The organism is Nonomuraea sp. NPDC049637 (genome assembly GCF_040675235.1).
Classification (GTDB): domain Bacteria; phylum Actinomycetota; class Actinomycetes; order Streptosporangiales; family Streptosporangiaceae; genus Nonomuraea.
The window spans coordinates 1-56,944 of record NZ_JBFAOM010000014.1 but is presented as its reverse complement, the minus strand read 5'-3'; the positions used below and the strand labels follow the sequence as shown (position 1 = coordinate 56,944).

At 72.4% G+C, this 56,944-nt stretch carries 51 protein-coding genes and 1 riboswitch (1 of these 52 cut by a window edge); of the genes, 31 read left to right on the top strand and 20 right to left on the bottom strand.

Going from position 1 to position 56,944, the window contains the following annotated elements:
- From AB0J71_RS20850 to AB0J71_RS20840, 3 genes are all read right to left on the bottom strand, one after another.
- A protein-coding gene (locus AB0J71_RS20850; protein ID WP_352327147.1) for an endonuclease/exonuclease/phosphatase family protein crosses the window boundary here: on the bottom strand, nt 1-566 show its 5' portion. The gene continues 442 nt to the left of window position 1, outside the view; the window shows 566 of its 1,008 coding nt (coding positions 1-566); its start codon is at nt 564-566; the stop codon falls past the left edge of the window.
- A gap of 99 nt (nt 567-665) precedes the next feature.
- Entirely contained in the window at nt 666-1,256 is a 591-nt protein-coding gene (locus AB0J71_RS20845) for a hypothetical protein (protein WP_352327148.1), read from the bottom strand.
- Nucleotides 1,257-1,322: 66 nt separating this feature from the next.
- Complete coding sequence (locus tag AB0J71_RS20840) at nt 1,323-1,742, bottom strand: hypothetical protein (protein ID WP_364415553.1); 420 nt, start codon at nt 1,740-1,742, stop codon at nt 1,323-1,325.
- On the opposite strand from AB0J71_RS20840, the gene AB0J71_RS20835 reads away from it, so the two are divergent.
- From AB0J71_RS20835 to AB0J71_RS20825, 3 genes are all read left to right on the top strand, one after another.
- Complete coding sequence (locus AB0J71_RS20835; protein ID WP_364415551.1) at nt 1,711-2,247, top strand: hypothetical protein; 537 nt, start codon at nt 1,711-1,713, stop codon at nt 2,245-2,247. The two genes, AB0J71_RS20840 and AB0J71_RS20835, sit on opposite strands and share 32 nt — an antisense overlap.
- Nucleotides 2,248-2,380: 133 nt before the next feature.
- Nucleotides 2,381-4,159, top strand: coding sequence for a hypothetical protein (locus AB0J71_RS20830; protein WP_352327150.1), 1,779 nt, complete (start codon nt 2,381-2,383; stop codon nt 4,157-4,159).
- The gene (locus tag AB0J71_RS20825; protein ID WP_364415549.1) at nt 4,156-4,518 is read left to right on the top strand and encodes a hypothetical protein; all 363 of its coding nucleotides are present in this window, start codon (nt 4,156-4,158) and stop codon (nt 4,516-4,518) included. Before AB0J71_RS20830 ends, AB0J71_RS20825 begins: the two co-directional genes overlap by 4 nt.
- A 28-nt stretch (nt 4,519-4,546) precedes the next feature.
- Here AB0J71_RS20825 and AB0J71_RS20820 read toward each other — a convergent pair whose 3' ends face one another.
- From AB0J71_RS20820 to AB0J71_RS20800, 5 genes are all read right to left on the bottom strand, one after another.
- Nucleotides 4,547-5,185, bottom strand: coding sequence for a GPP34 family phosphoprotein (locus AB0J71_RS20820; RefSeq protein ID WP_352327152.1), 639 nt, complete (start codon nt 5,183-5,185; stop codon nt 4,547-4,549).
- Nucleotides 5,182-6,579, bottom strand: coding sequence for an APC family permease (locus AB0J71_RS20815; RefSeq protein WP_364415547.1), 1,398 nt, complete (start codon nt 6,577-6,579; stop codon nt 5,182-5,184). Before AB0J71_RS20815 ends, AB0J71_RS20820 begins: the two co-directional genes overlap by 4 nt.
- A 221-nt stretch (nt 6,580-6,800) precedes the next feature.
- Complete coding sequence (locus AB0J71_RS20810) at nt 6,801-9,095, bottom strand: glycosyl hydrolase family 18 protein (protein ID WP_364415545.1); 2,295 nt, start codon at nt 9,093-9,095, stop codon at nt 6,801-6,803.
- A gap of 119 nt (nt 9,096-9,214) precedes the next feature.
- A complete protein-coding gene (locus AB0J71_RS20805) occupies nt 9,215-10,258 on the bottom strand; it encodes a PP2C family protein-serine/threonine phosphatase (protein ID WP_352327886.1) in 1,044 nt (347 codons plus the stop codon).
- A gap of 161 nt (nt 10,259-10,419) precedes the next feature.
- Nucleotides 10,420-12,378, bottom strand: a complete 1,959-nt coding sequence (locus tag AB0J71_RS20800; RefSeq protein WP_364415543.1) for a glycosyl hydrolase family 18 protein — start codon at nt 12,376-12,378, stop codon at nt 10,420-10,422.
- 242 nt (nt 12,379-12,620) lie between these two features.
- Here AB0J71_RS20800 and AB0J71_RS20795 point away from each other — a divergent pair, with 242 nt between their 5' ends.
- Together AB0J71_RS20795 and AB0J71_RS20790 are read left to right on the top strand one after the other, a co-directional pair.
- A complete protein-coding gene (locus AB0J71_RS20795; protein ID WP_352327888.1) occupies nt 12,621-12,968 on the top strand; it encodes a luciferase family protein in 348 nt (115 codons plus the stop codon).
- A gap of 260 nt (nt 12,969-13,228) precedes the next feature.
- A riboswitch (cyclic di-AMP (ydaO/yuaA leader) is annotated at nt 13,229-13,366 on the top strand.
- A gap of 14 nt (nt 13,367-13,380) precedes the next feature.
- Nucleotides 13,381-14,100: a CHAP domain-containing protein gene (locus tag AB0J71_RS20790; protein ID WP_364391201.1), complete on the top strand. Its 720-nt coding sequence runs from the start codon at nt 13,381-13,383 to the stop codon at nt 14,098-14,100.
- 52 nt (nt 14,101-14,152) lie between these two features.
- On the opposite strand, the gene AB0J71_RS20785 is transcribed toward AB0J71_RS20790, so the two are convergent.
- Complete coding sequence (locus tag AB0J71_RS20785) at nt 14,153-14,701, bottom strand: TetR/AcrR family transcriptional regulator (protein ID WP_352331481.1); 549 nt, start codon at nt 14,699-14,701, stop codon at nt 14,153-14,155.
- Between the two features lie 97 nt (nt 14,702-14,798).
- Here AB0J71_RS20785 and AB0J71_RS20780 point away from each other — a divergent pair, with 97 nt between their 5' ends.
- The 9 genes from AB0J71_RS20780 (at nt 14,799) to AB0J71_RS20740 (ending at nt 25,148) form a co-directional block, all read left to right on the top strand.
- Nucleotides 14,799-15,296 carry a nuclear transport factor 2 family protein gene (locus AB0J71_RS20780; RefSeq protein ID WP_352331479.1) on the top strand — a complete coding sequence of 166 codons (498 nt, stop codon included), beginning with the start codon at nt 14,799-14,801 and terminating at the stop codon, nt 15,294-15,296.
- A 10-nt stretch (nt 15,297-15,306) separates the two neighbouring features.
- A complete protein-coding gene (locus AB0J71_RS20775) occupies nt 15,307-16,530 on the top strand; it encodes a Tm-1-like ATP-binding domain-containing protein (protein ID WP_364391205.1) in 1,224 nt (407 codons plus the stop codon).
- Nucleotides 16,530-17,345 (top strand): phosphoenolpyruvate hydrolase family protein, encoded by an 816-nt coding sequence (locus tag AB0J71_RS20770; RefSeq protein ID WP_352330832.1) that lies wholly within the window; start codon nt 16,530-16,532, stop codon nt 17,343-17,345. Before AB0J71_RS20775 ends, AB0J71_RS20770 begins: the two co-directional genes overlap by 1 nt.
- Nucleotides 17,346-17,361: 16 nt before the next feature.
- Nucleotides 17,362-17,775: a cupin domain-containing protein gene (locus AB0J71_RS20765; RefSeq protein ID WP_352330834.1), complete on the top strand. Its 414-nt coding sequence runs from the start codon at nt 17,362-17,364 to the stop codon at nt 17,773-17,775.
- A gap of 183 nt (nt 17,776-17,958) precedes the next feature.
- On the top strand, nt 17,959-18,462 hold the full coding sequence (locus AB0J71_RS20760) for a hypothetical protein (RefSeq protein ID WP_352330836.1): 504 nt from the start codon (nt 17,959-17,961) through the stop codon (nt 18,460-18,462).
- Nucleotides 18,462-19,973 (top strand): hypothetical protein, encoded by a 1,512-nt coding sequence (locus AB0J71_RS20755; protein WP_364415541.1) that lies wholly within the window; start codon nt 18,462-18,464, stop codon nt 19,971-19,973. The genes AB0J71_RS20760 and AB0J71_RS20755 overlap by 1 nt, the downstream gene beginning before the upstream one ends.
- The gene (locus AB0J71_RS20750) at nt 19,970-21,271 is read left to right on the top strand and encodes a VWA domain-containing protein (protein ID WP_364415539.1); all 1,302 of its coding nucleotides are present in this window, start codon (nt 19,970-19,972) and stop codon (nt 21,269-21,271) included. The genes AB0J71_RS20755 and AB0J71_RS20750 overlap by 4 nt, the downstream gene beginning before the upstream one ends.
- A 14-nt stretch (nt 21,272-21,285) precedes the next feature.
- Nucleotides 21,286-22,398 (top strand): AAA family ATPase, encoded by a 1,113-nt coding sequence (locus tag AB0J71_RS20745; RefSeq protein WP_352329618.1) that lies wholly within the window; start codon nt 21,286-21,288, stop codon nt 22,396-22,398.
- Entirely contained in the window at nt 22,395-25,148 is a 2,754-nt protein-coding gene (locus AB0J71_RS20740) for a DUF5682 family protein (protein ID WP_364415537.1), read from the top strand. The genes AB0J71_RS20745 and AB0J71_RS20740 overlap by 4 nt, the downstream gene beginning before the upstream one ends.
- A gap of 68 nt (nt 25,149-25,216) precedes the next feature.
- On the opposite strand, the gene AB0J71_RS20735 is transcribed toward AB0J71_RS20740, so the two are convergent.
- From AB0J71_RS20735 to AB0J71_RS20720, 4 genes are all read right to left on the bottom strand, one after another.
- The gene (locus AB0J71_RS20735) at nt 25,217-26,476 is read right to left on the bottom strand and encodes a lamin tail domain-containing protein (protein WP_364415535.1); all 1,260 of its coding nucleotides are present in this window, start codon (nt 26,474-26,476) and stop codon (nt 25,217-25,219) included.
- A gap of 122 nt (nt 26,477-26,598) precedes the next feature.
- Entirely contained in the window at nt 26,599-28,065 is a 1,467-nt protein-coding gene (gene hpaE, locus AB0J71_RS20730; protein WP_364415533.1) for a 5-carboxymethyl-2-hydroxymuconate semialdehyde dehydrogenase, read from the bottom strand.
- Complete coding sequence (dapA, locus tag AB0J71_RS20725; protein ID WP_352329653.1) at nt 28,065-28,976, bottom strand: 4-hydroxy-tetrahydrodipicolinate synthase; 912 nt, start codon at nt 28,974-28,976, stop codon at nt 28,065-28,067. Before dapA ends, hpaE begins: the two co-directional genes overlap by 1 nt.
- Before the next feature lie 21 nt (nt 28,977-28,997).
- Nucleotides 28,998-30,398: a fumarylacetoacetate hydrolase family protein gene (locus tag AB0J71_RS20720; RefSeq protein WP_352329651.1), complete on the bottom strand. Its 1,401-nt coding sequence runs from the start codon at nt 30,396-30,398 to the stop codon at nt 28,998-29,000.
- A gap of 162 nt (nt 30,399-30,560) precedes the next feature.
- Between AB0J71_RS20720 and hpaD the strand changes: the two genes are divergently transcribed.
- From hpaD to AB0J71_RS20700, 4 genes are all read left to right on the top strand, one after another.
- Complete coding sequence (gene hpaD / locus AB0J71_RS20715) at nt 30,561-31,421, top strand: 3,4-dihydroxyphenylacetate 2,3-dioxygenase (protein ID WP_352329649.1); 861 nt, start codon at nt 30,561-30,563, stop codon at nt 31,419-31,421.
- A gap of 14 nt (nt 31,422-31,435) precedes the next feature.
- Nucleotides 31,436-32,287, top strand: coding sequence for an alpha/beta fold hydrolase (locus AB0J71_RS20710; protein ID WP_364415531.1), 852 nt, complete (start codon nt 31,436-31,438; stop codon nt 32,285-32,287).
- Complete coding sequence (locus AB0J71_RS20705; protein ID WP_352329646.1) at nt 32,284-32,949, top strand: GntR family transcriptional regulator; 666 nt, start codon at nt 32,284-32,286, stop codon at nt 32,947-32,949. The genes AB0J71_RS20710 and AB0J71_RS20705 overlap by 4 nt, the downstream gene beginning before the upstream one ends.
- A 70-nt stretch (nt 32,950-33,019) precedes the next feature.
- Nucleotides 33,020-33,607, top strand: coding sequence for a TetR/AcrR family transcriptional regulator (locus AB0J71_RS20700; protein WP_352329644.1), 588 nt, complete (start codon nt 33,020-33,022; stop codon nt 33,605-33,607).
- 84 nt (nt 33,608-33,691) lie between these two features.
- On the opposite strand, the gene AB0J71_RS20695 is transcribed toward AB0J71_RS20700, so the two are convergent.
- Complete coding sequence (locus tag AB0J71_RS20695) at nt 33,692-34,681, bottom strand: methyltransferase (protein WP_352329433.1); 990 nt, start codon at nt 34,679-34,681, stop codon at nt 33,692-33,694.
- Between the two features lie 214 nt (nt 34,682-34,895).
- Here AB0J71_RS20695 and AB0J71_RS20690 point away from each other — a divergent pair, with 214 nt between their 5' ends.
- Genes AB0J71_RS20690 through AB0J71_RS20675 form a run of 4 tightly spaced genes read left to right on the top strand, consistent with a single transcriptional unit; the run spans nt 34,896 to nt 40,156 of the window.
- Entirely contained in the window at nt 34,896-36,638 is a 1,743-nt protein-coding gene (locus tag AB0J71_RS20690) for an ABC transporter ATP-binding protein (RefSeq protein WP_352329435.1), read from the top strand.
- Between the two features lie 57 nt (nt 36,639-36,695).
- Nucleotides 36,696-38,294, top strand: coding sequence for an ABC transporter substrate-binding protein (locus AB0J71_RS20685; protein WP_352329437.1), 1,599 nt, complete (start codon nt 36,696-36,698; stop codon nt 38,292-38,294).
- 9 nt (nt 38,295-38,303) lie between these two features.
- Nucleotides 38,304-39,248, top strand: a complete 945-nt coding sequence (locus AB0J71_RS20680; RefSeq protein ID WP_352329439.1) for an ABC transporter permease — start codon at nt 38,304-38,306, stop codon at nt 39,246-39,248.
- Nucleotides 39,245-40,156, top strand: coding sequence for an ABC transporter permease (locus AB0J71_RS20675; protein ID WP_352329441.1), 912 nt, complete (start codon nt 39,245-39,247; stop codon nt 40,154-40,156). The genes AB0J71_RS20680 and AB0J71_RS20675 overlap by 4 nt, the downstream gene beginning before the upstream one ends.
- 53 nt (nt 40,157-40,209) lie before the next feature.
- Here the strand turns inward: AB0J71_RS20675 and AB0J71_RS20670 are convergent, their stop codons facing one another.
- Nucleotides 40,210-41,181 (bottom strand): aldo/keto reductase, encoded by a 972-nt coding sequence (locus AB0J71_RS20670; RefSeq protein WP_352331489.1) that lies wholly within the window; start codon nt 41,179-41,181, stop codon nt 40,210-40,212.
- Between the two features lie 114 nt (nt 41,182-41,295).
- On the opposite strand from AB0J71_RS20670, the gene AB0J71_RS20665 reads away from it, so the two are divergent.
- Nucleotides 41,296-42,042 (top strand): SDR family NAD(P)-dependent oxidoreductase, encoded by a 747-nt coding sequence (locus AB0J71_RS20665; RefSeq protein ID WP_364391229.1) that lies wholly within the window; start codon nt 41,296-41,298, stop codon nt 42,040-42,042.
- 38 nt (nt 42,043-42,080) lie between these two features.
- On the opposite strand, the gene AB0J71_RS20660 is transcribed toward AB0J71_RS20665, so the two are convergent.
- On the bottom strand, nt 42,081-43,454 hold the full coding sequence (locus tag AB0J71_RS20660) for an amidohydrolase family protein (protein WP_352326633.1): 1,374 nt from the start codon (nt 43,452-43,454) through the stop codon (nt 42,081-42,083).
- An 83-nt stretch (nt 43,455-43,537) separates the two neighbouring features.
- On the opposite strand from AB0J71_RS20660, the gene AB0J71_RS20655 reads away from it, so the two are divergent.
- From AB0J71_RS20655 to AB0J71_RS20645, 3 genes are read left to right on the top strand one after another with little or no spacing between them, the layout of a single operon-like run.
- Nucleotides 43,538-44,641, top strand: a complete 1,104-nt coding sequence (locus AB0J71_RS20655) for a zinc-binding dehydrogenase (RefSeq protein ID WP_352326634.1) — start codon at nt 43,538-43,540, stop codon at nt 44,639-44,641.
- A gap of 10 nt (nt 44,642-44,651) precedes the next feature.
- Nucleotides 44,652-45,605 (top strand): aldo/keto reductase, encoded by a 954-nt coding sequence (locus tag AB0J71_RS20650; RefSeq protein WP_352326636.1) that lies wholly within the window; start codon nt 44,652-44,654, stop codon nt 45,603-45,605.
- Nucleotides 45,602-47,866, top strand: coding sequence for an arylsulfatase (locus tag AB0J71_RS20645; RefSeq protein ID WP_364415529.1), 2,265 nt, complete (start codon nt 45,602-45,604; stop codon nt 47,864-47,866). Before AB0J71_RS20650 ends, AB0J71_RS20645 begins: the two co-directional genes overlap by 4 nt.
- Before the next feature lie 4 nt (nt 47,867-47,870).
- Here AB0J71_RS20645 and AB0J71_RS20640 read toward each other — a convergent pair whose 3' ends face one another.
- On the bottom strand, nt 47,871-49,196 hold the full coding sequence (locus AB0J71_RS20640; protein ID WP_364415527.1) for a glutamine synthetase family protein: 1,326 nt from the start codon (nt 49,194-49,196) through the stop codon (nt 47,871-47,873).
- A 127-nt stretch (nt 49,197-49,323) separates the two neighbouring features.
- Here AB0J71_RS20640 and AB0J71_RS20635 point away from each other — a divergent pair, with 127 nt between their 5' ends.
- Genes AB0J71_RS20635 through AB0J71_RS20620 form a run of 4 tightly spaced genes read left to right on the top strand, consistent with a single transcriptional unit; the run spans nt 49,324 to nt 53,358 of the window.
- The gene (locus AB0J71_RS20635) at nt 49,324-50,130 is read left to right on the top strand and encodes an acetoacetate decarboxylase family protein (RefSeq protein ID WP_364415525.1); all 807 of its coding nucleotides are present in this window, start codon (nt 49,324-49,326) and stop codon (nt 50,128-50,130) included.
- 25 nt (nt 50,131-50,155) lie between these two features.
- Nucleotides 50,156-51,616 (top strand): aldehyde dehydrogenase, encoded by a 1,461-nt coding sequence (locus AB0J71_RS20630; protein ID WP_352326643.1) that lies wholly within the window; start codon nt 50,156-50,158, stop codon nt 51,614-51,616.
- Nucleotides 51,609-52,517, top strand: a complete 909-nt coding sequence (locus AB0J71_RS20625) for a 3,4-dihydroxyphenylacetate 2,3-dioxygenase (protein ID WP_352326645.1) — start codon at nt 51,609-51,611, stop codon at nt 52,515-52,517. Before AB0J71_RS20630 ends, AB0J71_RS20625 begins: the two co-directional genes overlap by 8 nt.
- Entirely contained in the window at nt 52,510-53,358 is an 849-nt protein-coding gene (locus AB0J71_RS20620) for a fumarylacetoacetate hydrolase family protein (protein ID WP_352326647.1), read from the top strand. Before AB0J71_RS20625 ends, AB0J71_RS20620 begins: the two co-directional genes overlap by 8 nt.
- A gap of 45 nt (nt 53,359-53,403) precedes the next feature.
- On the opposite strand, the gene AB0J71_RS20615 is transcribed toward AB0J71_RS20620, so the two are convergent.
- The 3 genes from AB0J71_RS20615 to AB0J71_RS20605 are packed head-to-tail and all read right to left on the bottom strand — an operon-like array spanning nt 53,404 to nt 56,022.
- Entirely contained in the window at nt 53,404-53,844 is a 441-nt protein-coding gene (locus AB0J71_RS20615; RefSeq protein ID WP_352326648.1) for a GNAT family N-acetyltransferase, read from the bottom strand.
- Nucleotides 53,822-54,547 (bottom strand): gamma-glutamyl-gamma-aminobutyrate hydrolase family protein, encoded by a 726-nt coding sequence (locus AB0J71_RS20610; protein WP_352326650.1) that lies wholly within the window; start codon nt 54,545-54,547, stop codon nt 53,822-53,824. Before AB0J71_RS20610 ends, AB0J71_RS20615 begins: the two co-directional genes overlap by 23 nt.
- A complete protein-coding gene (locus AB0J71_RS20605) occupies nt 54,544-56,022 on the bottom strand; it encodes an aldehyde dehydrogenase (protein ID WP_352326652.1) in 1,479 nt (492 codons plus the stop codon). The genes AB0J71_RS20610 and AB0J71_RS20605 overlap by 4 nt, the downstream gene beginning before the upstream one ends.
- A 224-nt stretch (nt 56,023-56,246) precedes the next feature.
- On the opposite strand from AB0J71_RS20605, the gene AB0J71_RS20600 reads away from it, so the two are divergent.
- Nucleotides 56,247-56,885 carry a hypothetical protein gene (locus AB0J71_RS20600; RefSeq protein ID WP_364391241.1) on the top strand — a complete coding sequence of 213 codons (639 nt, stop codon included), beginning with the start codon at nt 56,247-56,249 and terminating at the stop codon, nt 56,883-56,885.
- Nucleotides 56,886-56,944: the final 59 nt, after the last annotated feature.

The window sequence follows — 56,944 nt, the reverse complement described above, 5'->3', positions numbered from 1 at the left end:
GGCCGCAGCGGGTGCCTGGCGAACAGGCCGCTGCCGATCGCGCCGTCCGCGGCCTGGAGCACCCGGTAAGGGAGCAGCTTGCGCAGCCCCGCCTGGTCGAGCCGCCGGACCGCGTCCGGGGTCAGCTCCAGCGCGCTGAACACGTCGATCTCGTACAGGCGCACCAGGCGGACCACGGTCTCGGCGTCGGCCCATCCGAACAGGTTGACCGACAACACCCGCAGCGGGACGCCCTCGATCACTCTGCCCGGTTCCACGCCGGACGTCCTCGGGATCAGGCACGCGACGAACACCATGCCCACGACGGCCGCGCTCAGCCCCGCCGGGCGGTTGCGTTTGAGCACCGCCAGCAGCGCGGTCAGCGCGGCCAGCCCCGCGCCGATCGGCGTCACCGTCATGAGCTGGATGAGGAAGGAGCCGGTCTCCAGGCCGCCGACCCGCAGCGCCGCCCAGGCCGCCAGCAGCGCGACCACCGTCCAGGCGAACCAGCGCCTGCGCCGCCGGGGTGAGGGACGCTTGCCGGCGGATGCGCGTTCGGCCGTCGCGCTCGCTCCCCGTTGATCCACAGCATGAACCCTAAGGCAGCGGCGGAGGGCCCGAACCAGGGCCTTCCAGCCCGGCCCGGCCCTGGCCCGGCTGCTCGCTCACCGGCTCGGCTCAGAGGCTCATCTCGCCGACTCGGCCCCCGTCTTGACGGCGAGGAGCTGCCTGCGCATCGCGACGAAGTCGCCGACGTCCGTCATCGCGACGTGGGCGGCGCCGCGCACGGTGGGCTCGCCGCGCATCCGGAGCCGGTAGATCAGCCGGGTGCCGCCGCCGGTGTCGCGCAGCGCGATGGAGCAGGTCGTGGTGGCGTCGGCGCCGCGGTGGGCCAGCACGAGGGTGTGCGGGGCCTCGATCCGCTCGACGACGAAGCCGCCGCCGTCCATGACGTCGCCGAGCTTGAGGTCGCTCGGGGGGTGCGCGGGTTCGTCGGCGGCCTCCGTCCGTACGGCGGGTGCGGTGCCTGGACGGGTGCCGGGGCCGGGGTAGCCGCCGAGCCGGACCACCCAGGCCCACACGACCGGCGGCGGCGCGTCCACGGTGACGGCACGGGTGGCCTGGAGCTGGGGGAGCGGCACGATGTCGTCACCCGGCAGGTCCTCGTGCACCTCCCTGTCGGTCGCGCCCCAGCGCAGGTGCCAGGGGCGCACGGCGAACAGATACCCGGCCGCCGCACCCGCGGCCAGCCGGAACACACGGCGTGGCAGGAACATCGCAGCACTCCTTCGTCACTGACGATCGGAATTTCGGTGCTTATGCTGATTTATGGGCAAATATGGCTAGATCTGGTCAGCCTTCCATATTGTCAGGCCATATGTCTCCGCTATCGGCCGCCACGCCTGCGCGAATTGTGCCTTGGCCGTCTGCGCGGCCGCCGATCTGCTGAGACCTCGCCGGTAATCGCGGTCGTCCGAGACCGGGCCGGTGCAGCCGCCCGCCAGATGGCGCCGGGCCCAGGAAAGGAAGGCGGTGTCGGCGTCGTAGGAGGCGTCGAGCGCGGTGACGAGCGTCTGCTTCAGCGCCGCGCCCTCGGGCAGGGCCGTCACGTCCAGCGTCCGGGCGGCGGCGAGCTGGTCGCGGCGGCCGGCGGTGATGTCCTCGATCGTGGTCACGCCGCTTCGGCGGCAAGCCGTCGCGTCCGCGATCGCCGCCGACAGGCTGGAACGGGTGGAGCTGCTGCTGGACAGCAGCTCGTCCACCTGCCCGGCCTGCCCGGCCTGCCCGGCCGCAGCCGCCGTGGGGTCCGTGCTCGGCGTCGGGCCGGTGCTCGCGGCCGGGCCGCCCGTGGGGGTGGCGTCCCCGGTCGCCGGGTCTTCCGCCGTCTCGTCCGAGGTCTGCGGCTGGACGGCCGACGGCGCGCCGCCCGAGCTCCCGCCCGCCTCCGCCGGCGAGGACGGGCGGCTCCCGGCCACCCACCACACCAGCGCCGTGGTCGCACACGCCGCCGCCACGCTGACCAGCACCACCGGCCGCCGCCACCCCGGCGGACGCAACCGCGAGGGCGGCGGCGGACGATCGTCGGCGGGCGAGGGCGAGGGCGAGGGCGAGGGCGCGGGGGCGGAGGAGGCGGGAGGTGAGGGGGCCGGGAGGAGGGCGCCGCAGCGGGGGCACTGGGTGAGGGCGCCGGTGTCGCTGCCGCATCGCCCGCACCGCCCCCCGGCGCCTGAATGGTGGACCAATACACCCTCCCGTAATGCTCCGTAAAGGGAAGTATTTCGATTTTTCGGGCTTTTGTCCCGACCTTCACTTCCGGTGAACGAGACTATTTGATAACAACGAGCCCCCTGAAGCACTCGCCCCTCATAAGCTCGGCCGGGTTCACCGACGAAGGAGGGTCATGGCCGTCGACAGCTCCGGCGCCACCGGCTCCACGCGGGACTCCACGGCCCACCCCGGCGTGCCCCGCATGAGCAACGTCACCCGCTACCTCAGCGCCGCCGCCTACCTCGACAGCGGGTTCCGCGACCGGGTGCTGGGCGAGCTGATGTTCGACCCCTACCGCGCGGTCCCCCCGTCCTACGGCGGCTTCGACCTCATCCCGGTGATCCACCACTGCCGGCGCTCACGCTCGATGCTCGTCGTCCGCGACGCGCTCATCACGGTGTTCTTCCTGGCCGGGTTCGTGATCTCCCCGCTGACCACGATCGCGTGGGTGGCGATGCTCGTCCCGCTGGTGCTGCTCACGTCGGGGCCGGTCCGGCGCGGCTCGCTCGTGCTGCGGGCCATGCTCTGGTTCTGGGCCGCGAACATGGCTCTGCTCCTGCTGGCCGCGGTGTTCTCCACCGCGCTGTCGGTGCTGCTGCTGCAGAGCCTGTCCAGCTCCTCGTTCTACGACGACGGCCCCTCCTACGGCCTCGCCGACGTCCTGGGCCAGGGGCTCGGCACGCTGGCCCTGGCGACGGCCGTGCCCTTCACCACGCTCGGGGTGGCGCTGGTCTACCGGATCGCGACGTACATGACGCTGGCGGGCACGCTGCGGCCGGGCGCGCCCGAGCCGGTCGTCGGCGCGACCGGCCCCCGCACCGCCCATCGCGTCGACTACGTGCGCAGCGCCCAGTGGGGCAACATCACCATGTACGCCAACGAGGACGCCTTCATGGGCGCCGGCTCCATCGCCAGGACCTGGTCGATCGCCGTCGAGCTCGACCGGGTGCGCGGCCGCGAGGGCCCGCCGCGCCGCCAGGACGACCCGGTCGACATCGACCCCGTCGAGCTGCACGCCTTCGTCCGCGAGCGGCTGAAGGACATGCGCGACCGGGTGCTGCGTCCCAACGAGGGCATCCAGCGGCTCGACATCGGCGACCACGTCGTCACCCGGGGGATCTTCACCGTGGCCGACTGGCACGAGGGCGGCGCCCCGGTGTCCCATCCGCTGATCGGCAAGAACGGCCTGCCCAGGTCCCACGCCACGCCCGAGGAGATCGAGGCCGTCGTCCGCCACCCGCAGGGCGGCGTGCGCTACTACCAGCGCGTCACGATCAACAACGCCGGGCAGGAGATCCGCGACCGCAACGGCCGGCTCGTCGCGCCAGCCGCGGATCAGGAGGCGCTGACCTCCGCGTTCATCTACCTGGCCGTCGAGGGCCGGATGCTCTACACCCAGTTCGTGGTCACCGTGCTGCCGCCCGCCCACGGCCCCTACCACGTGGTCGACCGGCTGCCCACGATGACCGGCGGCCGCATCGCCTGGGAGGCGGTCAGGTCGTTGAAGCTGCGGCTGCTGCGCGACGTGCTGGCCGCGCCCGCCCGGCTCGTCCGTACGGGGGTGCAGGCCGTCCGGCAGAACATGCTGGCGCCCGACCCGCGCAAGCACATCGTCTACCCCTACGGCGCCCGCTTCAGCGTCCGGGAGCTGGGCGCGAGCGACGACCTGCAGACCCACATCCAGGTGCTCGACGTCTCCAAGTACGTGCGGATGATCGAGCAGCGGCTCACCGAGGCGGTCCTCGACTTCCTGGAGGACAAGGGCGTGGAGACCGGCGCCTACCGGTTGCAGGCGGCGAGCGTCACCATGAACACGCTGTCGGTCAGCGGCGGCGCCACGGTCAGCGGCCCGGTCGCCTTCGGGCACCAGGCCGCGGCGACGGTCAACAACCTGGGAGGGCAGGGCGCGTGACGCACGAGGAGACCCCCACGCCGGGCTCGTACGGCGTGCACATCAGCGGCGGCGAGGTGAGCGGCCCGATCGCGGTGGGCCCGCACTCCCGTGCCACGGTCAACAACCTGGGCGGCGCGGCCCCCGGCGCGGCGGCTCGGCTGCTCGACCGGCTGGAACGCCTGCTCGCCGAGCACGAGGCGGAGGTGACCGAGCCCGCGCGGGCCCGCCGGGACGTCGCCGACGTGCGGCAGGAGATCGAGCAGGCCGACCCCGACCGCTCCCGCGTCCTCGACGCGCTCAAGCGGCTGTCGGCCCGCGCGGCCGAGGTGTCGGTGATCGTGGAGGTCGTCGGCCAGATCCGCGAGCTGTTCGGCTGACCCGGGCGGCTCTCGACGCGGGCCGGGGTCAGCGGAAGACCGCGACCGCGGCCTCGCCGAGCATGTCGTCGATCAGCTGCACGACCTCCCTGACGACGGGGGAGTGCTCACCCGCGATCTCCCGCAGGCGTTCGACGAGCCGGGCCGAGGGCTGGTCGAGGTAGAGCTCGGCCTCCAGCCGCAACGCCCCCACCAGCCCGCACAGCGCCGCGCCGCGCCCGTCGGGCTGCTTCCAGCCCTCGACCGCCGAGCGCACCCCGGCCGAGGCGCGCACCACCGAGGCGATGTCGGCGAGCTGGTACCGCGTGTACGGCAACATGCCCATGCGCCGCCTGGTCACCATGACCAGCACGCCCGCGGCGACCAGGCTCTGCCGGGTGCGGTCGTAGGCGTCCTCGGCCAGCTTCTTGATCCAGAACCTGGCCTCGCCCTCGGCCCGGTCGCGGGCCATCAGCGGGACGAGGGAGTCCACGACCGCGTCGCCGACCGGCGTGGGGTCGACGACGGTGATCCGCCCCTGCCCGACCGTGACGCGCCCGCTCAGCGCCAGGTCGAGCAGCACCGCCCCGGCCAGCCCGAGCGCCATCGAGTGCTGGTGCACCAGGGGCTTGCCGGACTGGTCGTGGCCGATGAGGAACAGCTCGTGGTGGAGCGGCGGCCGCGTCACGGCGACCGGATCCCGGTCAGGCCGGCCTTGTCGTCGCCGTCCAGCACCGGGCGGCGGCCGCGGGCGTACAGGACGCCGAGGACGACGACGCCGACGGCGAGCCAGATCAGGCCCACCCGCTGGGCCAGGATGTTGGCGTTGACGATCACGAAGATCAGGATCGCCATGCCGATCAGCGGCGCCACCAGGTGCGACCAGAAGTCCGTCGAGCGCCCCCGGACCCGGTAGTGGACGATCACCGACACGTGCAGCACGACGAACGCGATCAGGCCGCCCATGTTGACCAGGCTGCTCAGCAGGCCGACGCCCTCCTCGAGCTGCGCGGCCCACACGCCGATGGCGACGGACAGGGCCGAGACGAGCAGGATGGCGTTGGCCGGGACCGAGTGCTTGATCGACACCTTGGCCAGGAAGGCGGGCAGTTGCCGGTCGCGGGCCATGGCGTACAGCAGGCGGGAGACGGCGACCTGGGCCACCAGCGTGTCGGCGAAGCCCCAGGAGATGGCGGTGGCCGTCGAGGTGACGTGCCGCAGCCACTCGCCGCCCGCCGAGGCGGCGGCGTCGTAGAAGGCGGTCTCCGAGCCGGTGTTCAGCACGCCCGCCGGGTCGGGCACCACCAGCGCCGCCACCCAGACCTGGGCGACGAACAGCAGCCCGGCCAGGATCAGCGCCAGCCGCATGGCCCTGGCCACCTGGGCCGAGCCGCCCGCGGACTCCTCGACCAGCATGCTGATGCCGTCGAAGCCGAGGAAGGACAGCACCGCGACGGAGACCGCGGCGAAGATCACCGGCCAGGAGAAGGTGTCGGGGTTGAACAGCGGTGTGAGGCTGAACCCGTGGCCGCGGCCCTGGAGCAGGGCCCAGATCCCGATCAGCACGAACAGGCCGAGCACGACCAGCTCACAGGTGATCAGCACCTTGGTGAGGGTGATCGTCATCCGGATGCCGCGCAGGTTGACCACCGTGTTGACGGCCACGAAGATCAGCAGCCACCCCCAGACCGGCACCCCCGGCACGCTGTTGTGCATGGCGATCGAGGCGACCAGGTAGAGCAGGCTCGGCACGAGCAGGTAGTCGAGCAGGATCGCCCACCCGGTCATGAAGCCGACCGACGGGGCGATGCCGCGGCCCGCGTAGTTGTAGACCGACCCCGACAGCGGGAAGGCCCTGACCATCTGCGCGTAGGAGGCCGCGGTGAACAACATCGCGACCATGCCCACCAGGTACGCCAGGACGGGCATGCCGCCCGAGGCCTTGTAGACCGGGCCGAAGATGGCGAACGGCGCGATCGGCACCATGAAGATCAGCCCGTAGAACACGAGATCGGTCAGTCCGACCCCGCGGCGTAATTCCTGACGGTAGCCGAACCGCTCGATGCTCTCCTGAGGTTGCACGACAGCCTCTCCATGTCGTCCATGCGGGGGGTGACGGGCCTCGGTATACGCATGGGGTTACGGATACCGGTGGGGCTCGATCTGGCGATCCTTCCGTAGCCCACGGTCACGTCGCAAGAGGCTGCTCCAGGTGGTTGCGTGCCTGACCGCGCCGCGGGGGCCGCGCCGGCGGAGGCGGGCGGGACGCGCGCCGTCCCGCCCGCCGGCCGGCCGGAGCCGTCTCAGCAGGCGCCGACGTCCTTCCAGACGCCCCACTCGCCGGTGGTGCCGGGCTCCTGGCCCTGCGTCCACCACTTGGCCTCCCAGGTGTGGGCCTTGTGCGAGACGCGCTGGCCGCCGTTGTAGACGGCCGTCGCGCTCCAGGCGGGCGCGGTGCAGGCGCCGCCGGTCGGGGTGACGGTCGGGGTCGGGCTCGGGCTGGGCGCGACGCCGCCCCGCGCCAGGTCCTGGACCAGCCCGTACGTCCTGCCGCCGAAGGTCAGCGTGTAGTTCGCCTGGCCGGGGACGGGCAGGTAGTACACGTAGTCGAGGGTCACCGACGCGCCGGGGGCGAGCGTCTGCCAGGTGGGCAGCTTCACCGACACCCGGTGGAAGTCGCCCTTGAGCCCGCCGACGTTGTTGCCGGTGTGCTCACTGCTGATCACCCGCAGGCCGAAGCCCGACTGGTCCTTGGCGTTGTTCGGGGCGGAGGTCGCGTAGTCCCACTGGAACTCCGCGCCGCCCGGGATGGTGGTCTGCGTCCTGTTGGTGATGACGAGCTTGGGGTTGATCGGGTAGTTGCTGTCGCCGGCGGGGAAGCCCGTGGCCTCGATCGTGACGTCCACCTTCTCGGCGGGGACGGCCACCTTGGCCTTGGCCGCGCCGTACGGGGCGGCGGTCCTGAGCTTGTCGTAGAGCAGGCCGGTCAGGGTCTGGCCCATGAAGTACTCGCCCTTGGCCGCGTCCCAGGCGTAGTCGCCGGCCAGCTCCCAGATCATCACGCCGCCGATGCCCTGGTTCCTGACGTAGTCGGCCTTGGCGCCGAGCGACTGGTCGTCCTCGGTGGACAGGAACACCTTCTTGGTGGCGTTCCACAACCAGGGGGCGGTCAGGGTGGCGTTGTAGTTGCGGGTGTAGGTGCCGGTCAGCCGGTCCTCGGGGTCGTTCGCCGGGTCCAGGCCGTAGGCGGGGCCGTAGGAGCCGGCGATGCCCTTGGCCAGGTTCATGGCGTGCCACATGGGGTTGGAGCCGGCGCCGACCTCCTTGCCGTTCTCCTCATCGTGCCACAGGTTGTCGATGCCGCGGGCGCCGTCGCCGCAGGTGGTCAGGCCCTGCGGGCAGCTGCCGCTCGGGCCGTTGGAGGTGCCCCACAGGCCGTTCGCGCCGCCGTTGACGTTCTTCCAGCCGCGCGTGTAGTACGGCACGCCGATGTTGATCCGGCCGGCCGGCATCGCGCCGCGGAAGTAGTGGTAGGCCCAGTCGGTGTTGAGGTAGCCGAGGCCGCCGTACTGGGCGGCGGTGTAGACGCCCCACTTGGCCAGCTCGGCGTCCTTGCCGTCGTCGTACAGGGCGGCGTTGGGGCCGACGAACTCGTTCCAGGCGCCGTGCAGGTCGTAGGACATGATGTTGACGTAGTCCAGGTACTGGGTGACCTGGAAGGTCTCCATGCCGCGCAGCAGGTAGCCGGAGGCGGGGGCGGCGACGGTCAGCATGTAGTACCTGCCGTCGGCGGCGGCCGCGGTGTCCAGCTTCTGGCGCAGCGTCTTCATCAGCGCCGCGTAGCCCTTCATCAGGCTCGACCTGCGGGCGTTGGCGACGGTCCAGTCGAGCGGGTTCCCGGCGTCCTTCATCGAGGTCGGGTACTCGTAGTCGATGTCCACGCCGTTGAACCCGTACGCGCGCACGAACGCGACGACCGAGTCGGCGAACGTGCCGATCCCGGCCTGGTTGACCGAGCCGTCGGCGTTGGTGGTCATCGAGTAGAAGCCGCCGGAGGGCACGCGGGCGCCGTTCGCGTCGAAGTAGCCGCCGGTCTCGGCCCAGCCGCCCACCGACACCAGCGTCTTGGTGCCGGGGTACTGCTTCTTGTACTTGTTCAGCAGGTTGAAGTGGCCCTTGTAGGCGTAGGCCGGGTCCATCTCGGCGCCGGCGACGCCGGGCCACTCGGTGGCGGTGGCGTTCGCGTCCACGGCGATCTTGTTGCTGCCGTCGACGTGGGCGAAGGCGTAGTTGATGTGGGTGACCTTGCCCCACGGGATGTTGCCGGCCAGGTAGGCGGGCTGGCCGTTCTTGCCGGTGCGCCAGCTGGTGAAGTAGCCGATGATGCGGCGGGGGTGGTCGGCCCCCATCTTCTCCCGGCCGTCCTCGTCGTAGGCCAGGCAGTAGGGGACGTCCACGCCGGGGGTCTGGTAGAGGCCGTCCGGGCGGCAGGCGGCGTTGTCGGCCGCGGCGGTGGCCGTACCGGCCAGGGCTCCTGCGATGAGGACCAGTGAGGTGCCGCACGCGGCCAGGGCCGCGCGTAGGCGTGTGGGCTTCAAGGCCACCTCCGATGGGGCATGACTGGGGGGTTGATCGGAAGGTAAGCCTGGTGACCAGGGCCGTCAATGCTTTCTGTTAGGAAACTTTCTTAATAGTTGCCATTCGGTCGCGCGGCCGGTCACGATCCGGTCCGGCGCAGGATGAGCACCGCGATGTCGTCGCGCGGGGCGCCGCGCGTGAAGGTGCTCAGATCGGCGGCCAGGGCCTCGACGGTCCTGGCCGGCGGGTCGCGGGCCCAGGAGCGCAGCCGCTGCTCCAGCGGGTAGAAGGAGCCGTCGCGGTCGCGGGCCTCGGTCACGCCGTCGGTGCACAGCAGCAGCGACGCCCCGCGCGGGAAGGCGAAGCGCGCGCCGTGGCGCGGCTCGCCCGCCAGCCCGGCCAGGCCGAGCGGCACCTCCGGCTCGCCGAGCCAGAGCTGACCGGCGTTCCCGCCGTGGATCAGGTACGGCGCGATGTGCCCGCAGTTGACCGCGTCCACCTCCAGCTCGGGGCCGATGTCCAGCAGCAGCGCGGTGACGAACCGCTCCGGCTCGCCGGTGTGCGCGGCGAACCGGTTGTGCCTGATCACGGCGTCCTCCAGGGCGTCGGCCACGCCCATGAGGGAGATCTCGCGGTAGGCCGCCTCCCGGAAGGCGCCCAGCACGGCCAGCGCGGCGCCGATCGCGGGCAGCCCCTTGCCCTGCACGTCGGCGATCATCACCCGGGTCCCGTACGGCGACGGCGCCACCTCGTACATGTCGCCGCCCACCATCGTGTCCTCCTCGATGGGCTGGTAGAGGCCGTCCACGACCACGTCGAGCGAGCGCAGCGGCAGCGGCCTGACGAGCTGCCGCTGCAACGCCGCGGCGGCCGAGCGCAACCGGCGGACCTCCTCCTCGCGCTGGATCCGGTAGCTCGCGCCGACCACGCTCATCAGCCCGAACGCCGCGGTGAAGCCGGAGACCTCCAGGTTCGTCCGCAGATTGCCGCCCAGATAGGCGACCGAGGCCGACACCACCGCCAGCACCCACACCGACGCGACCGCCGTCTGCCACACCGAGCCCAGCCCCGACACGATCGCCGGCAGGAAGATCAGCACCGGCACCAGCTCCGCGCCCCCGCCGGTGAACCTGTCCAGCCCGACCACCAGCACCGTGATCCCGATCAGGCCGACCAGGAACACCGGTGTCGTGAAGAAGGGCCGCCTGTGCCCGCCACCCCAGAGAATCGTCGTTCACCCCCGGTGACCAGCTTCTCCCAAGGCGTCCGCGTTCCGTCCTGCGGCGCGCCGGGCACGGCGAAGGGCCGGCCCCGAAACCCGGGACCGGCCCCTGACGTGCGAACTTATCCGAGGCCGTTCTTCATGGCCGTGAGGAGTTCGGCGTTGGTGGTGTCACCGCTGAGCTCCCAGAAGAACGCGCCGCCGAGGCCCTGGTTCTTCGAGTAGCTCATCTTGCCGCCGATGGTGCTCGGCGTGTCGTAACTCCACCACTGGTTGCCGCAGTAGGCGTAGGCCGTGCCCGCGACCGTGCCGGTGGACGGGCAGCGGGTCTTGATGACCTTGTAGTCCTCGATGCCCTGCTCGTACGTGCCGGGCGCCGGGCCGGTCGCCGTGCCGCCGGGCGCGGCCTGGGTCACGCCGGTCCAGCCGCGGCCGTAGAAGCCGATGCCGAGCAGCAGCTTGGCGGCCGGGACGCCCTTGCTCTTGAGCTTCTGGATGGCGTTGTCGGTGTAGAAACCGGGGACCGGGATCTTGTCCCAGGTGGTGAGCGGCGAGTGCGGGGCGGTCGGGCCCTGCGCGTCCCAGCCGCCGAAGAAGTCGTACGTCATGACGTTGTACCAGTCGACGTACTGGGCGGCGCCGCCGTAGTCGGCCGCGTCGATCTTGCCGCCGTCGTTGCCGTCGGCGGTGATGGCCGCGGTGACCAGGTTGTTCGCGCCGAAGCGCGAGCGCAGCGCGGACATCACGTTCTTGAACGCCGCCGCGCCGCTGGTGTCACAGGTCAGGCCGCAGGCGTTCGGGTACTCCCAGTCGATGTCGATGCCGTCGAAGACGTCGGCCCAGCGGGGGTCCTCCACCAGCTTGTAGCAGGAGTCGGCGAAGGCAGTCGGGTTCTGCGCCGCCTGGCCGAAGCCGCCGGACCAGGTCCAGCCGCCGAAGGAGAAGAGCACCTTCAGGTTGGGGTACTTCTTCTTCAGCTTGCGCAGCTGGTTGAAGTTGCCGCGCAGCGCGCCGTTGTCCCAGGTGTCGGCGACGCCGTCGACGCTCTCGCCCGCCTGGTAGAAGCGGTCGTAGTCGGCGTAGCTGTCGCCGATCGTGCACTGGCCGTTCTGCACGTTGCCGAACGCGTAGTTGATGTGGGTCAGCTTGGCCGCCGAGCCGCTGGTGTCGATGTTCTTGACGTGGTAGCCGCGCTGGTAGATGCCCCACTGGACGAAGTAGCCCAGCACCTTGTTGCCGCCGCCACCGCCGCCGCCCGTGGTGGTCGCGGTGATCTGGTTGCTGTCGGCCGAGCGGTTGCCGGCCGCGTCACGCGCGCGCACGGTGTAGGTGTAGGACGTGTTGGCGGTGAGGCCGGTGTCGTTGTACGTGGTGCCGGTGACGGTGGTGACCAGGGTGCCGCCGCGGTAGACCTCGTAGCCGGTGACCGCCACGTTGTCGGTGGAGGCGTTCCAGGCCAGCGCGACGCTGTTGTTGCTGACGCCGGTCGAGCGCAGGTTGCCGGGCACCGACGGCGGGGTCTTGTCGTCGCCGCCACCGCCGCCGGTGGTCGTCGCGGAGATCTGGTTGCTGTTGGCCGAGCGGTTGCCGGCCGCGTCACGCGCACGCACGGTGTAGCTGTAGGCGGTGTTCGCGGTGAGGCCGGTGTCGTTGTACGTGGTGCCGGTGACGGTGGTGACCAGGGTGCCGCCGCGGTAGACCTCGTAGCCGGTCACGGCCACGTTGTCGGTGGAGGCGTTCCAGGCCAGGGCCACGCTCGTGTCCGTGACGCCGGTCGAGCGCAGGTTGCCCGGCACCGACGGCGCGGTCGTGTCGGTGCCGCCGCCACCGGAGACCTTCCACAGCGCCGCCACGTTCGGCGGCTCCCAGCCGGGCTGCGAGGTGTGCGCCTGGAGGCAGACGTAGTCCACGCCGTTGTAGGTGACGACCGTGCCCGCCGTGTAGGCGGTCCACGGGGCCCAGGCCGCCGCGTACGCCACCGTGCTGGCGGAGGCGAGCGTCGGGACGGCCACGGCCGCGGTGAGGGGCAGGGCCAATGCCGCCATTCCCGCCAGGACCTTGCTCAGAATGGTGTGTTTCATGTCGCTCCGACATCCGTTGGGGGGTGTGTGGGGAGTGGGATGGGAGACTTCTGGGGAAACTATTAGGAAAGTTTCCTTTAAGTTGTGAATCGACGGTAGCCGCTGCCTGGGGGAGCGTCAATACGTATTGGTCAGGTGTCCGTAACCGTGCCGGTCAGACCCCGGACACGCCCGTTCACGAGGGGATAACGGTTCCGGAACGGGGGCTGACGGCGGGGTGAGCCGTGGCTCAGCATTGGAGCGTGGCAGGAATCTCCGCCTGGCGGCGGACGCCCACGCGACGCGGACCCTACGTGGCCCGCGCGGTCGCGGAGTTACGGTCCTGGCCGTCGCTGAACGTCAGCGGCACCGGTCAGCAGGTCGCCTTCGCCGTACACGGAACCGAGATCCTGCGCCTGGCCGGCCGGGACGAGATCCACGTACGGCTCACCGCCCCCGCCATCGGCCGCCTGGAGCCGTATCTGGGGGCGTGCGACCAGGTCCACGCCTGCCGCGACGGCGCCTGGGTCGCCGTGCAGGTCGACGCCGAGCCCGATCTGGAATTGTTGCTGGCGCTCACGAGCGTGGCGATAAAGGCGCACGTGGCGTGAACCGATTCGGCGCGTAGCGTTTCTCGCACGCAGCGTCGAAATTATTGCCGCCATTTGCCGGGGAATTACTCGCCGGGTAGCTTGGTTGTACCCAGCCGAACGGGGAGTCGTCCCAGGTAGGGATGGCATTGCCTGGGAATTACCCAAGCGGGACCCGTGTTGTACAGAATCGATGCGGACATCTCCGCATCCGGGCGTCGCACATATACCTTCAGGCCCTTTCCGGGGCCCGGGAAGACGATGCGTCAGCCCTTTGCCTGACCAAGAGACCGCTGAATCCGCCTGTGCGCGGAACCGGGGACCCATGTGTCCAATGGGGTGAATCGGCACCGTGGTGCCGTAGGGCAGCTTCCCGCCCGAACCCGTCAGCTAACCCGGCAAGCGGCACGGAAGCTCAAGGAGTAACACCCTCATGGCCAAGCACCGTCTTCACCGTGCCTACAAGCTCGACCTCGCCAAGATCGCTCTCGGCGCGACCGCCGTCGCCGGCGTGCTCGGCACGCACGCGGCAGTGAACGCCGACGCCACCCACGCCACCGCCCACACCGCAACCCAGACCGCCAAGGTCGCCGGCGTGGCCGCCCAGCCGCGCGTCGCGCAGAACAGCGCCGCCGACGAGAGCGCCAAGGGCAAGGTCAACGTCACCGCCGCCCAGGTGCTGGCCACGGCCCGCGCTCAGGTCGGCACCTCCGAGGACGCCAACGGCGGCGGCACCAAATTCCAGAAGTGGTACGCCGACTCCCAGCGCGCCGCCGAGACCGCCGCGCGTGACGGCGGCAACCGCGCCATGTACCTGAACGCCCCCTGGTGCTCGATGTTCGTCTCCTGGGTCGGCGAGCAGACCGGCGCCCGCCCGCAGGTCGGCTGGGACGCCTACACCGTGACCCACGCCAAGTGGTTCGCCGCCAACGACCGCTGGGGCACCGAGGCCAAGCCGGGCGCCGTCGTCTTCTTCTCCTGGAGCGGCAGCAAGAGCCTGAACGACATCCAGCACGTCGGCTTCGTCGTCAAGGACAACGGCGACGGCACGATCTCCACGATCGAGGGCAACACCGGAAACGGCAAGGTCGAGCAGCGCGTCCGGCCGACCTCGCAGGTCGTCGGCTACGGCTACCCGTCCTACGCCGCCTGATCCTGCTCTGCCGAAGAGCGCACTCCCCGCGGGGAGTGCGCTCTTTCGCGTCTCAGGGCCGCCGGTGCCGGTGGACCAGAACCGCCGCGGCCTGTCCGGCCGAGCGGGCCGCGCCCGGCTCCCCGGAGATCATCGCGGTCACCGTGGCGCCGTCGATCAGGGTGAGCAACTGCTCGGCGAGCAGGGCGGGGTCCCCGGCTCCCGCCTCCTCGGCGAGCGAGCGCAGGTAGGCGCGCAGGCGCTCCTTGTGCTCGCGCACCGCCGTGCGGACGGCGGCCGAACCGGCGCCCAGCTCGGCGAAGGCGTTGGCGAACCCGCAGCCGCGGAAGTCGTCCTCGGTGAACCAGCGTTCCAGCCACGCGAAGACCGCCGGGATGCGGTCGCCGGCACCCGCCACGTACGCGGTGAGCGAGGCCATCCAGCGTTCGTCGCGCCGCCGCAGATAGGCCACGACCAGCGCCTCCTTCGACGGGAAACACTGGTAAAGGCGTTTCAGCGAGACGCCGGAGGCGGCCCGGATCTCGTCCATGCCGACCGCCTGCACGCCGCGGCGGTAGAAGAGGTCGCCCGCGGCGTCCAGCAACCGCTGCTCGTGATCCATGACACCCCTCCAGGTGCTTGCCGCGGAGAACGCTCGTTCTCTACGCTATCGCACAAGCCGGGAGAACGACCGTTCTCTCGATCGGAGAGGACAGCCCATGACCCGCCCGCCCGTCCCGCCGTTCACCGAGGAGACCGCCCGGATCAAGGTCCAGGCCGCCGAGGACGCCTGGAACACCCGCGACCCCGACCGCGTCGCGCTCGCGTACACCGAGGACTCCGTGTGGCGCAACCGCGGCGAGTTCGTCACCGGCCGCGCCGCGATCGCGGAGTTCCTGCGCCGCAAGTGGGCCCGCGAGCTGGACTACGCCCTGCGCAAGGAGCTGTGGGCGGTCACCGGCGACCGCATCGCCGTCCGCTTCCAGTACGAGTCCCGCGACGCCGCCGGCCAGTGGTGGCGCAGCTACGGCAACGAGCAGTGGGAGTTCGACGCGTCGGGGCTGATGCGCCGCCGCGAGGCCAGCATCAACGACGTCGCCATCACCGAGGAGGAACGCCGCATCTTCGGCACGCGCCCGCTGTCCGAGCACGGCGTGGACGTCCTCGGCATCCGCCACGCCGAGATCGCCGGGGTAAGGTCGGAAGGCCGATCGTAGGAGGTCTGACATGGCGGTCTTGCTGCTGGGCACCCTCGACACCAAGGGGGAGGAGTACGCCCTCGTCCGCGATTCGATCATGCGGGCCGGCCAGGGCGTCGTCCTCATGGACACCGGCGTCATGGGCGCCCCGGCGCTGGCCGCCGACGTCCCCGCCGAGGCCGTGGCGCGCGCCGCGGGCACCGATCTCGACCGGCTCAGGAGCGCCGGCGACCGCGGCGCCGCGCTCGCCGCGATGGCGGCCGGGGCCACCGCGCTGGCCACGGACCTGCACGCCCGCGGCGAGCTGAGCGGCGTGCTCGCGCTCGGCGGCAGCGGCGGCTCCTCCATCGCCGCCGCCGTCATGCGGGCGCTGCCCGTCGGCCTGCCCAAATTGCTCGTCTCGACCATGGTCAGCGGCGACGTCTCGGCCTACGTCGGGGAGACCGACGTGACGCTCATGTACAGCGTCGTCGACGTCGCGGGCGTCAACTCCGTCTCCCGCCGCATCCTGACCAACGCCGCCGCCGCGATCAGCGCGATGGCCGCCTCCTACGACGCCGGCGCCGAGCCGTCCGGGGAGGACAAACCGCTGGTCGCGGCCACGATGTTCGGCGTCACCACGCCCGCCGTCGACGCCGCGCGGGCCCGGCTGGAGTCCCTGGGCTACGAGGTGCTGGTCTTCCACGCCACCGGCTCGGGCGGCCGGGCCATGGAGGCGCTGGCGGCCGGCCGCCACTTCGCCGGGGTCCTCGACCTGACCACCACCGAGCTGGCCGACGAGCTCGTCGGCGGCGTGTTGTCGGCGGGCCCCGACCGCCTGACCGCCGCCGGGCGGGCCGGCATCCCGCAGGTCGTCAGCCTGGGCGCCGTCGACATGGTGAACTTCGGCCCGATGGAGACCGTGCCGGAACGGTTCAGGTCCCGGCAGCTCCTCGTGCACAACCCGACGGTGACGCTCATGCGCACCACCCCGGCCGAGAACGCCGAGATCGGGCGGGCGATCGGCGAGCGGCTGGCCCGCGCGTCCGGGCCGGTCACGCTGTTCGTGCCGCGCGGCGGCGTCTCGGCCGTCGACGTCGAGGGCGGCCCGTTCCACGACCCGGCGGCCGACGCGGCCTGCTTCGACGCCGTGCTCGCGGCCGTCGCGGGCAGCGCCGTCGAGGTCGTCGAGAGCGACCAGGACATCAACAACGCGCAGTTCGCCGTGGCCGCCGCCGACCGGCTGCACCGGCTGATCGAGAAGGGGGCTTGATGCGTCGCGACGAGGCACTACGGAGGTTGCGCGCCGAGCGGGAGGCCGGCCGGCTGATCATCGGCGGCGGCGCGGGCACCGGGCTGTCGGCCAAGTCCGCCGAGGCGGGCGGGGTCGATCTGCTCATCATCTACAACTCCGGGCGGTTCCGGATGGCCGGCCGCGGCTCGCTCGCCGGCCTCATGCCGTACGGCGACGCCAACGCGATCGTCGTGGAGATGGCCGGGGAGGTCCTGCCGGTCGTCAAGGACACGCCGGTGCTGGCCGGGGTGTGCGGCACCGACCCGTTCCGGCTGCTGCCGCGCTTCCTCGACGAGCTGAAGGACATGGGCTTCACCGGCGTCCAGAACTTCCCGACGGTCGGCCTGATCGACGGTGTCTTCCGGGCGAACCTGGAGGAGACCGGCATGGGCTTCGACCTGGAGGTGGAGATGATCAGGCTGGCCGCCGAGCGCGACCTGCTCACCGCCCCCTACGTGTTCACCCCCGAGCAGGCCACGGCCATGGCGCGGGCGGGCGCCGACATCCTCGTCCCGCACATGGGCCTGACCACCAAGGGCAGCATCGGCGCCGTCACCGCGATCGGCCTCGACGAGGCGGCCGTGCGCATCCAGGAGATGCGTGACGCCGCCGTCGCCGTCAACCCCGACGTCATCGTGCTGTGTCACGGCGGTCCCATCGCCGAGCCCGACGACGTGCGCCACATCCAGCAGCGCACGGTCGGCGTCGCCGGGTTCTTCGGCGCGTCCTCGATGGAACGCCTGCCCGCCGAGCGGGCCATCGCCGAACAGGTCCGCGCCTTCAAGCAGCTCTGACCGGGAGGAACCCGCCATGCACCGACCACCGGACGCCCTGCCCACGATGATCTTCGACTGGGGGGCCATCAAATGGCACGTGACGCCCGACGCCGTGCCGGGCGCGTCCTCCACGTTCGGCGAGGTCGTCATCAACCCGAACAAGGGCCACGAACGCCACCTGCACCCCGACTCCGACGAGGTCCTCTACGTCATCGAGGGCGAGGGGCGGCAGACCGTCGGCGACGACCCGGAGTTCCCGGTCAGGGCCGGTGAGGCGATCTACATCCCGAAGGGCACGCTGCACTCCACCTTCAACACCGGGTGGCGGCCGCTGCGGATCATCGCGACGTACACGCCGGGCGGGGCCGAGCTGGCGCTGCGCGAGCTGCCCGGTTTCGTGGAGCTCGGCCCCGGCGACCACCCGACCTGGGCGGCCGTCACCTCCTGAGCGGCGGGGCGCCGTGCGCGGGGGTACGAGCCCGCGCACGGCCTCCGGCGTGCTCGACCTCCGTGCGAATGATCGTTCACGTCCGGTCTGTCGGTGGCCTCCGGTAGATTTCCGGGTCTGTTGATCAAGCCCATCGGAGTTGGCTGTCGGCGCGAGCATGCCGTCAGACTGGAGGTCGAGACCTTGGACGCGGACGAAACCGCGTGGGAGCAGCGCAGCGTCGTGCGGGTGGTGCCGCCGGTCCAGCCGCGCAAGCTGGCGAAGGTGCCCTTCGTCGAGCTGGCTGACGGCAGGTTGCAGGGGGTCGTGTCGAGCGGGTCCGACATCGAGCGGGTCTACGTCTCCTCGATCACCGCCGGCACCCACGACCTGAGCTGCAGCACCAACAACAACCGCCCGTGCGGCGCGCTGCACGGCTACGCGTGCAAGCACATCCGCCTGCTGGCCGACGAGGCCGTGCTCCAGTACGGCCTCGACCGGGTGGCCCGCTACCTGCGCGTCGAGGTGCCCGAGGGCGGCCACCTGATGAGCGTGCTGAACGGCACCCCTCAGCGCACCCCGGCGGCCGTGGTGTTCAGCCGGTTCCTGCGCCACCTGGCCTACCTGGAGGTGCCCGACAGCACCGAGCCGCTGGCCGAGCTCCACTGGTTCCCGGCGACGGGGCCCGAGACGGGAAGGGTGGGCTGATGCTCGACGTACAGCTCGGGGAGCTGGCCGGCGACGGGCCGGCCGGGGTCGAGGAGGCGCACGCGCTCGCCACGGGGTTCGACGGCGCGCTCGGGCACGGGTTCGCCAGGGTCGCCGAGGAGCCCGCCGCGGCGCTGGCCGCGCTGGCCGGCGCGCTCGCGGGCTCCCCGCTCGGCGACCGGCTGGGCGAGGCGGTGGAGAAGGTGACCGCGGGGTCGGTCGCCGACGAGCACCTGGCCGCGCTGGCCGGCGGGCGGGCCGCGCTGTTCGGCGCGGTGCACGACGCCCTGCTCGCCCGCTTCGACCAGGCTCTGGGCCGCAGCCGCGCGCCCTGGCCGCCGGCCGCCGCCACGGCCGCCACCACGGACGCAGCCACGGCTGCCGCCACGGACGCCGCCACGGACGCCGCCACGGACGCCGCCACGGACGCCACAACAGGGGCGGCGTCCGTCGGCGGCGGGCCGGGCGCCGGGGCGGCGTCCGGCGGTGTGCCGGAGAACCTGCTGGCCGGGTGCCGGGTCTGGTTGCGGGAGCTGGCGATCACCGGCTGGCGGGGCGTCGACGACGACCTCGTCTCCGGCGCCGACCAGGCGATCGAGGCGCTGCTCGGGGTGCCCGAGCTGCGCGGGCTCGCGGTGCTGCTCGACGGGCTGACGACCGAGCTGCGGGCCTCGTCCCCGGTGGCGACCATGGACCGGCTGCCGCTCAGGCGGTGGGCCGACCTGTGGACGCGCGGGCTGCTGCTCGCCCAGTCCGGGCCGTGGCACGGCGTGCCCGAGCCGGTGTCGGGGCGGCTGCTGATCCTCGGCGCCGACGTGCACGAGCACGCCACGGTCGTCCGGGTGCAGGTGCACGGCGTGCTGGAGGAGGCCGGCGGGCAGGCCCGGCTGGTGCGCACGAGCGTCGCGGCGGCCAAGGTCGACACCATCGTGGGGCCGTCGGTGTGGCGGCTGTTCGGCGGGCGGCCCGTGCTCATGGGCGCGCTGGCCGGCCACCTGTCCGTGGAGATCGACGGCATGCCGCTGCTGCCCGGCGGCGACCTGCTGTGGCACGACGACCGCGCCCGCACCGGCGCCGAGGCCGACCCGTTCACCACCGCCCGGGTGCGGCTCGCGGGCGCGCTGGCCCCGGCCACGCCGCCGCTCGACCGCCACCCCGTGCGCATCGCCGAGCCGGTGCTGGTCGAGGGGTACACGGTCGACGGGCACACCCTCGACCTGGGCGGCAACAAGCTCGCCCTCGACCTCGACCGGCTCCCGGCGAGCTGCCCGCTCACTCCGGAGCTGGTGGCCGCGTCCTCGGCGTGCGTCGGGCTGGTGCGCCGCGACGGCGGCAGGTGGCTGCTGCAGCCGCTCGCCGTCCAGGCCACGGTCAAGAAGAAGCCGGTCACCGTGCACAACGGCGACTGGGCGAACGGCCCGACCGACCCCAAGGTCGTCAAGGCCGAGGCCAAGGCCGGCGACGTGGTCGCCGTGCTGCGCGAACGGGCAGGACGGCTGCTGCGGAAATGACCGACTCGACCACGAGCGCCGACGAGACCCGGCGCCAAGTGCTGTACTGGCGGCTCATGTCGCGGCTGTTCTCGGCCGACGAGCAGCCCGCGCTGGAGACCGCCAGCATGGGCATCGTCGGCGACCTGGAGCTGCCGCCCGCGCTGCTCGACCCCGGCGTCTCGGTGGACACGCTGGTCCAGCGCTTCCCCGAGCTGGGCGCCGAGCTCCAGGACCTGATGGCCGACAAGGAGCACGAGGAGGGCGGCGAGGTGCGCCGCGCCGCGCTGGTCTCCAAGCTGCTGCTCAACGTGTTCTCCACCGGCACGGGCGACGTCACGGCGGGCGACCTGGCCCGCTGGAAGCAGGACGCCGCCTGGTTCGAGAAGGGCATGGGCTGCGAGACCGGCGGCCTGCGGAACGGGCCGGGCAACGAAGAGCTGGCCGCCGTCCTCGCCATGATCGAGGGCGACCTGGTCAAGCGCATGCGGCTGCGCGAGGTGCTGGCCGACCCGGCTCTGGCCAGGCAGCTCACGCCCAGCATGTCGCTCATCGAGCAGCTGCTGCGCGACAAGTCGAACCTGTCCGGCGTCGCCCTGGCCAACGCCAAGGCGCTCATCCGCAGGTTCGTCGACGAGGTCGCCGAGGTGCTGCGCACGCAGGTGGAGAAGACCAGCGTGGGCGTGATCGACCGGTCGGTGCCGCCGAAGCGGGTCTTCCGCAACCTCGACATCGAGCGCACGATCTGGAAGAACCTCACCAACTGGAGCCCTGAGGACCAGCGGCTCTACGTCGACCGGCTCTACTACCGGCAGACGGCCCGCCGCACCACGCCGGCCCGGCTCATCGTGGTCGTCGACCAGTCGGGCTCGATGGTCGACGCGATGGTCAACTGCACCATCCTGGCCTCGATCTTCGCCGGCCTGCCCAAGGTCGACGTGCACCTCATCGCCTACGACACCCGCGCCCTCGACCTGACGCCGTGGGTGCACGACCCGTTCGAGGTGCTGCTGCGCACGACGCTCGGCGGCGGCACCGACGGCACGGCCGCGATGGCCCTGGCCAGGCCGAAGATCGCCGATCCGCGCAACACCGTGATGGTGTGGATCTCCGACTTCTACGACAACCGCTCGTTGATCAACGACTTCGGGTCGATCCACCGCTCGGGGGTCAAGTTCATCCCCGTCGGCTCGGTCAACAGCTCCGGCAGCCAGAGCGTCGACCCGTGGTACCGCCAGAAACTCAAGGACCTGGGCACCCCCGTGCTCTCCGGCCATGTCCGCAAGCTCGTCTTCGAGCTCAAGAACTTCCTCACCTAGGAGAACCCCCGACCATGAGTGACATGCTGCGCGCCCCCGCAGAGGTGAAGTACGCCGACGAGCTCGACTGGCTGGAGTCGGTCGACGACGGCCCCAAGCCGTTCTCGTGGCGGCTCAGCCCGCGCATGATCCGCATCTTCATCCTCGGCTCCGAGCGCTCCGACGGGCTCGACCGCGAGATCCCGCAGAAGTGGTTCGGTGACCGCAGCTTCGTCGAGCGCAGCATCGTGACGCTGGCCTCCGACCGCGGCCTGCTGCTGATCGGCGACCCCGGCACGGGCAAGAGCTGGCTGGCCGAGCTGCTGGCCGCGGCGATCTGCCGCAACTCCACGCTGGTCGTGCAGGGCACCGCGGGCACCACCGAGGACCACATCAAATACTCGTGGAACGTCTCGATGGTCATCGCCAAGGGCCAGTCGCGCGAGTCGATGATCCCCTCGCCGATCATGAACGCCATGGAGCAGGGCGTGATCGGCCGCTTCGAGGAGCTGACCCGCTCGACCAGCGACGTCCAGGACGCGCTGATCTCCATCCTGTCGGAGAAGTACGTCTCCATCCCCGAGCTCGACGACGACAACATCGTCTTCGCCCAGCCCGGCTTCTCGATCATCGCCACCGCCAACAGCCGCGACCGGGGCGTCAACGACCTGTCGTCCGCGCTCAAGCGCCGCTTCAACTTCGTCCGCATCCCGGTGGTGACGAACAAGAAGAGCGAGGCGGAGATCGTCCGGTTCCGTACCGAGGAGCTGCTGCGCCGGCACCAGATCGAGCTCGACCTGCCGCCCACGCTGCTGGACATCCTGCTGCAGAGCTTCGCCGACCTGCGGGCCGCGGCCGCCTCGGCGACCAGCGACGACGAGAAGCTGGAGTCCGCGCTGTCCACGGCCGAGCAGATCGGCGTGCTGGAGGACGCCATCCTGCACAGCCACTTCTTCGGCGACCGCACACTGCGCCCCGAGACGCTGGCCGGCTCCCTGGTCGGCTCGCTGGCCCGGCGCAGCCCGGAAGACCTGGCCATCCTCAACAAGTACTGGCACGGCGTGGTCGAGCCGCGCAGCAAGAAGGACGGCGGCCCGTGGCAGGACTTCCTCGAGGGCGGCCGCCAGGCCATCTCCACCCTGTCATGAGCCTCTTCCAACCGCTGAAGGATCAGCTCAGCGAGGCCGCCTCGGCCTTCGCGGGCGACGGCGCGGTGTCGTCCATCCTCACCGGCATGGTCGAGGACGTCGACCGGGCGCTGCGCGAGGAGCTGGAGATCTTCCCGGTCTGCCACCATTCGCCGGCCTCGGCGCTGGCCATGGTGCGCCGCCTGCGGGAGAAGCAGCCCAAGGTCATCTACCTGGAGCTCTGCGAAGACCTGGCGCCGCTGCTGACCGAGCTGCGCAACTGCCGGCTCCCGGTGGCGCTGCAGGCGTTCGCCACCGACCTCGACGGCTTCCCCAAGGGTTCGGGGCCGCTGAGCGTGGTGGCCCCGATCACCGAGGCGTCGGCCGAGTACCAGGCCATCTCGTACGCGCTGGAGACGCCGGGCGTCGAGCTGGTGCTGGTCGACCGCTCGGCCGACCACGTCTTCCAGTGGCTGCCGCGCGAACGGCAGGAGCCGGCGAAACCGGGGGAGGAGGCCGGCCTGCACGGCGACGCCGTCGGCGTGGAGATCGGCGACCTGCGCCCCCGCTTCGCCGAGCTGGAGGAGCACCTGCTCCACCACGGCAAGGTCCGCCACTGGTCGGAGTGGTGGGACCAGTACGTCGAGCAGCCGCTCTCCGGCGCCGACTACGACACCTACCGCCAGGTCATGGTCCTCATCGGCAGCCTGTTCCGCCGGTTGCGCCCCGACGACGACCGGCTGGCCGGCGACGAGGAGCGCGAGCGCTACATGTGGACCAGGATGCGCGAGCACCTGTCCGCCTCGGGCGCCGACCCGGCCGACTGCCTCTACGTCTGCGGCGCCTTCCACGCCGCCAGCCGCGTCGAGCAGTTCGGCCTGGCCGCCACGGCCCCGTACGAGATCGGCCTCCGCACCGCGACCCGCTGGCTGTACGGGCTGATCCCCTCCAGCCACTCGGCCATCGAGGCGCAGTTCGGGCTGGCCTCGGGGTCGGTGTCGATCGCCGCCGCCACCTGGGCCAAGGCGGTGACGCGGAGCAAGCTGACCCCGTTCCAGCTGGCCGGGCAGAAGGGGGCCAGGAAACGGCCGGTCAAGCTGCCCGCGCCCGCCGCGCCGGCGCAGGTCGCCGACCGGCTGACCGGCTTCCTGTCCAGGCCGCCCACGCTCGACGCGCTCGACGAGGCCGAGCTGCTGGGCTGGAGCGTCGACATCGTCCGGCTGGCCCGGCGCAACGGCTACCTCGCCAGCACCGCCGACGCCATCGCGGTGTTCGAGACGTCGATCCTGCTGGCCGGCATGCGCAACCGGGCCAGGCCCACGCCGTACGACTTCCAGGACGCGGCGGTCACCTGCATCGAGAAGGACGTCGTGCCGGGCCGGCGCGACGTGCGGCGGCTGTGCGAGATCCTGCTCGGCGGCGACCGCATCGGCTCGGTCGGCTACGACGCGCTGCCGCCGCTGGCCCAGAACGTCTACGACCGGCTGCGGCCGCTCGGCGTCGACTTCGACAAGCGCACGATCCAGCGGGCGCTGCTCGACCTGCACTCCGACCCGGAGCTGCGGCCCTGCTCCGACCTGCTGTGGATGCTGCGCTTCGTGCTGCCCGCCGACGCGGCCCGGCCGATCATGGGCGAGCGCAAGCTCGGCGAGCGGTCCATCCAGGAGAGCTGGGACCTCGCGCTCGGCCGCAACCAGCGGGCCATCATCGAGCTCGGCTACGAGGGCGTCACCATCGAGCAGGTGGTCGAGCAGCGGCTGCGCCGCGCGGTGTGGGAGCCCGACGCCACCGCCGCCGTGGCCCTGGCCGCCGTCGAGGACGCCATCCTCTACCTGGGCGGCGGGCGCGTCGCCGACGAGCTGGGCGCGCGGGCGGTGGAGCTGCTGGCCGGCGAGCGCGGCGTCGACGACGCCCCCGACGTGCTGCGCCGCATCCGCCGCCTGCTGGCCTACTACCGCACCGCCGAACCCACGCTGCCGGCGTGGTGCGAGGCGTTCGTGACCGAGGGGTACGCCCACTACTGCACCCTGCTCCCGACCGCGTTCGTCGAGGACGACACCGGGGTGCGGCAGGTGTCGGCGATGCTCGGGTTCCTGTTCACGATGGAGGGGCTGGCGCTGGCGCTCGGGTGCGACCGGGCGCAGCTGGAGATCGCGGTGCGGCAGTCGCATCCGGAGGCGCCGGCCAAGGTGGCGCTGCTGTGGGCGGCCCAGCACCTGCTGGGGCTGCTGCCGCTGGCCGAGCTGCGGTCGCGGTGCGACGAACTGCTCGGCAACCCGCTGGTCATCCCGTCGTTCCCGCAGTACATCACCGGGTTCGTGCAGGCGATGGAGCCGGCTCCGGCGCTGTCCGGGTTCGTGGTGGAGGTGATCTCCAAGGCGTTCGGACGGCTGCCCGACCAGGTGCTGCTGCCGTGGCTGCCCAAGCTGATCACGACGCTGCGCGACCAGGCGGGCGAGTTGATGCCGGTCCTCGTCCGGGAGGCCGGGCGCACGTTCCCCGGCAGCCTGACGGCGGTCGACGCCTGGACACCCCCGTGGGCCCGGACGGCGGCGGCCACACCGAAGGCGGCCCCCGCGGTCGTGTCCGGGCCGGTCGCCGAGCTGCTGGCGGGGCATCAGGCGGCATGCGACGCGGTGGCGGGGCTGCTGGGCTGCGAGGGCGGCTGGCGACAGGCCGCATCCGCCGCCGGGCCCGGGAACCGCGCGGTCGAGACCCTCCTCACCGCCCACCCCGCCACAACCACCGCCCTGGCAACCCTCCTCACCTGACGGCCCCGCCCCGACCGCCGGACCGCCGGTGCTCGGGGCGGGGTTTCCCTGCGCGGAGGGGGCGGGGGTCAGCGGCCGAAGCAGATGGTGTGGCCGGGGCGGACGTGGTCGGGTTTGTAGGCGGCCTGGTCGATCGTGACGCCCTCGGGGGACACCAGGAGGATGGTCTCGCCCTGGTTGCGGAGCTGTACCCGGCCGTCGAGCACGACCTGCAGCACGCCCCCGCCCGCGAGCACCCCCGTCAGCTCCATGCGCCCGCCCGCCGAGTCCGCCAGCCGCCATCCGCCGAGGTCCACGGACTGTCCGGTGACGTTGAGCAGGGTGACGGTCTCATGTCCCCGGTCGGCCCCCACCGGGTCGGGCAGCGCGGCCACGATGAGCACGTCCCCGGTGGACGGCGGGCGCGCGCCGACGGGCGCGCCGGGCGGCGCGGGGTCGGGGCTGATGACGAAGTCCTCGGGCCAGGCCGTGAGCTGGATCTGGTTGCCCGACGCCCGGATCACGTCGTGCAGGTTGCCGTGTTCGAGCCGGTCCAGCAGGAACACCGCGTCGTCCCGGTTGACGGGGTCGGCCCGGAGCCAGGCGTCGAAGCCGTCGAGGTTCGCCGCCCCGGTCGCCAGATAGGGCACCAGCCGGCGGAACAACTTCGGCCACATGACCAGCCGGGTGAGCGCGTCCAGCGAGCCGACCTCGGCCGGCCCGTCGGGGTCGGCGGCCGAGCGCGGCCAGATGCCGGTGGGCGCCGCCGCCGTCCTGGCCGCACGCGACACGCCGGCCAGGTGGGTGCGCAGCGTCGCGGGCAGCGTGGCGTAGAAGGCCGGGTACGTCAGCCCGGCGGCCAGCAGCCTGGCGTTCGCGGACGTGTCCACCAGCGCCTCGTCGAGGAACACGGCCTGCCCGTCGGGCCCGGGGTGCTCGCCGGCGAACACGAAGCCGATCAGCCGGCCGTTGGCGTCGATGCCGTTGCTGAGGACGTGCCCGCGCAGCTCGTCCTGGTCGGCAGACTGGACCTTGTTGGGCAGGTCGTCGAAGAAGCGCACGTTCGTGAAGCCGAGCAGCCGCAGCAGCTCGTCACGGGCCGCGTTCGCGCCGACCGGCTCCTGGTGGGTGTCCTGGAAGTGGGTCTCCAGGGCGTCGATGGCCTCCAGGCGCACGGAGATGCCGCGCGCGCCGAGCTCCGGGGGCCGTCCGGACGGCCGGGCCAGCCCTTCGACCAGCGCGGGCGTGTCCGGCCTGAACTTGATCGTGTCGCCGTCGGGCTCGGGGCCCTGCCGGGGAAGGTCCGGGTAACGGATCACGAAGCTGCCGCGCAAAAGTGTGTAGCTCATTGGGTTCCCCCCCAAAAATAGCCATCACCGCCGTATCGGCCACCGGAGCGTAACTCCGCGCACTTCTCGGCGTCCACGTCCCACGCCGGGCCGGGGCACGGCCCGGCGGGGGACGTGCCGGCTCAGGCGGCGCCGAATCGGGGGATCGGCAGGTCCTCGGTGGCCAGGTGCACGATGTGCGACTCGGTGTAGACGTCGATGCTGTGCCTGCCGCCCTCCCGGCCCACGCCGCTGGCCTTGACCCCGCCGAACGGCGTGCGCAGGTCGCGCACGTTCTGGGAGTTGACCCAGACCATGCCCGCCTCGATCGACTGGGCCAGCCGGTGCGTGCGGCGCAGGTCGTTGGTCCACAGGTACGCCGCCAGGCCGTACCGGGTCGCGTTGGCCAGCTCCACCGCCTCCGTCTCGGTGGAGAAGGGCGTCACGCAGACGACCGGTCCGAAGATCTCCTCCTGGAAGATCCGCATGTGCGGGGTCACGTCGGCGAACACCGTCGCGGCCAGGAAGTTGCCCGCCGGCAGGTGCTCGGGCCGGGAACCGCCGGCGACCAGGCGGGCGCCCTCGCGCGAGCCGAGCTCGACGTACTCCATGACCCGTTCGTAGTGCTCGGGGTGGATGAGCGCGCCCAGCTCGGTGGCGGGGTCGCCGGGCGCGCCGACGCGAACCCGCGCGGCCCGCTCGGCCAGCCTGGCCACGAACTCCTCGTACACGGTGTCCTGGACGAGGATCCGCGAGCTGGCCGTGCAGCGCTCGCCGTTCAGCGAGAACACGCCGAAGACGGCCGCGTCCAGCGCCCGGTCCAGGTCGGCGTCCGCGAAGACGAGCAGCGGCGACTTGCCGCCCAGTTCCATGGACAACGTCTTCAGTGACGACGCGGCGTTGCGCATGATGGTCTGCCCGGTGCCGCTCTCGCCGGTGAAGGAGATCACTGGCACGTCGGGGTGGGCGACCAGCGCCGCGCCCGCGTCCTCGCCGATGCCGTGGACCAGGTTGAACACGCCCTCGGGCAGCCCGGCCTCCTCCATGATCTCCGGCAGCAGGCTCGCCGAGGCCGGCGACCACTCGGCGGGCTTGAGCACCACCGGACAGCCGGCCGCCAGCGCCGGGGCCAGTTTCCAGGTCTCCAGCATGAACGGCGTGTTCCACGGCGTGATCAGCCCGGCCACGCCGACCGGCTTGCGCACGACGTAGTTGAGCTGCGCGGAGCCGACGCGGTAGACGTCCTCGCCCATGGTGGTGATGACGTCGGCGAAGAAGCGGAAGTTGTGCGCGGCGCGGCGGGCCTGGCCGCGGGCCTGGGTGATCGGCAGGCCGGTGTCCCGGCACTCCAGCGCGGCGATCTCGTCGTCCCTGGACTCGATGGCCGCCGCGATCGCGCGCAGCGTCCCGGCCCGCTGCTCGGCGGGCATCGTGCTCCACGGGCCGTCGGTGAACGCCTTCTGGGCGGCGGCGACGGCCGCGTCCACGTCGGCCGCGCCGCCCGCGGCGACCTCCAGGTACGGCTCGTTCGTGGTCGGGTCGAGCGCGGTGAAGGTCGCACCGGACTGGCTCGGGACGTGCCGGCCGCCGATGTAGTGCTCCAGTTTCATCAGGCGACTCCCTCGCTCTGTGCCAGTAGTTCGTTGATCCGGGCGATGCCGGGCTCGGTGGGGGTGATCAGGGGGGCCCGTACGTGGCCGGAGGCGATCAGGCCGCGCTGCTCCAGCACCCACTTGGCGGGCGCCGGGTTCGTCTCCACGAACAGCAGCTCGACCAGCGGGTGCAGCGAGTAGTGCAGCTCCAGCGCGGTCGCGTGGTCGCCCGCGGTGTAGGCCTCGTACATGCGGGCCACGGTCTTCGGCGCGAGATTGGCCGCCGCGCTGACGAAGCCGACGCCGCCGATGGCCAGCAGCGGCAGGCAGAGCAGCTCGATGCCGGACCACATGAGGAAGTCGCGCCCGCACAGGTTGAGCACGTGCGAGAAGTGCTCGAAGTCCTTGGTGGTCTCCTTGATGCCGACGATGTTGTCGTGGTCGCGGCGCAGCCTGGCCACGGTCGCGGGGGCGATGTCGACGGCGGTGCGCGAGGGCACGTTGTAGATCACGATCGGCAGTGCGGGGAACTCGGCGGCGACCGTGGCGTACCAGCGGTAGAGGGCTTCCTGGGTGGGACGGGCGTAGTAGGGCGTGATGACCAGGGCGGCGTCGGCGCCCAGGCGCTCGGCCTCGGCGGTCAGCCGCAGCGTCTCGTCGAGCTTGGCCGAGCCGGTGCCGGGCAGGAACGGCACCCGGTCGGCGGTCTCCTCGGCCACCACGGCCATCGCCGCGACGCGCTCCTCGACGGACTGGGCGCCGGGCTCGCCGGTGGACCCGCCGGTCGAGATGCCGTGCGAGCCCTGGTCGAGCTGCCAGCGCACCAGCGAGCGCAACGAGCCGAGGTCCAGCGACCCGTCGGCGGCGAACGGCGTCACCACGGGGGCGATGGATCCGCGGATGGTCGACGGATCCGAGCGGAACTTCATGGGGTTCTCCTTCTTGGGGGGTCAGCGCTGCTGCTCGTACGCCTCGCGCCAGGCGCCCTTCAGCGGGTAGAGGCCGTCGATCGAGGCGCCCTCGCGGACGCGATCGAGGATGAAACGCTCCTCGTCCTCCTGCCGGGCGGCGTCCCGGGCGACCTCGGCGACCAGCGCGGGCGGGATGACGACGACCCCCTCCGCGTCGCCCACCAGCACGTCGCCCGGGCACACCAGCACGCCGCCGCAGTCCACCGGCACCTGCGAGTCCATCGGGACGTGGCGGCGGCCGAGCACGGCGGCGTGCGCGGCGCCGTAGTAGGAGGGCAGGTCGAGGGAGGCGAAGGAGGGGCTGTCGCGCAGCCCGCCGTCGGTGACGACGCCGGCCGCGCCGCGGCGCAGGGCGCGCATGGCCAGGATGTCGCCCAGCGTGCCCGCGCCGTGCTCGCCGCGGGCGGAGATGACCAGCACCTCGCCCGGCTGGAGCTCCTCGACGGTGCGCTTCTGGGCGTTCATGCCGCCGCCGCGCTCGGCGAAGACGTCCTCACGCAGCGGCAGGTAGCGCAGGGTGCGCGCGACGCCGACCATGCGCAGGTCGGGACGGGCGGGGCGGACGCCCTCGATGAAGTGGTGGTCGATGCCGCGCGCGCGGAGCTGGGAGGAGAGCGTCGCGGTCGAGACCGAGCGCAGCGCGGCGACGACCTCCGGGGTGAGGGGGCCGGGAGCGGGGTGGGCGGCGCCGTACGCGGCGGCCCTGGTCGCCTCGGTGACCTGGGGCTGGACGCCGTACGCCGCGGGTGGCTCCTGGCCGGCGACGACCTCGTTGCGCAGCCGGGCCGTGCCCTCCAGCTCGACCTCCACCACGTCGCCGGGCCGGACGACGGTCGAGCCCGCCGGGGTGCCGGCCAGGATCAGGTCGCCGGGCTCCAGCGTCATGTACCGGGACAGGTCGGCGACGAGCAGGTCGAAGCCGAACAGCAGCTCGTCGGTGCACGCCTCCTGGGCGAGCTCGCCGTTGACGTACGTGCGCAGCCACAACCGTCCGGGATCGGCGCCGGTCAGCAGTTCGGAGCCGACCGGCGTGAATCCGTCCTGGCCCTTGGCCCGCAGGTTGGAGCCGAGGTCGGCGTGCTTGAAGTCGTAGACGCCGAAGTCGTTGGCCGCCACGTACCCGGCCACGTGCTCCAGCGCGCGCCCGGGGGAGACGCGGTGGGCCCGGCTGCCGATCAGGATGCCGATCTCGCCCTCGAACGCCAGCAGCTCGCAGCCCTCGGGACGCACCACGGGCCGTCCGGACCAGGACAGGGAGGTCGGCGGCTTGAGGAAGTAGGAGGGGACGGCAGGGACACGACCGCGCTCGGCGGCGCGGCTGCGGTAGTTCAGATGGACCGCGACGATCTTCCCTGGTGACAGTCCGAGAGGGTGTCCCACCTCGTCTCCTTCCAAATCATATACGACATCATTTATGTTATGGCATGTGGAACAATATCGACATACCCCCTCAGATGCCTACATGATGCTCATCACGTCATCAGTGGAGAGGAGAGTGCGGATGATGGCTCAGACCGCCCAGGCAGGCCGGGGAGTGGCGTGATGGGAGAGATCGTGCTGGCCGCCAAGATCACGCACGTGCCGTCGATCTGGCTGTCGATCCAGCCCGGCAGACACTTCGGCATCCGCCGGCCCGCGGAGCTCGCCCTCACCGAGGTCGGCAGGCGGGCGCGCGAGCGCGGCGCGGACACGTTCCTGATCGCCGACACCCATTGGATGAACAGCATCGGCTTCCACCTCAACGGCAAGCCGCGCCACCAGGCCACGTACGTCAGCCATGAGTTGCCGCACTTCATCCACGACCTCGCCTACGACTACGCGGGCGATCCCGAGCTGGCCGAGCTGATCCGCGAGGAGATCGTCGCGGGCGGCCAGAAGGCCCGCGTGCACACCTACCAGGACCTGGGCCTGGAGTACGCCACACTCGTGCCGATGTACTTCATGAACCAGGACGCCGACATCCGGGTCCTGCCCATCGGCTGCAACATCTACTCGACCGTCGAGGAGAACCGGCGGATCGGCGAGGCGCTGATGCGGGCCGTGCGCCGCAGCGACAGGAAGGTGGCCTTCCTGGCCAGCGGGTCGCTCTCGCACGCCTTCCCGCCCAACGAGATCGCCGAGTCGCTGCTCGACGACGTGAGCAGCGAGCTGAACCGCAAGGTGGACCAGGCGGTGCTGGAGATGTGGGACGAAGGGCGCATCCCGGAGTTCCTCGACATGTTGCCCGACTACAACGAGCGGTGCACCGGCGAGGGCGCGATGGCCGACACCGCCATGCTGTTCGGGCTGCTGGGCTGGCGCGAGTACACCGGGCGCGGCGAGCAGTTGTGCCCGTACTTCGGCAGCAGCGGCACCGGCCAGGTGGTCGTCGACTTCCCCGTACCCGCGTACCACACGAGATGAAGGAGCCGGCGCACATGACGGCCGTACAGACGTTCACGCCCGACCGGCCCGCGGGGGCGCCGCCCGTGCTGCTGCTGCACGGGTTCGCCTCCAGCGGGCGGCAGGACTGGGTGGAGACCGGGATCGCGGCGGAGCTGGCCGCGGGCGGGCGCGTGGTCGTCGTGCCCGACCTGCCCGGTCACGGCGAGAGCCCGGTCCCGGCCGGGCCGGCGGGCGCGCCCGAGGTCGCGGCCGCGCTGCTCGCGGTGGCCGGCGACGGGCCGCTCGACGTGGTGGGGTACTCGCTCGGCGCCCGGCTCGCCTGGGAACTGCCGGAGCTGGCCCCCGACCGGGTGCGCGCGGTCGTGCTGGGCGGGCTCAGCCCGTTCGAGCCGTTCGCCGCGCTGGACGTGGCGGCGCTGCGCTCGGCCGTCGCGGGCGGCGAGCCGGGCGACCCGATGACCGGCATGATCGCGGCGATGATCGCGGGCGCCTCCGGCGGCGACCCCGAACGGGCCGCCGGGCTGGTCCGGCTGGTCGAGGGCCTGCGCGGCACGCCGTTCGAGCCCAAGGGCTGGGCCGGGCGCACGCCGCCGGTGTTCGTGGCGGGCGCGCAGGACATGATGACCTCCGGCATCGAGAACGTCGTCGCGCTGGCCCCCGGCGCCCGGCTGGTCACCGTCCCCGGCGACCACCGCGGCGCGCTGGCCGGCCCCGAGTTCCGCGCCGTGCTCCGCGAGGCGCTCGGCCCGGCGTCGGGCACAGCGTCGGGCACAGCGTCGGGCACAGCGTCGGGCACGGCGTCGGGCACGGCGTCGGGCACGGCGTCGGGCACGGCGTCGGGCACGGCGTCGGGCACGGCGTCCGGCCCGGTGTCCGGCACGTGACCAGCACCGGCGGAGTCGCGTCGAAGGCGGAGCTCAGCTACGAGATCCTGCGTTCGCGCATCCTGGACGGCACCTACGGCCCCGGCTACCAGCTCGTCATGGACCGCCTCGCGCGGGAGATCGGCGTCAGCACGATCCCCCTGCGCGAGGCGCTGCGCCGCCTGCAGTCCGACGGGCTGGTGGAGGTCGTGCGCAACGTCGGCGCCCGCGTCGCGGTCTTCGACGCGGCGCAGGTGCGGCACACGCTGGAGGTGCTGGCCCGGCTGGAGGGGTACGCGACCGCCGTCGCGGCCCCGCGCATGGGCCCGGCGGACGTGGCGCGCTCCCGCGAGATCAACGCCCGGCTGTTCCAGGCGCTCGACTCCTTCGACCCCACCGCGTTCACCGCGCTCAACCGCGCCTTCCACTTCTCGGTCTACGAGCACTGCGACGACGAGCACCTGAACTTCCTGCTGGAGGCCGAATGGACCAGGCTGGACCACATGCGGCGCTCGGTGTTCGGCTACCTGCCGGGCCGGGCCCGCCGTTCGGTCGAGGAGCACGAGCACCTGCTCGATCTCATCGCCGGGGGAGCCGACCCCGCCGAGATCGAACGGCTGGCCTGCGCGCACAAGACGAACACCGCCGGCGCCCTCTATGACGTCCGGGTCACCCGCGGCTAACGATCGGGTCATGCCCTCCCGGCATTTTGTCCTACACTGGTAGACGAAACGCCGTACGGAGGGGTGCCGCATGCCCAAGATCATCGACCACGACCAGCGTCGCAGCGACATCATCGACGTCACGTGGGACCTGATCACGAAGGGGGGCATCGAGGCGGCCACCATGCGTGAGATCGCGAACGCGGCGGGCTTCGCCAACGGCGCGCTCAAGCACTACTTCCCCGGCAAGGAAGACATCATCGAGGCGACGTACGAGCGCGCCCTGGCCATCGTGACCAGCTACGTCAAGCTCGACGGCCGCCGCGGGCTGGGCGCGCTGCGCGAGATGTGCGAGGCCGCGATGCCGATCGACGAGGAGCGCATCACGGCCGGCCGGGTGCTGCTGATCTTCTGGCAGACCTCGCTGACCAACCCCAAGCTGTACGACAAGTACCTGGAGCACCTGCGCGCCTGGCGCGGCATGCTGCACCGGCTGATCGAGGAGGGGCGCGCCGACGGCGACATCCGCACCTCGATCCCCGACGAGCAGCTCGTGGACGAGCTCGTGCTGCTCAACGCAGGGGCCAACGTGATGAGCCTGGTCGGCCCGCAGTTCTCCACGGTCGAGCTGCAGAAGCGGCATCTGGAGTCGTTCTTCGACCGCATCTCCCGGCCCTGACCCGCGCGTTCCGGCCCGCGCCGCCACCTGGGCGGCGCGGGCCGCGTCATGCTCGGGCCGGGTCGTGCCCGGCCCGGGTCGTGCTCAGACCGCTTCGGCCACGATGACGCGCGGGCTGCCCGGCAGGGCCAGCTTGTCCACCGGCTTCCAGGCGGCCTCGTCGAGCCAGGCGCGCACCTGCGACTCCTCGTAGACGACGGTCCCGTCGATCACCAGGTACTCCCCGGCGTGCAGCGCGTCGATGGCCCGCTGCTCGGCGTCGTCGTCGAGGAAGAAGTCGAGCAGCAGCAGCCGGGCCCCCGGCGCCGCCGCCGCGCGGGCGTTGCGCAGGATGGCCCGGTTCTGCTCGACGCCGAAGCGGTGGATGACGTGGTTGACCATGACCAGGTCGTACGGGCCGGCGGGCGTGGCCGTGTCGGTCGGGGCGCCGGTCACCTCGGCCCGGTCGGCGAACCCGGCCTCGGCCACCTGCTGGGTGACGGAGTCGGCGAAGGTCGGGTCGTACACGAAGGAGGCCCGCAGCTCCGGGTTGGCGCGCAGGGCCTCGAAGGCGAACGCGCTGGACAGGCCGCCCAGGTCCAGCAGGCTGCGGAAGCCGGAGAAGTCGAACGCGCCGCCCAGCATCCTGGCGTGCAGGCTGTTGTACGTCATGACCCCGGCCATGAACGTGCCCCACCGGTCGCCCGAGGTGTCCAGGACGCCCGGCTCGGTGGTGTCCACGGTCGTGTCGAACTGCAGCCAGTGGCCGTAGCTGATCTGGTTGAGGAACGTGAGGAACGGCCCGAGGTCCAGCTCGGACGACTTCCGCCCGGCCAGGTAGCCGGCCGCGTCGGCGCCGAGGGCGTACCGGCCGTCGGTCCTGGTCAGCAGGCCGAGCCCGGCCATGCTGTCGGCCAGGATGCGGGCCATGCGGGGGGTGACGCCGGTGGCCGCCGCGATCTCCCCGGCGCTGCGCCCGCCGTCCGCGAGCGCCTCGAACAGCCCGATGCGGCTGGCCGCGAAGAGCTGCTTGGCGCCCATGTATCCGGTGGCGATGGCGACGATCGGATCCGGCGTGGGGGAAGGCGTGGACATGGTCAAGGCCCTGCCCTTTCTGTATTGTCTACGAATGTAGACGTTCACCATAGACCCTCTGTCTACGAACGTGGAATAACCGTTGACAGTAGGGGGACCCTCTGTCAACCTTTGTAGAACTATCTGGCTCGAACATGGCTTTTCGGCAGCTCAGTGTGGGTTTGCGTGCCCCACTTCGAGCACGGGACCGGTGCCTGGAATGGAGCTCTCGCGCATGTCGCTGCTCACTCTGACGGATCTGACCATCGGCGTCACCCGGGAGGACGCCGAGCCCCAGGAACTCGTCCACCGGCTCACCCTCGACGTCGCCTCCGGGCAGACGCTCTGCGTGGTGGGGGAGTCGGGCAGCGGCAAGACCGTGACGGCGCTGTCGATCATCCGGCTGCTGGAGTTCGTGGCCCCGGCCTACACCGAGGGCGCGATCGAGGTCGGCGGCGTGGACGTCACGCGGCTGAGCGCCGAAGGCATGCGCGCCTACCGGGGCGCCCGGATCGGCATGATCTTCCAGGAGGCGCTGGACTCGCTCAACCCCGCCCAGCGCGTCGGCGTGCAGCTCATCGAGGGCTACCGGCCCGAGGGCGCGCTGCCCCGGCAGGCGCTGCGCCGGGGGAGCCGGTTGCGCCGCGAGGCCGAGGCCAAGGCCAGGAGCCTGCTCACCGAGGTCGGGCTGGCCGACACCGACCGGATCATGGCGCTCTATCCGCACCAGATGTCCGGCGGCATGCAGCAGCGCGTGATGATCGCCATGGCGCTGATGTCCGACCCCGACGTCCTCATCGCCGACGAGCCGACCACCGCCCTCGACGTGACCACGCAGGCCGAGATCCTGGCGCTGTTCCGTCGCGTGCAGCGTGAGCATCGGACCGCCTGCGTGTTCATCACCCATGACATGGGCGTCGCCGCCGAGATCGCCGACCGGATCGCCGTCATGTACCGGGGCAGGCTGGTGGAGGTCGGCGACAAGATGGACATCCTCCGCAAGCCTACGCATCCGTACACCAAGGCACTGCTGGAATGCGTGCCACAGCTCGGCGTCAGCCGCCGTACGGGCTTCCCGACGATCTCGGAGACCAGGCTGCGGGCCGCCACCGACGCCGGGGCCAGGCCAGGGAGCTCCGGCGGGACCGTGACCGAGACGCCGGCGCTCGGCGACGAGCCGGGGACGGTGACCGGCACCCCGCCCCTGGTCGTCGAGAACGTCACCAAGGTCTACCGGACCGGCCGCCGGGCGAGCGTGCGCGCGGTCGGCGGCGTCTCGCTGGAGATCGCGCCCGGCGAGTTCTTCGGCCTGGTCGGCGAGTCCGGCTCGGGCAAGACGACGCTCGGCCGCATGGTCAGCGCCCTGGAACGGCCGACCTCGGGCAGCATCTCCTTCGGCGAGCACCGCATCACCGAAGCGGGGCTGCGCGGCGACGAGCGCGCCTTCCGCCGCGCCACCCAGCTGATCTTCCAGGACCCGCAGAGCTCGCTCGACCCCCGGCACACCGTGGCCCGCATCATCGCCGAGCCGCTGCGCGAGCTGACCCCGCTGCGCGGCGCGGACCTCGACCGGCGGGTGGCCGAGCTGATCGACGAGGTCGGCCTGCCCGCCGACTGCGCCGGCAAGCTGCCCTCGCAACTGTCCGGCGGCATGCGCCAGCGCGTGTCCATCGCGCGCGCGGTCGCCGCCGAGCCGAAGCTCATCGTCGCCGACGAGCCCACCTCCGCCCTCGACGTCTCCGTCCAGGGCCAGGTCATGAACCTCCTCCTGCAGCTGCGCCGCTCGCACGGCATCAGCTTCCTGTTCATCACGCACAACCTCAGCCTGGTGCTGTCGGTGGCCGACCGCGTCGGCGTGATGTACAAGGGCGACCTCGTCGAGGTCGGCGCCCCGGAAACCATCGCCTCCTCCTCCACCCACGAGTACACGCGCCGGCTCCTCGCCGCGAACCCCGACTTGTCGGCATACGTGGGATAGCCCCGGGCCGACCTTCTCCTTCTGTCCCCCCTTTTAGAGCAAGAGCGAGAACCCACCATGAACGTGCTCAAGAGCCTGAGGGCCGGGCTCGTCTCCGCCGCCGCGGCGAGCGCCCTGCTGCTCTCCGGCTGCGCGGGCGGCGCGACGTCGTCCTCCTCGTCCGCCGACGCCGGCCCCCCCGTACGCGGCGGCGACCTCGTGGTCGCGGTGCCGACCGACCCGCAGTCGCTGGACATGGTCGCCAACCCCGGCCAGGTCACCGCCCACATCGGCAACATGCTGTACGAGAAGCTCTTCGAGGTCGACAAGACCTTCACGGCCAGGCCGATGCTGGTCGACACCTACAAGCGCAGCGACGACCGGCTCACCTACACCTTCGAGCTGCGCGCCGGTGTCACGTTCCAAGACGGCGCCCCGCTCACCGCCGCCGACGTGGTCGCCAGCCTGGAGCGCTGGCTGAAGAGCCACGTCACCGGCCAGCAGGTGGCCGCCGACGTCAAGAGCCTCAAGGCCACCGGCGACCGCACGGTCACGCTGGAGCTGAAGAAGCCGCGCTACCCGCTGATCGACGAGCTGGCCAGCCCCGGCGCGGAGATCTACGAGGCCAAGAACCTCAAGAACGTGCCGGCCACCGGCTTCGCCAAGGAGGGCGCGGTCGGCACCGGGCCGTACAAGCTGAAGAGCTGGGACATCGGGCAGCAGGTCGTGCTGGAGCGTTACGACGGCTACAAGTCGCGCACCGAGGAGGACTGGGGCGGCCAGGCCGGCGCCAAGCACGCCTACCTCGACACGGTCACCTACAAGGTCGTCGCCGACCAGGACGCCGTGGTCAACGGCCTGCAGACCGGCCAGTGGGCGCACGCCATGCCGGGCGACGACCAGTACACCCCGCTGAAGAACAACCCCGCCGTGGTCGTGTCGAACCTGGCCGGGGCCAACCAGAACGTGCTGATCCCCAACTTCAACAAGGGCTCCAAGTTCTCCGACGTGCGCGCCCGGCAGGCGCTCAACCTGCTGATGGACAAGCCCGCGCTGAACGCCGCCACCGGTGGCGGCCCCGACCTCACCGTCGAGGTGGGCGCGCTGGTCTCGCAGGACAACAAGGGCCTGTACTCCACCGCCGGCGACGACGTCTACAAGCAGCACGACCCGAACCGGGCCAAGGAGCTGTTCGCGCAGGCCGGCGTCAACGCCGGTGACACCGTGCGCATCCTGACCTCCAGCAGCTACCCGCAGTTCAGCCAGTGGGCGGTGCTGCTGCAGGACCAGCTCTCCAAGATCGGCATCAAGACGAAGATCGACACCTACGACTTCCCGACGATGCTCGGCACGATCACCAAGGACCCCGGCGGCTGGGACGTCACCACCCTGTTCTTCAACGCCGCGCTCACCTCGCCCTCGCAGATGCCCGCGCTGACCCTGGGGGCGTTCAACGGCTCCGGCTCGCCCGAGATGGCCAAGCTGATCGAGGACTACAACGCCGCGACCTCCCCCGAGACCGCCAGGACGCTGATGGACCAGCTCCAGGCGTTCGTGTGGCAGCAGTTCCCGGTCATCACGATCAGCCAGTCGAAGCTGTACGCCGCCTACTCGCCCAAGCTCAAGGGGTACGACACGTTCTACCGCGTGTTCTGGAACTCCTGGCTGCAGAAGTGAGGGGGGAACATGGCGGGACTCCTGCTCCGGCGGCTGCGTGACCTGGTCGTCATCCTGCTGATCGTGGGCACGATGATGTTCTTCGTCATCCGCCTGATCCCGGGCGACCCGGCCATCGCCATCCTCGGCCCGACGGCCAGGCCGCAGGACGTCGAGGCGCTGCGGCAGAGCATGGGCCTGACGGGCTCGCTGTGGGAGCAGTACCTGAGCTGGCTCGGCAACGTGGCGGGCGGCGACTTCGGCTCGTCGATCACCTACCACGCGCCGGTGGTGGGGGTCGTGGCCGAGCACTTCGTCCCGACGCTGACCCTGGCGGTGCTCAGCACCGTCCTCAGCTTCGTCGTCGCGGTGCTGGTCACCTCGTGGAACGCGGTCTCGCCGCGCAACCCCGTGGCCCGCGCGCTCAACCTGCTCTCCTCGCTCGGCATGGCGATCCCCGACTTCTGGATCGCGCTGATCCTGGTGCTGGTGTTCGCCGTGTCGCTGCGCTGGTTCCCCTCCAGCGGGTACGCCGACCTGTTCGCCGATCCGGTCGCCGGGGTGCCGATGCTGGTGCTGCCGGTGGTGTGCCTGGTCATCGGGCAGTCGGCGCTGTTCACGCTGACCCTGCGGGAGAGCGTGCTCGGCGAGCTGCCCCAGACGTACCTGCGCACCGCGCGGGTCAAGGGCCTGTCGGAGCGGCAGGTCATGCTCAGGCACGTGCTGCCGAACGCGCTCATGCCGCTGATCACCCAGCTCGGCAGCAATTTCGCGATGATGGTCGGCGGCATCGTGATCATCGAGTCGATCTTCGTCATCCCCGGGCTGGGCTCGTTGCTCATGGGCGCGGTCTCGACCCGGGACTTCCCGCTCGTCCAGGGCGTGACGCTGTTCGTCGCGCTGATGTTCGTGGTCGTCAATCTGGTCGTCGACCTGTCCTACGCCCTCCTCGACCCCAAGGTGCGTGTTTCGTGACTTCCGAGGCCGTCGCCGGGCGCGTCGGGACGGCCGGGCGGCCCTCCGCGGCCTCCCGCGCCTGGCGCCGCAACCGGGTGCTGATCACCGCCGCCGCGCTGCTCGTCCTGGTCGTGCTGGCCGTCGTGCTGCTGCCGGTGGTCCTGCCGGACGCGAACGCGACCGACCCGGTGCACCGGCTGCTGCCACCCTCGGCCGACCACCTGCTCGGCACTGACTCCTACGGCCGGGACGTGCTGAGCCGCCTGGTCTCCGGCGGCCGGGCCTCGCTCGGCCTCTCGGCGCTCATCACGCTCTGCGCGGCGTTCACCGGCATGGTGATCGGCCTGGTCAGCGGCTTCTACCGGGCCGTGGACGCGATCGTCATGCGAATCATGGACGCCTGGATGTCGTTCCCGGCGATCATCCTGGCCATGGCGCTGGCCATCGGGCTCGGCGCCAGCATCTGGACCGAGCTGATCGCGCTGACGGTCATCTTCACGCCGTTCACGGCCCGGGTGATCCGCAGCCGGGTGCTCGGCGTGGCGGCGCGGCAGTACATCGGGGCGGCGCGGGTGTCCGGCATGCGGCCGGCGAAGATCCTTTTCGTGCACGTGCTGCCCAACGTGCTGCCGCTGGCGCTGGTGCAGGTCGTGATCCTGTCGGCCTCGGCGATGCTGGTGGACGGCGCGATGAGCTTCCTCGGGCTGGGCATCGCGCCGCCCACGCCGACGTGGGGCAACATGATCGCCGAGGGGCGGTCGTACCTGACGCAGGCGCCGTGGCTGATCGTGCTGCCGGGTGCGGCGATCATGTTCTGCGTGCTGCTGCTGAACCTCATCGGGTCGAGCATGCGCAACGTGGTGGACGCGCGTGCCCGGTCGATGAGCGAGCTGCAGAAGCTGCGCACCCGGCGTCCCGCACGGTGACGGCGGGCGCGTGCGGGGACTCCCGGCGATCGCCGGGAGTCCCCGCGTCCGCGTCAGGGGGTCCAGACGCCGTCGGCGCGCACGTCGCGGTCCAGCCACAGGTCGGCCAGGGCCGCGCGCACCTGCGGGCCGTGCTCGCGCCACAGCCGCAACGCGCCCAGGTTGTCCTCCAGCTGGGCCGTCCTGCTCACCCCGAACAGCACGTTGGCCACCGCCGGGTGCTCCAGGCAGAACACGATCGCGACCTGGGCGGGCGTCGCGCCGAACTCGGCCGCGACCCGCGCGACGGCGTCCGCGGCCTGCCTGACGGCCTCCCGGATGCCGCCCGGGTCCGCGCCGATCTTCCGTTCGGGGAACTTCCTGCCCACCAGGATGCCGCCCTCGAAGACGTCGCTGGCCTGCAGCGCCAGGGCCCCGGAGGCGAAGTGCCGGCCGTAGAAGCCGCCCTCGGCCATCGAACGCCGGGCGATGCTGTACTTGAGCTGGGCGAAGCTCGGCGGCGTGAGGCCCTCCTCGGCGGCGAAGCTCAGCGCGAGATCGACGTCCTCGGCGATCCAGTTGTTGACGCCCCAGCTCGTGAAGCGGCCGGCCGCGATCTGCTCGGCCACGTCGGTCACGATCCGCCGGATGTCGGGCCGCTGCATGTAGTCGCCGACCACGACGGTCTCGGCGCTCTCGACGCCGACGCGCTCGAAGCTGACGTCGAGCTGCTCGCGGAAGCCCGTGCGCGGGTACTCCCACAGCCACAGTTTGCCGCAGAGCTGCCAGTCGTCCCGGCTCGCGCCCGCCTCGCGCACCGCCCGGCCGAAGATGAGGTCCGTACGGGCCTGCTCGGCGTGCGGGCCCATGTTGTAGTGGGCGACGTCGAAGAGGGTCACCCCGGCGTCGAGGGCCGCCCTGATCAGGGCCACCGCGTCGCCGAACTCCATGCGGTCCCAGGTGTTCCAGGAGCCCAGCCCGAACAGGGACGTCGTCGTGCCGCCCGGTCCGAGACGCCGCGCCGGAACCCGCTGTGTGTCGCTCACGTCGATCCACTCCCTGCCGGATGAAGCCTTTTTTGTCTACGCTTGTATAATAATAAACCCAGGACGCCCGCGCAGCCCCGTCTGCGAAGGCCCGCACCGAACAGGAACCCCCACATGAGCGAACCTGTCGTTCCCAGGACCGTCCTCGTCACCGGCGGCGCGAGCGGCATCGGCCGCGGCGTCGCCGAAGCCTTCGCCGCGGCGGGCGACCGGGTCGTCATCGCCGACCTCGACGAGGCGCGGGCCAGGGCGGTCGCCGCCGAGCTCGGCGCCCACCACGTCCAGGTGGACGTCGGGGACGCCGCCTCCGTCGAGTCCGCCGTCGCGGCCGTCGCCGCCGCGCACGGCGACATCGGCGTGCTGGTGAACAACGCCGGGCACACCGCGGGCGGCGGCCCGCTCATCGGGCTCGACGTGGACGTCTTCGACGCCTGCGCCCGGGTCAACTTCCGCGGCACCTTCCTGATGACCCGGGCCGTCGGGGCGCACATGGTGGAGCGGGGCGTACGCGGCTGCATGGTCAACATCTCCTCCATCGGCGCCCGCCAGCCCACGCCCGGCCTCGGCCACTACGAGGCCACCAAGGCCGCCATCGACGCCCTGACCCGCTCGGCCGGCATCGAGCTGGCCCCCCACGGCATCCGCGTGAACGGCGTCGCCCCCGGCCCGGTGCTCACGCCGATGACGGCCATGTTCGCCACCGACGACGCGGCCAGGAAGGCGTGGGAGGCCCGGATCCCGCTGGGCTCGATCGCCCAGGTGGCCGACATCGTGCCCGCCGTGCTCTTCCTGGCCTCCGACGGCGCCCGCCACATCACCGGCGTCAGCCTCCAGGTGGACGGCGGCCAGCTCCTGGCCTGACCCGGCGGCGGGGCCGGGCCGCCACCCGGCCCCGCCCATCAGTCCAGGGACACCCCGTCGCGCAGGTGGACGACCCGGCCCGCGGTCACGGTGGCGTCGACCGCGACCTGCGGCAGGTCCGCCGGGGCGACCTCGAGGGGGTCGCGCTCCAGCACGCAGAAGTCGGCGGCCTTGCCCCACTCCAGCGACCCCTTCCACGCCTCCGCGCCGTCCTGGACGGCGGGCGCGGTGGTGTAGCAGCGCAGCAGGCGGGCCATCAGCCGGGGGCGCGGCGCCCGTTCGCCCAGCAGCCCGCACGCCGCCGCCACCTGCGCCCGCCAGTCGGGCGTGGTCACCGGCCCGTCGCTGCTCAGGGTGAACGTCACCCCGCCGGCCAGCAGCTCCTGCAGCGGCCAGGCCGTCCCGGCGACCTCCGGGCCGAGCGCGCCGGCCACCCAGTCGGCGGTGGCGGCCGCGATCATCGGCTGCGTGGTGAGGCCCATGCCGAGCGCGGCCATGCGGGCGATCTGGGCGGGGTTCACCAGGTCGCCGTGGATGACGTAGTGCCGCCTCCCGGCCCCGCGCTCGCCCGCCGGTTCGGCCGCCAGTTCTGCCACTGTGTCCACGAACGCGTCGATGGACCGGTCGCCGGTGGCGTGCACGCCCACCTGGAGGCCCGCCCGGTGCGCCAGCCGGATCATGGTGCGCAGGTTGTGCTCGCGCGCGGCGTCGTCCGCCCCCGCGACCAGCAGCGATCCGTGGCCGCCGGAGGTGTAGCGGTGACAGGTCCAGGCCGAGCCCATGGGCGGGATGCCGTCAGCGAAGATCTTGAGCCCGGTCACGTTGAGCCAGGCGGGGTCGGTGCGGGGGAGGGGCGCGTCCAGGCCGGCGGCGACGTCCTCCAGGGTGCTGGGGCCGTCGAGGGCGCCGAACAGCCGCAACGCGGTCACGCGTGCCCGCAGCTCGCCCTCCTTCGCCAGCGTCGCGTAGGTGTCCAGGACGGCCTGCGAGAAGCAGCCGGTCTCGCCGTCGTCCTCGCCGGGGCCGAGGCCGGGCTCGGTGTAGCTGGTGATGCCGAGCGAGGCGCAGATCTGCCCGGCGCGCAGGATGGCGGCCCGCCTGGACTCCTCGTCGGCCAGCAGCCGGCCCTGGTGGGCGGCCAGGCCCTGCTCGCTGATCAGCGTGTCCGGCCAGACCGCTCCCAGCCAGGTGGCGTGCAGGTGGGAGTCGTTGATGCCGGGCAGGACCGTGCGGCCGGCCAGGGAGAGCACCCGGGTGCCGGGCCCGGCGTGCGCCAGGGCCTCCTCGTCCGTCCCGACCGCCACCAGGCGGCCGGCGCGCGCCGCCAGGCCGCTGGCCCGCCCGTCGCGGGCGTCGAAGGTGAGCACGTTGCCGCCGACCGCCACGAGGTCCGCGTACTCGTCCGCTGACACCGGGTTCCTCCTGAGGGGCTGTAATTGTTTGTCAACGAGTGTAGATTAACCACACTTAACGGTCGAAAGCCACGAAGGTGACCATGCCTACGAGAACCGCCGCCGCCGTCCTCACCGAGCACGGCAAGCCCCTCAGCCTTCAGGACGTACCGCTGCCCGACGCCGTCGAGCCCGGCGCCGCCCTGGTGCGCATCACGTGCACCACCCTGTGCGGCACCGACGTGCACCTGTGGGCCGGCCAGATGACCTTCCCCGGGATGTTGCCGATGATCCTCGGCCACGAGATGGTGGGCGAGGTCGTCGAGGCCGGGCCCGGCACCACCGACGCCCTCGGCCGCCCGATCGGCGCGGGCGACCGCATCGGCTGGTCGGAGTCCACCTGCGGCCACTGCTACGGCTGCGCCGTGCTGCGCCAGCCGGTCGCCTGCGCCAACCGCGGCTACGGCTTCACCCAGCGCGCCGACCGCCCCCCGTACGCCACGGGCGGCCTGGTCGAGTACTGCTACGTGACCCCGGGCGCGGCCAAGCTGCTGCTGCCCGCCGACGTCAAGGACACCTGGGCCTCGATGTCGGGCTGCGCGGCCAAGACCGTGCTGCGCGCCGTGGACCGGGCCGGCGGCATCAGGACCGGCTCCACCGTGGTGGTGCAGGGCGCGGGCGCGCTCGGCATCTTCGCCACGGCCGTCGCCAGGATCGCCGGCGCGGGCACCGTCATCACCGTGGGCGGCCCGGACGACCGGCTGGCCGCCGCCCGGCGCTTCGGCGCCGACGCGACCGTCTCGACCGACCTGGGCAAGGACGAGCGCGTCGCCCGGATCAGGGAGCTGGCCGGGGAGCGCGGCGCGGACTACGTGTTCGACCTGGCCGGAGCGCCGACCGTGGCCGAGGAGGCGGTCGCGGTGGCCGCCCAGCGCGGCACCGTCGTGATCGTCGGCTCCACCGGGTTCGAGCTCGCGCCCGTGCCGCTCGGCGCGGTCATGGGCAAGGAGCTGACCGTCGTCGGCTCGCTCAACGGCGACATCGCCGACTACCACCGCTCGATCGAGTTCTTCCAGACCTTCGCCGCCCGCATGCCGTGGGACGAGCTGTTCAGCGAGCCCGTCGGCCTGGCCCAGGCCACCGCCTGCGTCGAGTCGATGTCCAGGCTCGGCCAGATCAAGGCCGTCGTCGACCCCCGCCTGCCCTAGGAGACCCATCGTGCAGACCATCCCGCGCCGCCGCATCGGGCGCACCGGACCGGAGACGGGCGTGCTCGCGCTCGGCTCCTGGCACACCTACGACCGCATGGACTTCCACGACGCGGTCGCCATGATCCGCGAGGCCGTGGACCACGGCATCGACCTGTTCGATGTCGGCGTGTACGGCTTCCCCGGCATGCCGCCCGTGTTCACCGACGTGATCTTCTCCGCCCTGGTGCGCGCGGCCGGCCTGCGCCGCGAGGACTACCTGCTCTCCTCCAAGCTGTGGCTGGAGGGCTACCCGGAGCACAGCCTGCGCGACCAGCTGCTCAACGCCCTGTTCCGGGCCGGCGCCGACCACGCCGACCTCGTGGTGCTGGGCGACCTGCGGCACGACGGCGTGGACCTGCACCGGCTCGTCCTCGACCTGGCCGGCCTGGCGAAGGAAGGGCTGATCCGCAGCTGGGGCGTCAACAACTGGTCGGCGTCGAACGTGCAGACGCTCATCGACGCCGCCGCCGGCGAGGGCGTCGAGGGCCCGGCCATCGCGCAGCTGAAGTACAGCGTCTCGCGCCGCTCGATCCCCGACGGCGCGCCGTTCGCCCGCATCTTCGCCCAGGGCGTCACGCTGCAGTCCTCCGACGTGCTGGAGGGCGGCGTGCTGCTGGGCAAGGGCGTGGACCGGCAGGTCGGCCGCGACCCCGGCGGCATCAGGGAGCGCATCGCGGCCTCGGCGGCCGAGCTGGCCGCGATCGCCGCCGACCTGGACGCCACCCCGGCGCAGGTGTGCGTGGCCTTCACGCTCACCCACCCGGCCAACACCACCACGCTGTTCGGCGCGACCAGCCTGGAGCAGCTGCGCGACAACCTGGCGGCCGTGGAGCTGGTCGAGCGGGTCGGCGCCGAGGAGCTGCGGGCCCGGGTGGCGCCGCTGTGGGCCGACCGGGACGCCGTCGATCCGGAGGGTCCGTGAGCACGCCGCCGAGCAGGGGGTACGAGGGCTTCGGCGGCACGGCCCGCGAGCTGGCCTCGCAGTCCACGCCCTGGTGGCCGCGGCCGCGGCGGGCGCGTCCCGGGGCGCCCAACGTGGTGGTCGTGCTGGTGGACGACCTGGGGTTCAGCGACCTGTCGCCGTTCGGGTCGGAGATCGACACGCCGCACGTGCAGGCGCTGGCCGAGTCGGGCTACCGGTTCACCAACTACCACAGCACCCCGCTCTGCTCGCCCTCCAGGGCCGCCCTGATGACCGGGCTCAACCCGCACCGGGCCGGGTTCGCGATGGTGGCCCACGTGGACCCGGGCTACCCCGGCTACCGGATGGAGATCCCGCGGGAGGTGCCCACGCTGGCCGAGTCGTTCCGGGCCGGCGGGTACGCGACGTTCATGGTCGGCAAGTGGCACCTGACCATCGAGTCCAAGCTGCACGACGGCGCCGACAAGAGCTCCTGGCCGCTCCAGCGGGGTTTCGACCGCTACTACGGCTCCATGGACGGCTTCACGTCCCTGTTCCACCCGCACCGCCTGATCAGCGACAACGGCCCGATCCCCGACGAGGGCTTCCCGGACGACTTCTACCTGACCGACGCCCTCACCGACCGCGCCATCGGCATGATCAACGGCCTGCGCGCCAACGACGCCGACAAGCCGTTCTTCCTCTACTTCGCCCACCAGGCCGTGCACGGCCCGGTGCAGGCCAAGCCGGCCGACGTCGCCAAGTACCGTGGCCGCTACGACGCGGGCTGGGCCAGGATCCGCGAGGAACGCTTCGCCCGCCAGCTCCGCGACGGCCTCTTCCCCGAGGGCACCCGCCCCTCGGACCCGGACCTGGCGCCGTGGGAGGAGCGCACCGAGCTGTACGCCCGCCACATGGAGGTCTACGCCGCCGCCGTGGACGCCGTGGACCAGAGCCTCGGCCGGCTGGTCGAGCACCTCAAGCGCATCGGCGAGTACGACAACACCGTCATCGTCGTCACCAGCGACAACGGCGCGACCGCCGAGGGCGGCCCCGAGGGCACCCGCAGCTACCTCAGCCGCTTCGTGCACCTGGCCGGCCTGCCCGACGACTGGTGCCACGACGTGCTGCGCGACCTCGACCTCGTCGGCGGCCCCCAGGTCCACGGCCACTACCCGCGCGGCTGGGGCAACGTCTCCAATACCCCGTTCCGCCTCTACAAGGGCCACGCCTACGCGGGCGGCATCCACGTGCCGTTCGTGTTGTCGTGGCCGGCCGGGCTGCCCAGGGACGCCGGCGACCCGGGCGTGCGCGACCAGTACGCCTACGTCACCGACGTCGCGCCCACCCTCCTCACGCTGGCCGGCCTGGACCTGCCGCAGGACGTGGACGGCGTGCCGTTCGACCACTTCCTGCGCGAGCGCGACCGGCCGAGCCGGCACCGCTCGCAGTACGTCGAGAGCGGCGGGCAGCGCGGCTACTTCGAGGACCACTACAAGCTCATCGCCCCGCACCTGCCCGGCACGCCGTTCACCGACGACGGCTGGGAGCTGTACGACATCGCCCGCGACCCGGCCGAGACCACCGACCTGGCCGCCGAGCAGCCGGAACGGGTGGCCGACCTGGCCGCGAAGTGGCGGGCGGCGGCCTGGCTCAACACGGTCTTCCCGCTGGCCGACACGCCGGACATGCTCAACACCCGGCCGCCGGCCGAGCTGGCGCTGTCGGAGCCGGTCACGATCCACCCGGGGACCCCGGTGCTGGAGCGGTTCCGGTCGAGCAGGCTCACCGCCCTGCGGTCGTTCACGATCGAGGCGTGGCTGGAGCGGCAGCCGGGTGACGAGGGCGTGATCGTGGCCCACGGCGACCAGGGCGGCGGCTACGTCCTGTACGTCGAGGACGGCGAGCTGCGGCTGACGTACAACGCCTACGGCGTGCCGGTGCGGGCGGCCGGCCCGCTCCCGGCGGCCGGGCCGGTGACCGTCACGGCCCGCTTCACGGCGCTGCCGGAGGTGCGCTGGGACATCGAGGTGCTGGTGGACGGCGAGCCGGCGCTGGCCGTCGAGCGGGTCCCGCAGCTGGTGGGCATGGCCCCCTTCACCGGCATCAGCGTCGGCTTCGACTACGGCGGCCCGGTGGACTGGGAGCTGCACGAGCGCCGGGGCGTGTTCCGCTACCGGCGCGGCCTGGACCGGGTGCGGTACGTCCCGGGGGAGAAGGCGCCCTACAACCCGGAGATCATCGCGCTGGCCGAGGACCTGGCGCAGCGCGCGATCGAATGACGGCTCACAGGTGGTAGGCGTACTCGCCGAACTCCCAGTCGGTGACGTGCCGCTGGAAGCGGGCGACCTCGTCGCGCTTGTAGGCCAGGAAGGCGGCGGTGAAGTCCTTGCCGAGCAGCTCGGTGAGCTCGCCGTCGGCCTCCAGGGCGTCCAGGGCCTCGGGCAGGGTCATCGGCAGCACCGGGGCCTTGGAGGCGTCGTAGCCGTACCCGACGAGCGGCGCGGGCGGCTCCTCGGCCGCCCGCACGCCCAGCAGCGCGGCGGCCGCGGTCCCGGCGACCAGCAGGTACGGGTTGGCGCTGGCGTCGCCGAGCCGCAGCTCGAAGCGGGCGCCCGCGCCGCGCTCCGGCGGGACGCGGAGCATCGCGCTGCGGTTGTCGAGCCCCCAGTCGACGAGCCAGGGGGCCAGCGTGTCGGGGCCGAACCGCTTGTAGGAGTTGACCGTCGGGTTGGCCAGCGCCGCCAGCGCGGGGGCGTGGGCCAGCACGCCCGCGATCGCGTGCCGCGCGGTCGCCGACAGCCCGTACGGCGCGGCCGGGTCGTCGAAGGCGTTGCCGCCGTCCTCGCCCAGGCACGACAGGTGCAGGTGGAAGCCCGACCCGCCCTCGTCGTTGAACGGCTTGGCCATGAACGTCGCCAGCCTGCCCTCCACCCGCGCCAGCTCCTTGACCGCCGCCTTGAACCAGAAGGCCCGGTCGGCCGCGTCGAGGGCCTCGGAGTGCCGCAGGTTGATCTCGAACTGGCCGCTGCTGAACTCGTGGTTGCCCGCCGTCACGCCGAGGCCGAGGTCGCGCAGGTGGCGCAGCGTGCGGGTGAGGTGGCCGTCGGGGTCGCCGCGGCGGCCGGCGGTGTAGACGTTGCCGGTGGCCTCGGCGTAGCGCTGCCAGCCGCCCGCGGGGGCCGGGTCGCACAGGAAGTACTCCAGCTCCGGCCCGACGACCGGGCGCAGGCCCTGCTCGGCGCACCGGGCCAGCACGGCGCGCAGCAGGTCGCGGGGCGACTCGGGGGCCGGTGCGCCGGTGGCCGGGTCGACGACGTCGCCGTGGCACCAGGCGACGCCGGGCTCCCACGGCAGCGGCGCGAGCGTGGCCAGGTCGGGCACGACGGCGATGTCGGGCAGTCCCGCGTCCAGGCCGCCGCTGATGTCGGCGGTGCCGCCGCGCGGGGTGGAGTGGTAGACGGCGCGGCAGAAGGCGAGGCCGTGACCGAGGGCGTCGGGCAGCGCCTCCAGCAGGACGTCGCGGGCGCGGTCGGTCCCGGTCAGGTCGGGGTAGGTCACGCGGACCACGTCGACGCCCCGCTCGGTCAGGCGGTCGATGTGCTGCTGCACCGGTCTCTCCTTGGGTCGTTTGACGCCAAACGTAACGGGCGCGTATTGGCTGCCGCAAGAGCTGTTGACCGATCGGCCTGGATGTTCATATTTTATTTGGAACCAAACGAGTTCCAGGAGGACCATCTTGGCCGGCGTCCGCGGCTACTTCCACCCCAAGACGGCCACGGGCCGCTCGTCCCTCGTCCCGGAGCCGCCCTGGCACTACTCCGGCGACCTGCTCACGATCGAGTACCGCACCGACCCCGACCGGGTGCGTGAGCTGCTGCCCGAGCCGCTGGAGCTCGCCGCCGAGGACCCGGGCGCGGTCGCGCTCATCTGGGCCGACTGGCAGTCCTGCGCCGCCTCAGGCGAGGAGCTGCTGGACCCGGTGCGCTCGCAGTACAAGGAGGCCTTCGCCGTCGTCCGGTGCTCCTACCGGGGGCGGACCTACTCCAGGTGCGTCTACATCTGGGTGGACAAGGACTTCGCCCTCGCCAGGGGGCTGCACCAGGGCTATCCGAAGAAGCTGGGGTCGATCCACCAGACCAGGCCGCACCCGTACGGCCCCGCGCCCCGCATCGAGGCGGGCGCCCGGTTCGGCGCGACGCTGGCCGCCGCCGACCGCCGCCTGGCCCAGGCCGTGGTGACCCTGCGGGAGCCGTCGCCGCACAACGGGTTCGTCAACGGCCACCCCATGGCCCACCACCGCTGGCTGCCCGCCATCGGCAAGGGCGGCGGGCTGGCGCTCGACGAGCTGATCGAGTCCGGCGCCGCCGCCTTCGAGGCCGGCCAGGCGTGGGCGGGCGAGGCCGAGCTGGAGCTGTTCGACGCCCCCACCGAGGAGCTGTCCCGGCTGGCCGTCCGCGAGCCCATCGGCGCCTACTTCCGCCAGGTCGGCGTGGTGTGGGACGGCGGCACGCTGCTGGAATCCGGCACCTCCGGCGCGCACTAGCCCCTTGAGATTGGAAGCACCCGACATGTCCGAACAGATCACCGTCGCCGGGGTCACCGTCGACACCCGCCACTGGATCGGCGGCCGGCGCGTCGCCTCCGCGCGCACGTTCACCGACCTCTCGCCCATCGACGGCGCCGCGCTCGGCGAGATCGCCCGCGGCGGCCCCGACGAGGTGCACGCCGCCGTCACCGCCGCCCAGGACGCCTTCCCCGGCTGGGCCGCCACCCCGCGCGCCGGCCGGGCCGCCGTGCTGCGGGCCGTCGCCGACGGCGTCGAGAAGCGGCTGGAGGAGCTGGCCGCCGTCGAGACCTGCGACAACGGCGCCCTGCTGCGCTCGCACCGCCGCGGCGTCATGCCCCGCGTGGCGCACAACTTCCGCTTCTTCGCCGACTGGCTGGAGAGCCTCGGCCACGACGACTTCGACACCCGCGGCCACGCCAACCACGTCTCCTGGGACCCGGCCGGCCCCTGCGCCCTGATCACGCCGTGGAACGCGCCCCTCATGCTGGCCACCTGGAAGATCGCCCCCGCGCTCGCCGCCGGCAACACGGTGGTGCTCAAGCCCGCCGAGTGGTCGCCGCTCACCGCCTCCCTGCTGGCCGACATCGCCGCCGCGGCCGGGCTGCCGGACGGCGTGCTCAACGTCGTCCAGGGGTTCGGCGAGGAGGCCGGGCAGGCTCTGGTCGAGCACCACGGCGTGCGCCGCGTCAGCTTCACCGGCTCGGTGCCGACCGCGCGGCGCATCGCCCGCTCGGCCGCCGCCAACCTCACCCCGCTCAGCCTGGAGCTGGGCGGCAAGTCGCCGCTGCTGGTCTTCGCCGACGCCGACCTCGACCTCGCCGTGGACCTGGCCGTCGAGCAGTACGACAACGCCGGGCAGGTCTGCCTGGCCGCCACCCGGCTGCTGGTCGAGGCGCCGATCGCCGGGGAGTTCGTCCGGCGCTTCACCGAGCGGGCCGCGGCCCTGGTCCAGGGCGACCCGCGGGACGAGGCCACCGACGTCGGCCCCAACATCCACCCGCGCCAGGTGGAGAAGATCGACGGGTTCGTCCGCCGGGCCCTCGCGGCCGGGGCCCGCGCCGTCATCGGCGGCGAGCGCGGGGACGGCCTGTACTACCGGCCCACCCTGCTCACCGACGTGGCCCAGGACAGCGAGATCGTCCAGGAGGAGGTCTTCGGCCCGGTGCTCACGCTCCAGACGTTCGAGACCGAGGAGGAAGCCGTCCGGCTGGCCAACGACACCCGCTTCGGCCTGGCCGCCACCGTCGCGACCGGTGACCGCGAGCGCGCCCGCCGGGTCACCGAGCAACTGGTCGCGGGCACGGTCTGGGTCAACTGCTTCTTCGTGCGCGACCTGCGCGCGCCCTTCGGCGGCTCCCGCGAGTCCGGCGTCGGCCGCGAGGGCGGCACCTGGAGCTTCGACTTCTACTGCGACCTGAAGAACACCGTCACCGCGCCGAAGGGCTGGAACGACCATGGGTGAGATCGTCGGGGCGGGCCTGCTCGCGCACGTGCCCACCATCGTGCTGCCCGAGCGCACCCGGCTGGAGCTGAACGAGGGCAAGGAGATCAGCCTCGTCACCGGCCTGCGCGAGCTGCGCAGGGACGTCTTCGAGCGCGACGACTACGACACCGTCGTGGTGCTGGACTCCCACTGGGCCACCACGGTCGAGTTCGTGGTCACCGCGCAGGCGCGCCGGGCCGGGCTGTACACCTCCGAGGAGCTGCCGCGCGGCATGTGCCGGATGCCGTACGACTTCCCCGGCGACCCCGAGCTGGCCCGCAGCGTGGCCTCCTTCGCGGGCCGGCACGGCACCTGGATCACCCCCATCGACGACGAGTACCTGCCGATCTACTACGCCACCACCAACCTGTGGAAGTACCTCGGCGAGGGCCTGCCCGCCAAGCGCTGGGTGAGCATCGGCGTCTGCCAGACCGGCGACATGGAGGACCACCTGCGGCTCGGCCGCGCGCTGGCCGACGGCGTCGCGGCCACCGACCGCCGGGTGCTGGTGATCGCCTCCGGCGCGCTGTCGCACACGTTCTGGCCGCTGCGCGAGCTGCGCGACCACGAGTCCAGCGACCCGCGGCACGTCTTCACCCCCGAGGCCCGCGCCGCCGACCTGCGGCGCATCGAATGGTTCCGGCAGGGCCGGCACGACGAGGTGCTGCGCACGATGCCGGAGTTCCGGACGTACAAGCCCGAGGCCCGCTTCCACCACTACGTCATGCTGGCCGGCGCCCTCGGCGAGGAGCGCTGCACGGCCCCCGCCCGCCAGTACGGCGAGTACGAGAACTCCGTCGGCACCGGCCAGGCCCTGCTCTGGTTCGACCGCCCGTCCGGCGGCTGGACCGCACCCCGACAGGAGAACGCCCATGCCTGAGTACCGCCGCGTCCTGCTGGACGGCGCCGTCACCGAGACCGTCCGCGACGGGGACGAGCTCGTCGCCGCGGACGGCCGCCGGATCGGCGCCGACGAGGCCGCGCACCTGCCGCCGGTCGTCCCCACGAAGATCATCGCGGTGCACCTCAACCACCGCAGCCGGGTCGAGGAGTTCCGCACCCGGCTGCCGGACGCGCCGACCTACTTCCACAAGCCCACCTCCTCGCTCAACTCCCACCGGGGCGCGGTCGTGCGGCCCGAGGGCTGCAAGTGGCTCAACTACGAGGGCGAGATCGCCATCGTCATCGGGCGGACCTGCCGCAACATCGCCCCCTCCGAGGCCGGCGCGCACATCGCGGGCTACACCGTGGCCAACGACTTCGGGCTGCACGACTTCCGCGACACCGACGCCGGCTCCATGCTGCGCGTCAAGGGCTCCGACACGCTCTGCCCGCTCGGCCCCGGCCTGGTGACCGGCTGGGACTTCCGCGGCAAACGCCTGCGCACGTACGTCAACGGCGAGGTCGTCCAGGACGGCAACACCGACGAGATGACCTGGGACATGCACTACCTGGTCGCCGACATCGCCCGGACGATCACCCTCTTCCCCGGCGACGTGCTGCTGTCGGGCACCCCGGCGGGCTCGCGGCCCGTCCGGCCGGGGGACGTCGTCGAGGTCGAGGCCGAAGGGCTCGGCCGGCTGACCAACCACGTCGTGACCGGGCCGGTGCCGATCCGCTCCGACGTCGGCGCGCAGCCGACGGAGTCGGAGGAGGTGCGCTCGACCGCGCTCGGCGGCGACTGGGAGTTCCGCGGCGTCCGCCCGCCGCGCCGCTCGTGAGCCGCCCGTGAGCCGCCCGGGGCGGCGGACGGCCGCCCCGGGCGTTCACAGGGGGTGGCTGAGGATGCGGCGGCCCTCGTCGCGGAAGCCGCGCTTGCCGTAGTAGGCGAACAGGTGGCTCACGTCGGCGCCGTTCGGGGCGATCACGACCTCCAGGGCCGTGCAGCCGCGGGCGGCGGCCCACCGGCGGCTGTCCTCGATCAGCTGCTCCGCCTCGCCCCGCCGCCGCGCCTCCGGCGCGACGAACAGGTCCTCCAGCTCGGCGTACAGCCCCTGCTCCAGCCCGAACGTGGTGGTGGTGATGCCGAACGCGACCAGCCGGCCCGCGCTCTCGCTCACCGCCACCCGGACGCCGGGCTCGGCGATCAGCCTGGCGAGGTTGGCCTTCAGCGTCTGCGCCGGGGTGGTGAAGCCGTCCTCGGCGTAGAAGGCGACGGCGAGGTCATGGAGTGCGGGCAGGTCGTCAGGGACGGCGGCGCGGATCATGGCAGCCATGATGCCCCGACTCGCGGACGAGCGCGTCGAACAGGGCTTGCTGGGCCGGATCACGGTGGGCGGTGTCCTCGGGATGCCACTGCACGGCGGTGAACCAGCCGGGCGCGCCGCCGTGCTCAAGGGCCTCCACCGTGCCGTCGGCGGCGTGCGCGGCGGGGGACAGGCCGTCGCCGAGCCGCTCGACGCGCTGGTGGTGGAAGCAGGACGCCTCCATCTTCGCCGCGCCGGTCGCGCGTTCCAGCAGGGTGCCGGGGCGCAGCGACACCGGGTGCACGACGTGCCGGTGGCCGCCCTCGGGGCCGCCCATGTCCTGCTCCAGCGTGCCGCCGAGGGCCACGTTGACGACCTGCAGGCCGCGGCAGATCGCCAGCGTGGGCAGCCCGGCGGCCAGGGCGTGGCGGGCCAGGGCCAGGTCGAAGGCGTCCTGGTCGTCGTCCACGTCGTAGACGTCCTCGTGGGTGTCGGGGGCGCCGTAGCGGTGGGGGGCGACGTCGCCGCCGCCGGGCAGCAGCAGGCCGTCGAACCTGGCCATCCGGCCCGCCACGTCGTCCGCGGCCGCCGGATGGATGGTCGCCGGTTCGCCGCCCGCCCGCCACACGGCCTCCACCAGGGCGCGGGCGCTCACCTCGGCGGCGTACCGCAGGGCCGAGGCGGTGGCGGAGAAGCGGGCGGGGATCGCGATCAGGGGTCTCACAGCTGGATCCAGGTGGTCTTGAGCTCGGTGTACTTCTCCAGCGCGTGCGCCGACTTGTCGCGGCCGTTGCCCGACTGCCGCATGCCGCCGAAGGGCACGGTCAGGTCGCCCTCCTCGTAGCAGTTGACCCAGACGGTGCCCGCCCGCAGCGCGCGGGCGATGCGGTGCGCGGTGCCCAGGTCGGAGGTCCACAGGCCGGCCGCGAGACCGTACTCGGTGTCATTGGCCAGGCGGACGGCCTCCTCGACGTCGTCGAAGGCCAGCACGGACAGCACCGGGCCGAAGATCTCCTCCCTGGCCAGCCGGGAGCCGGGGTCCACCCGGTCGAAGACGGTGGGTTCGAGGTAGGCGCCGCCGGTGCCGGCCAGGATGCGGCCGCCGCCCGTACGCAGCCGCGCGCCCTCGGCGAGACCCGCCTCGACGTGGCCGCGCACCCGTTCCAGGTGGGCCTCGCCGACCAGGGCGCCCATCTCCGTGGCCGGGTCGAGCGGGTCGCCGACGCGCAGCGCGCGGGCCCGGGCGACCACGGCCTCCGTCACCCGGTCGGCCACCGACCGGTGGACCAGCAGGCGGGACGGCGCGGTGCACATCTCGCCCTGGTTGAAGAAGACGCCCCAGGCGGCGGTGGCCGCGGCGGCCTCCAGGTCGGGGGCGTCGGGAAGGATGATGTTGGGCGACTTGCCGCCCAGCTCCAGCCACACGCGCTTGAGGTTGGAGTCGGCCGAGTAACGCAGGAAGTGCCGTCCGACGGCGGTGGAGCCGGTGAAGGCCAGCACGTCCACGCCGGGGTGCAGGCCGAGCGCCCGCCCGGCGGTGGGGCCGTCGCCGGCGACCACGTTGAGCACGCCCGGCGGCAGCCCGGACTCGGTGGCCAGCCGCCCCAGCTCCAGGGCCGACAGCGGCGACAGCTCCGACGGCTTCAGCACGACGGTGCACCCCGCGGCCAGGGCGGGGGCCACCTTCCACGAGGCCAGCGTGAGCGGGAAGTTCCACGGCACGACCGCGCCGACGACGCCGGCGGGCTCGCGGGTGACCAGCGCGAGGGCGTCGGCGGGCACGTGCGGGGCCTCGTCGGCCAGTTTGCCGGCCAGCTCGCCGTACCAGCGGAAGGTGGTGATCGCGGCGCGCAGCTCGATGTCGTGCGCGTCGGTGATCGGCTTGCCCATCTCCAGGCTGACGAGCAGCGCCAGGTGCTCGCGCCGCTCCTCGATCAGGGACGCCAGCCGCACCAGCGCCCGCCCGCGCTCGGCGGGCGCCATCCGCGGCCACGGGCCCGAGTCGAACGCCCGCCGCGCCGCCGACACCGCGAGCCCGACCTCCGCCTCGCCGCCGTCGGCCACCTCGGCCAGCACCCGGCCGTCGCGCGGCGAGCGCACCGTGAAGGACGCGCCGCCGGGCTCGTCGGCGCCGTCGACGTGGTGCGCGGACGGCGGCGTGACCGCCGCGGCCCGGCTCAGCCATTCCTCGTGGGTCACGACGTGCCCCGCTCGCCGGTGGCCCCGTGTTGTTCGGTGGCGAACGTCTGGTCGAGCGTCGGCATGTCGCCGTTGACCGGCATCGTCGGCCCTTCTGTCGCGGACGGGTGCTCCGAAAATGTATGGTCCCAAACGATCGGCCGTCAATGGCCTGCCGCCGCGCGCGGGGAACCGGGCCCGGCGGCCCGGTCGTTGGCCGGTCGTCACCCTTCCGTGGAGGATCCTTGTTACGACTCGCCTGCCTCGCGCTCGTCGCCGCGCTGACCGCCGGGTGCACCGTCGCCGACACCGGCCCGCCGGCCTCGCCGGAGGAGACCGAAGAGGTCATCGACGACGAGCCCGACGGCGGGTCCGACGACGGGTCCGACGCCGCGGCCCAGGACGGGTCCGCCCGCATCGCCGTCTGCGTGGACACCGGCACGCAGACCAGGGCCGACTACCGCCCGTGCGAGGACGAGCGCCGCGGCTACGCGTGGTACTTCTACGCCGGCGACGCCACCGTCCCCGCGGTGGGGAAGCGGGCCGACGGCGGCACGTACGAGGACCCCGGGGACGACGAGCTCACCAAGGCGTCGCCGCAGGGCGGCCCCGGCGCCGAGACGGCCATCGAGACGCCCTCGGAGTGGGTCGAGGTGTGCGTCGCGAAGCCGTCCCGGCGGCGCGTGGTCAACAACTTCTGCGAGGACCGGCAGGGCGGCTACGGCTGGTACTACATCGCCATCGACGGCCGCGTGCCGCCCGTCGGCGAGCGGGCCGACAACGGCGCCTTCAGGTTCTACGGCGGCGACAGCTACCGGGCCCGCGAGTCGGGCGGCGACGCGGCGGACGCCGCGATCGGCTACGAGGAGACCGTCGAGGAGTGACCCCCGCGGGCCGGCGGTTCGCGGGGACGGCAAGGCGGGCCGGCGTTCGCGGGGACGGC

Coding starts and splice junctions, on each gene's coding strand:
- AB0J71_RS20845 (WP_352327148.1), bottom strand. CDS start 1,256: ATGTTCCTGCCACGCCGTGTGTTCCGGCTGGCCGCGGGTGCGGCGGCC.
- AB0J71_RS20830 (WP_352327150.1), top strand. CDS start 2,381: ATGGCCGTCGACAGCTCCGGCGCCACCGGCTCCACGCGGGACTCCACG.
- AB0J71_RS20800 (WP_364415543.1), bottom strand. CDS start 12,378: ATGAAACACACCATTCTGAGCAAGGTCCTGGCGGGAATGGCGGCATTG.
- AB0J71_RS20790 (WP_364391201.1), top strand. CDS start 13,381: ATGGCCAAGCACCGTCTTCACCGTGCCTACAAGCTCGACCTCGCCAAG.
- AB0J71_RS20785 (WP_352331481.1), bottom strand. CDS start 14,701: ATGGATCACGAGCAGCGGTTGCTGGACGCCGCGGGCGACCTCTTCTAC.
- AB0J71_RS20780 (WP_352331479.1), top strand. CDS start 14,799: ATGACCCGCCCGCCCGTCCCGCCGTTCACCGAGGAGACCGCCCGGATC.
- AB0J71_RS20775 (WP_364391205.1), top strand. CDS start 15,307: ATGGCGGTCTTGCTGCTGGGCACCCTCGACACCAAGGGGGAGGAGTAC.
- AB0J71_RS20770 (WP_352330832.1), top strand. CDS start 16,530: ATGCGTCGCGACGAGGCACTACGGAGGTTGCGCGCCGAGCGGGAGGCC.
- AB0J71_RS20765 (WP_352330834.1), top strand. CDS start 17,362: ATGCACCGACCACCGGACGCCCTGCCCACGATGATCTTCGACTGGGGG.
- AB0J71_RS20755 (WP_364415541.1), top strand. CDS start 18,462: ATGCTCGACGTACAGCTCGGGGAGCTGGCCGGCGACGGGCCGGCCGGG.
- AB0J71_RS20750 (WP_364415539.1), top strand. CDS start 19,970: ATGACCGACTCGACCACGAGCGCCGACGAGACCCGGCGCCAAGTGCTG.
- AB0J71_RS20745 (WP_352329618.1), top strand. CDS start 21,286: ATGAGTGACATGCTGCGCGCCCCCGCAGAGGTGAAGTACGCCGACGAG.
- AB0J71_RS20740 (WP_364415537.1), top strand. CDS start 22,395: ATGAGCCTCTTCCAACCGCTGAAGGATCAGCTCAGCGAGGCCGCCTCG.
- AB0J71_RS20735 (WP_364415535.1), bottom strand. CDS start 26,476: ATGAGCTACACACTTTTGCGCGGCAGCTTCGTGATCCGTTACCCGGAC.
- hpaE (WP_364415533.1), bottom strand. CDS start 28,065: ATGAAACTGGAGCACTACATCGGCGGCCGGCACGTCCCGAGCCAGTCC.
- dapA (WP_352329653.1), bottom strand. CDS start 28,976: ATGAAGTTCCGCTCGGATCCGTCGACCATCCGCGGATCCATCGCCCCC.
- hpaD (WP_352329649.1), top strand. CDS start 30,561: ATGGGAGAGATCGTGCTGGCCGCCAAGATCACGCACGTGCCGTCGATC.
- AB0J71_RS20710 (WP_364415531.1), top strand. CDS start 31,436: ATGACGGCCGTACAGACGTTCACGCCCGACCGGCCCGCGGGGGCGCCG.
- AB0J71_RS20700 (WP_352329644.1), top strand. CDS start 33,020: ATGCCCAAGATCATCGACCACGACCAGCGTCGCAGCGACATCATCGAC.
- AB0J71_RS20695 (WP_352329433.1), bottom strand. CDS start 34,681: ATGTCCACGCCTTCCCCCACGCCGGATCCGATCGTCGCCATCGCCACC.
- AB0J71_RS20690 (WP_352329435.1), top strand. CDS start 34,896: ATGTCGCTGCTCACTCTGACGGATCTGACCATCGGCGTCACCCGGGAG.
- AB0J71_RS20685 (WP_352329437.1), top strand. CDS start 36,696: ATGAACGTGCTCAAGAGCCTGAGGGCCGGGCTCGTCTCCGCCGCCGCG.
- AB0J71_RS20680 (WP_352329439.1), top strand. CDS start 38,304: ATGGCGGGACTCCTGCTCCGGCGGCTGCGTGACCTGGTCGTCATCCTG.
- AB0J71_RS20665 (WP_364391229.1), top strand. CDS start 41,296: ATGAGCGAACCTGTCGTTCCCAGGACCGTCCTCGTCACCGGCGGCGCG.
- AB0J71_RS20655 (WP_352326634.1), top strand. CDS start 43,538: ATGCCTACGAGAACCGCCGCCGCCGTCCTCACCGAGCACGGCAAGCCC.
- AB0J71_RS20630 (WP_352326643.1), top strand. CDS start 50,156: ATGTCCGAACAGATCACCGTCGCCGGGGTCACCGTCGACACCCGCCAC.
- AB0J71_RS20625 (WP_352326645.1), top strand. CDS start 51,609: ATGGGTGAGATCGTCGGGGCGGGCCTGCTCGCGCACGTGCCCACCATC.
- AB0J71_RS20620 (WP_352326647.1), top strand. CDS start 52,510: ATGCCTGAGTACCGCCGCGTCCTGCTGGACGGCGCCGTCACCGAGACC.
- AB0J71_RS20615 (WP_352326648.1), bottom strand. CDS start 53,844: ATGATCCGCGCCGCCGTCCCTGACGACCTGCCCGCACTCCATGACCTC.